Raw genomic sequence first — 49,347 nt, 5'->3', positions numbered from 1 at the left:
ATGCTTACCGTCAGCCAAGGGAAACCGACGGTAAACGGCATTACGAACGACTCAGGACACGGCGAGCTTCGTTGTAACGTTTATTCCAGTACGGTTCGTTCATGCTGGAAATGGTCACACCACTGCTGGTGGAAGCATGAACAAACTGGTTGTTGCCGATGTAGATGCCTACATGGCGGCCGGTAGAGCCGGCACGGAACAACACTAAATCACCGGTTCGGAGCTGACTGCGTTTAACGGATTTGCCCGTTTCCTGCTGCTCCCAGGTGGAGCGCGGCAACTCTAAGCCAAACTGTTCGCGGAAGGTACGCTGCACAAAGCTGGAGCAGTCGATACCGCGCTTGGTGTCGCCGCCTAAGCGGTAACGAACACCTTTCCATCCTGCGTATTGATCCATCAGACGGGATTTAACGTCGAGGTTACGCACCATGGTTTCAAATTCATCCTGAGAGGCTTGCAGTGACGAGGCATCTTCGGTGCCCACTGCATGCGTCTCAGAATGCATGTTCTTAGCGGTGTTACTCGTGGAACTACAGGCAGAAAGCAGAACCGCAACTGCTACTGCTGGAATCGCTCGCAAGATATATCTCAAAATCGGCTGAGATTTGACCATTTTCGTTGTTTTCCCTTGAAGTCCTTAACGATGGAGTCGTTATAAAAAATGCCAAACGCGTCTGAGACTAAATACACGCAATCAATGAGACAATTCTTTGAATTCAGTTTTGTGGCATAGCGCACAAAGTTTTATTTGAGAACCGAATAATTGCACTTTGAAACGACAAACGCGAATGAGATTACCTTAACGAAAGCGGCATTGCGAGCGCTTTTGGCCGATTTTTTATAAGAAATAGTGATACACAAAGTTAAAAAATGTGAATGGGCAAAATTACGGCATTTATGAATAAAAAATGGGCAACTCATTCATTATCAAAATGAATATTGTGACGAGAAGATGACCGTTGCGGTAAGCGATTAAAAAAAGAAAAAGAGGGTGCAACCCTCTTTCTGGAATATCAGATGAATTGGTTATTTATTGCGCCGATTTTGCTTTGGTCAAATTGGGCAAATTTCGCTCGAACAAGGCAACCACTTTATCGCTTAATGACGTCATCAGAACCCATGGTGCACCAATCAGTACCGCGGTTAGGGAACCGACGGCAATATCGGTGAACCAGTGAGCGCCAATCATCACGCGTGGGAAGGCAAAAACCACAAAAATGACCAGCGAAATAAGAAACGCGTTACGGCCGAAATAGCGCCACATGAAGGTCGCGAATATCAACAGCATCATTCCGTGGTCGCCCGGGAAACTGTCCCGAGAGCCGTCTTTGGTTGAGAAGTCGATAAAGTCGCTAACGCGGTGAACGCCAGGCACAGAGAGTGACGGGCTACTGCGGGTCACCGGCATCAGATGCTGCGCCAACTGGTTAATGATCACCGCTGCCAGCAACATCACCAGGCCGATAATAACAATACGACGACGACCCGCCGTCGTTTCTTTCAGCCAGTAGCTCAGCATCAGGCAGCCCATTGCCAGCAGCGAGCAGCCGTCGAACGCGCGGTTATTAATAATGGCTAAGAACCAGGCGTAGCCCAGATTATCTGCGTTTAAACCCTGGTTAAAGGCGTGAAAAATAGCGAGGTCAGCCACGGACCAGAATCCATGGTTGGCCGGCAGAAACCAGGAGAGAAATAACGCCACACCGGCGGCGTTAAGGAGAAGAATCAGGGGAAAACGTGTACGCATTTTAATCATCATAGCAATTAGTCTCGGCTGAAACCTTAGCGGTTTCACCCTAAACGAAGTTTCAACAGCGCCGTTTGTAGTGGGTTCCAGTCGGTTTGTGCATCGTTTATCAGTTCAATACGGCTGTCTGGTGGTGCAACATTCTGCGTTTCAATGTGCAGGTCCGCGCCCTGGCGGTTAATGCGGACCAGCCCCTCAGGAATGCGCATTACCGCCTTCAAACGAGTGACTGGCGCCAGACGCGCCCACTCCAGCAGGCCAATGGTGTCAAATTCGGTGTCGGCATCAAATATCCAGCCGCAGGCAAAGTAGCCTTGCCCCTCATTGACGCTTCGGCGCCAGCGCTGGTGCTCTGGCAGGCTCAACGCGCCAAGCCCCTTATTTGATGGGTGAGAGTGCGAATGCGCGGCGCTGGCTTTCAGTTGTAGGGTGTTGCTGCGGGGCATATCCAGCAGGGCAACATCAATATTACCCTGGGTGGTTTCAACGTGCAGACGCTCAGCGCCATTCTGTTGCCACCAATGGGTCATCGCCTGCTGGCTTTCGGGCGTTGCGCGGTCTGCCTTGTTGCTGACGATAATATCGGCCGCCGCGAGCTGATCGCGGAAGTTTTCGTTGGTGGCGATTTTTTCGTCCAATAACTGACGCGGGTCCATTATGCACAGGGTGGCGCGCAGGTCTATCCAAGGCTCGTAGACCGGAGCAGTGAGCAAATCGAGGATCTGTTTCGGGTGGCCGAGACCGGTAGGCTCAATCAGCAAACGGTCGGGTTTTCCCTGACGCAGCAGCGTATTCAAACCCACCTGCATCGGCAGGCCGTTCACGCAGCACATGCAGCCGCCGGGGATCTCTTTTAGCAGCGCACCGCTGTCCGCCAGCAGAGCACCATCAATGCCGACTTCGCCAAACTCATTGACCAGCACGGCCCATTTTTCGTCGGTGGGTTTATTAGCGAGCAGATGGAGAATTGAAGTGGTTTTCCCGCTGCCGAGAAAGCCGGTGATCAGATTGGTTTTAGTCACGAAAACTCCGCCGAGGACATAGTGATAGTGTTAACTGGATCACTTTATCCTGGCGAAGCAGCGTCAAAAAGAGAAGTGTTAAGGTGGACCAATCCACTGTTAGTCCGCAAAACAGCAGAAAATGCTAACTATTGAGCGCGGTCAGCACGGCCTGGCGTGCGCCCTGATGAACCAGATTTTGCCAGGCTTGCTGGACCGCCGCGACAAACTGCGGATTGGCCGGTAAATCGCTGCTGAAGATTTCTTGCAGCGTCAGCAGCGCTGCAACGCGGTTCTCATCAGTGCTGTTATCCACAATACCGCGGATTTTTTCCGCCAGCGGGTCACGCACGTCAATCGGTTGACCAGCATCATCGACCCCGCTCACGTAACGCATCCAGCCTGCCACGGCTAACGCCAGCAGCGGCCAGCGGCTGCCATTTTTGAGATGAATGCGAATGCCGTCAAGCAGGCGCTGTGGCAGCTTCTGGCTACCGTCCATCGCAATCTGCCAGGTACGGTGCTGTAGCGCCGGGTTGCTGAAGCGGTCGATGAGGCTGTCAGCATACACGCCGAGGTCCACATCGGTAATCCGCAGCGTAGGAGCCTGTTCGGCCATCATCAGATGACGTGCGGCACGGCGGTAGGATTCATCCTGCATACAGTCGCTGATGTGCGCATAACCGGCAAGATAACCGAGGTAGGCAAGGAAGGAATGGCTACCGTTGAGCATACGCAGTTTCATCTCTTCCCACGGCAGCACGTCACTCACCATCTGTGCCCCGACGCTGCCCCAGTCAGGGCGTCCGGCAACAAAGTTGTCTTCAATCACCCATTGAATAAACGGTTCGCAGCTGATGGCGCACGGGTCTACTACGCCTAATTCCTGGCTGATTTCTGCCAGCGACGCTTCGGTTGCTGCGGGCACGATACGGTCGACCATGGTGCCTGGGAAGCTGACATGTTCAGCAATCCAGCTCGCAAGCGCGGGGTCACGGCGGGTAGCCATGTCCAGCACGGCGTTTTTCACTACGTGGCCGTTATCAGGGATATTGTCACAGGAGAGAACGGTAAAGGCAGGTAGTCCACGATCACGGCGGCGGTGCAGTGCTTCTACGAGAATGCCTGGTGCAGAGTGCGGTTCGGTTGGATGTTCAAGATCGTGGACGATCCGCGGCTGGGTAAAGTCCAGATGGCCAGTCGCCGGATCGATGCAGTAGCCTTTTTCGGTGATCGTCAGTGAGACGATCGCCACCTGAGGCTCACAGAATTTTTCGATGATGGCGGCAAGCGAGTCGAGCTTAGCGTTCAGGCATTCGTGAACCGCGCCAATCACGATCGGCTGGTTGCCCGCAGCGCTCTTTTCCATCACCGTAAATAGGTGATCCTGCTGACGAAGCTGGCTCATCAGCACATCGCCGCTGAAAAGGCTGATTTCACAAATTCCCCAATCGCCACCGTGCTGGTTCAGCACCCGGTTGGTTAGCAGCGCCTGGTGGGCGCGGTGGAAGGCACCAAAACCAAAATGCACAATCCGCGAACGTAGCTGTTGTCTATCATATTGAGGTAACTGCACGTGGGCGGGGAGGGCAATTGAGGCGATTGTATTCATTGTTCACACATCCGATTAACGATTAATTAACGTTTGCAGTGTAAAGTTATATGACAGCAAATTAAATTGGTATGCCGTATTTATCGCGTTAATGTGAGCTTGATCAATCAATCCCAGCGGATTTATTGACGCTCATAAATAAACATGTATGGTAGTCGTCATTAACAGCGATTTTATTGGTATAACAACTTTAGAGGGTTGAGCAATGGAACAAACCTGGCGTTGGTACGGTCCGAACGATCCGGTATCTCTTGATGATGTGCGTCAGGCTGGCGCGACGGGCGTCGTAACGGCATTGCACCACATTCCAAACGGTCAGGTATGGCCGGTTGAAGAAATTAAACAGCGCAAAGCGATGCTGGCTGAAAAAGGCCTGACCTGGTCCGTTGTTGAAAGTATCCCGGTTCACGAAGACATTAAAACCGGCTCCGGTGAATACAAAACCTGGATTGCTAATTACCAGCAGAGCATCCGAAACCTGGCTGAATGTGGCATTGACACCGTCTGCTACAACTTTATGCCTATCCTCGATTGGACGCGTACCGACCTCGAGTACACGCTGGAGGATGGTTCTAAAGCCCTGCGCTTTGATCAGATTGCGTTCGCCGCGTTTGAACTGCATATCCTGAAGCGTGAAGGCGCGCAGGCGGATTACACCGCTGAAGAGCAGCGTCAGGCGCAGGAATATTTCAAGGCGATGACCGAAGCGGAAGTCACCAAGCTGACTCGCAACATCATTGCTGGCCTGCCGGGTGCGGAAGAGGGTTATACCCTGGATCAGTTCCGTGCGCGCCTCGCGGAATACGACCACATCAGCAAAGAAAATCTGCGTGAAAATATGGCCGTCTTCCTGCGCGCCATCGTGCCGGTTGCTGAAGAAGTTGGCGTGCGCCTTGCCGTTCACCCGGACGATCCACCGCGCCCAATCCTTGGCCTGCCGCGTATCGTTTCTACCATCGAAGATATGCAGTGGCTGAAAGAGACCGTCGATAGCATCAACAACGGTTTCACTATGTGTACCGGTTCTTACGGCGTGCGTGCGGATAACGATCTGGTGAAAATGATCGAGACCTTCGGCGACCGTATCCACTTCACGCACCTGCGTTCTACCTGCCGTGAAGGGAACCCAAAAACCTTCCACGAAGCCGCTCACCTGCAGGGCGACGTGAACATGGTAGCGGTGGTTGATGCCATCCTGACCGAAGAACAGCGTCGTAAGAAAGCGGGCGATCTGCGTCCTATTCCAATGCGTCCTGACCACGGTCATCAGATGCTGGACGACCTGAAGAAGAAAACTAACCCGGGCTACTCGGCGATTGGTCGTCTGAAAGGTCTGGCGGAAGTACGCGGCGTTGAGCTGGCGCTGAAAATGACTAAGTTCCGCGATCTGTTGTAATTCGTCATTTTCCCGAAATAGGAAAGGGCAGCCAAAACGGCTGCCCTTTTTGTTTGCACTATCGAGTAGGCCTGATAAGCGAAGCGCCATCAGGCAGAACGATGCACATTGCCTGATACAGATTAGTCCGCACGGCCCATATAGCGTTTTTCTTCGATATGAATGCGGATTTTCTCGCCGGTAGTCAGGTATTCAGGAACCTGCACAACCAGACCGGTGGTCAGCGTTGCTGGCTTGGTACGGGAGCTTGCAGATGCGCCTTTGATACCTGGAGCCGTTTCCACGATTTCCAGATCCACCGTCTGCGGCAGTTCCAGCGCCAGAACCCGGCCATCCCACAGCAGAACCTGCATTTCCGGCATACCGCCTTCAGGAATGAACTGCAGCTCTTCAGCAATCTGGTCGTGGGTGAAGATGTACGGGGTGTAATCTTCTTTATCCATGAATACGTATTCGTTGCCGTCGATGTAGGAGAAGTCGACGAAGCGGCGGTTCAGGGTCACGGTATCGACCATATCGTCGCCTTTAAAGCGCTCTTCAACTTTCAGACCGGTGCTGACGTCGGAGAAGCGCATTTTGTACAGCGTTGCCGCGCCACGGGCGCTCGGTGACTGAATATCAATATTTTTTACAATCAGCAGCTTGCCGTTGTAATTCAGCACCATACCTTTTTTAATTTCGTTCGCTCTTGGCATTGCAATTATCCTGTGAACTAGGGTGTCAAAAATATCGCGTAAAAGTACTCGTGCCGGGCGTTTCAGGCAAGTGGAATTAAAGGCTTTTGCTATGCTTGCTCAAAAGGTGGTACTGTGCGCGCAACCACCTATCAACACAACTGAGAACCCGCGATGGAATGTCGTCCGGACTGCGGGGCTTGCTGCACTGCACCTTCAATCTCGAGCCCAATTCCCGGCATGCCTGATGGCAAACCGGCGAACACGCCCTGCGTACAGCTTGACGAACGCCAGCGCTGTAAAATCTTTGGTTCACCGCTGCGCCCTAAAGTGTGCGCCGGGCTACAGCCCGCACGGGAAATGTGCGGGGTAAACCGAGATGCGGCGATGACCTATTTGCTGAACCTCGAAGCGCTTACCGCGCCCTAAACGTCTTTAATTCGCACCAGACAGCCGAGGGTGGCGACGCAAAGCGCCAGCGCAATCCAGAACACGGTGTGGTAGTTCCAGATTTCGGCCACCACGCCCGCCAGCGAACCGGCGATAATCCAGCCGACGCGCGACGTGTTGGCGTACAGCGTGGTTGCTGAACCTGCCTGGCCAGGCATCAGATCCTGGAAGTAAAGCATCCCAATCCCACCGAGAATACCGATATAGATGGCGTTCAGCAGCTGCATCGCGAGCAGCAACGTTGGGCTATTGAAGGTCAGCATACCTATATAGAAGAATAGTCCGGCGACGGCCGCCAGGCGCATCAGAAAGCGTTTTCCCAATCGTTTAGCGAAATAGCCCGCGATGAGCATCGTTGGAATTTCAAGGCCGGCAGCCGTGCCCATCATCACTCCGGCCAGTTTCTCCGGCAGGTGCAGCTCATTGATGATGTAGAGCGGCATATTAATGATATAGAGGCTGTTGGTGCCCCACATCAGCGTGCAGATAACGAACAGCAGCAGGGCATCTTTGCGGTTGGTACGCGGAGCCTGAATCGAACCGCTGGCGGCGGCTTTCTCTTTACGCATGGTAGGCAGGAATAGCCAGACCATTGCACCGCACACCACAAACGCTACTGCGGCACTGAGATACATCACCGTAAAGCTGAAACCCATCGCCAGCGCGTAGGCCAGCGGTGGGCCAATCACCCATGCCAGTGATACCTGCGCACGCATAATCGAGCTGAACATTACCGCTTCGCGGCCGGTTTTATCGGCGTGCTCACGGGCAAGGGCGAACATTTGCGGGTTCGCCGTTGAGCCAAAGCTGCTCAGGAAGACGCCGACAAACAGCAAAATAAAGTAGTTACGGTTCCAGGCAAACAGGACGCAGGCGAGCACGCCAAGCAGACAGCAGCCAACGATCAGATTTTTTCGGTCGCCACGTTTATCCGAGTAGCTTGCCAGAAACTGGCTGACGAGGATGCCGATAACCGCGCTGCCGGTGAAAAAGAAGCCCACCATCGCCGGGCGAACGTGTACTTCATTGCTCAGAAACAGACTCAATGTTGGGGTCTGCAGCGCACCGGCAATACCGGTTAAAAAAGCCACAATCAGAAAAGACGATGAGGTGAAATCAAACGATCGCCGTGGGGCGGCGGCGGTACTGTTTTGCATGTTGTTTTATCGGTCACATAAGGAGAGGCGGGGAGTTTACGACGCGACTCAGAAAATGAACAGTCACCTAAATCAAATTCGGCACGAAAAAATAAAAGGCCATTTCAAAATCTGGCTTACATCTAGCTGAAGCGGCTGATAAGGGCGCACAGGTGCTTCAGCAAATGTGGCGAGAATGATAATGAAATGTGCTGTAGATCTAATTTATGCAATCAATTTGTCAGCAAAACTTGCAGGCTGATTAAGAAAGGCACAAAATTATTGAAACGTTTCAGCGTCGTCTTCAGCACCTAACCCGCTAAGCACGGCGATTTTTTCTCACAAAAGCTGAATCGATTCAATTCAGCGAGCGAGGGGAACCATGTTCCAGTTAACTGTTCAGGATATTCATCCCGGCCAGCAGGCCGCGAATAAAGAAGAGGCTATTCAGCAGGTTGCTGCAGCGCTCGTCAGCGCAGGCAACGTCGCTGATGGTTACGTTGCCGGTATGCTGGCGCGTGAGCAACAAACCTCCACTTTCCTTGGCAACGGCATTGCGATTCCGCACGGCACCACCGATACCCGCGATCAGGTGCTGAAAACCGGTGTTCAGGTTTATCAATTTCCACAAGGCGTCACCTGGGGCGAAGGCCAGACGGCGTATGTTGCCATCGGTATCGCCGCCAGCTCCGACGAACATCTCGGCCTGCTGCGTCAGCTGACGCACGTCCTAAGCGATGATGCGGTGGCTGAACAGCTGAAAACCGCGACCACCGCTGAAGAGCTGCGCGCGCTGTTGATGGGTGAAAAGCAAAGCGAAGCGCTGAAGCTTGATAACGACACGCTCTCAATTGACGTTGTCGCCAGTGACCTGGTGACGCTGCAGGCGCTGAACGCCGCGCGTCTGAAAGAAGCAGGTGCGGTAGACGCTAACTTTGTGGCGCGCGTGATTAACGATCAACCGCTGAATCTGGGCCAGGGTATCTGGCTGAACGACAGCGCTGAAGGCAACCTGCGCAGCGCTATTGCGGTCAGTCGTGCGGCGACGCCGTTTACCGTTGACGATGCTGCTGCCTCCGTGCTGATTACCGTCGCGATGGCCGATGCCCAGCCGACCGCGGTGCTTAACCGCCTGGTTAACCTGCTGCTGGACAACAAAGCTGAACGTCTGCTGAATGCCGATGCCGCCACGCTGCTGGCGCTGCTGACTAGCGATGACGCGCTGGCTGACGACCTGCTCAGCGAAGAGTTTGTCGTACGTAACGAACATGGCCTGCACGCCCGTCCGGGCACCGTGCTGGTGAATACCATTAAACAGTTTAGCAGTGACATTACCGTAACCAACCTTGACGGCAGCGGTAAACCAGCCAACGGACGTAGCCTGATGAAGGTTGTCGCGCTGGGCGTTAAAAAAGGTCATCGCCTGCGCTTCACGGCACAGGGGGATGATGCTCGTCAGGCGCTGGACGCTATTGGCGAAGCCATTGCTGCAGGCCTTGGGGAGGGCGCATAAATGAGCAGAAGAGTAGCCACAATTACCTTAAACCCGGCCTATGATTTGGTAGGGTTCACGCCAGAAATCGAGCGTGGGGAAGTTAACCTGGTACGTACTACCGGTCTGCATGCAGCGGGTAAAGGTATCAACGTTGCTAAGGTACTGAAAGATCTTGGCATCGACGTCACCGTTGGCGGTTTCCTCGGTAAAGACAACCAGGATGGTTTTCAGCAGCTGTTCAGCGAACTGGGCATTGCTAACCGTTTCCAGGTCGTTCAGGGCCGTACCCGTATTAACGTCAAGCTGACCGAGAAAGACGGCGAAGTCACCGACTTTAACTTCTCCGGTTTTGACGTTACCGCGTCTGACTGGGAACGCTTTGTTAACGATTCTCTGACCTGGCTTGGTCAGTTCGACATGGTGTGCGTGAGCGGCAGTCTGCCAGCGGGCGTTAGCCCGGAAGCGTTCACCGACTGGATGACGCGCCTGCGCAGCCAGTGTCCGTGCATTATTTTCGACAGCAGCCGCGAAGCGCTGGTTGCGGGTCTGAAAGCGGCGCCATGGCTGGTTAAGCCAAACCGTCGCGAGCTGGAAATCTGGGCTGGCCGTAAGCTGCCTGAGATGAAAGATGTGATTGAAGCGGCTCACGCGCTGCGCGAGCAGGGCATTGCCCATGTGGTGATTTCACTGGGTGCGGAAGGCGCGCTGTGGGTTAACGCCTCCGGCGAGTGGATTGCCAAGCCGCCGTCAGTGGAAGTGGTAAGCACGGTAGGGGCGGGGGATTCCATGGTTGGCGGTCTGATTTACGGCCTGCTGATGCGTGAGTCCAGCGAGCATACCCTGCGTCTGGCGACTGCCGTTGCCGCGCTGGCGGTAAGCCAGAGCAACGTCGGCATTACCGATCGTACCCAGTTGGCCGCGATGATGGCGCGTGTCGACCTGAAACCTTTTAACTAACAGCAGGGGAGAGGCGTATGAAAACGCTGCTGATTATCGATGCCAAACTTGGACAGGCTCGTGCTTATATGGCGAAGACCCTGCTGGGTGCGGCGGCGCAGAAAGCGCGCCTGGAATTCATTGATAACCCGAACGATGCTGAACTGGCCATCGTGCTGGGATCCGCTTTGCCTGCCGATAACGCGCTGGCGGGCAAACAGGTTTACCTTGGCGACGTCAACCGTGCAGTTTCCCATCCGGAGCTGTTCCTGAGCGAAGCCAAATCACACGCCCTGCCTTACGAGGCCCCGGCGCAGGCGGAACCAACTGCGAAAGGTGCGGTAAAACGTATCGTAGCGGTCACCGCTTGCCCAACCGGCGTGGCGCATACTTTCATGGCGGCTGAAGCCATTGAGACCGAAGCCAAAAAACGCGGTCTGTGGGTGAAGGTTGAAACCCGCGGCTCCGTGGGTGCCGGTAACGCGATTACCCCAGAAGAAGTCGAAGCGGCTGACCTGGTTATCGTAGCGGCGGACATTGAAGTGGATCTGGCGAAATTCGCCGGTAAGCCAATGTATCGCACCACCACCGGTCTTGCGCTGAAGAAAACCGCGCAGGAACTGGATAAAGCGATGGTTGAAGCGAAGCCGTATCAGCCTTCTGGCCAGACGAAATCTCCGGCGGATGCTGGGAAGAAAGAGAGCGGCGGCGGGGCGTATCGTCACCTGCTGACCGGTGTTTCTTACATGCTGCCAATGGTTGTGGCGGGCGGTCTGTGTATCGCGCTGTCATTTGCCTTCGGTATTAAAGCGTTTGAAGTCAAAGGTACGCTGGCTGCGGCGCTGATGCAGATTGGCGGTGGTTCAGCCTTTGCGCTGATGGTGCCGGTGCTGGCAGGCTTTATTGCCTTCTCCATTGCTGACCGTCCGGGTCTGACCCCTGGTCTTATCGGCGGTATGCTGGCAGTGAGCGGCGGTTCCGGCTTTATCGGCGGTATCATCGCGGGCTTCCTTGCCGGTTACGTGGCAAAACTTATTAGCACCAAGCTGAAGCTGCCACCAAGCATGGAAGCGCTGAAGCCTATTCTGATAATCCCGCTGGTATCCAGCCTGATTGTCGGCCTGGCAATGATTTATCTCATTGGTACCCCGGTTGCCGCGCTGCTGACCTGGCTGACCCACTGGCTGCAAACCATGGGCACCGCGAACGCGGTCCTGCTGGGCGCTATCCTTGGTGCGATGATGTGTACCGATATGGGTGGTCCGGTCAACAAAGCAGCATACGCGTTCGGCGTTGGTCTGCTGAGTACCCAGACTTACGCACCGATGGCCGCCATTATGGCAGCCGGTATGGTGCCGCCGCTGGCGATGGGTATTGCAACGTTGGTTGCGCGTAAGAAATTCGATCAGGGTCAACGTGAAGGGGGCAAAGCGGCGCTGGTTCTGGGCCTGTGCTTTATCTCTGAAGGGGCGATTCCGTTTGCGGCTCGTGACCCGATGCGCGTTCTTCCTTGCTGTATCGTTGGCGGCGCAGTTACCGGTGCTATCTCGATGGCAGTTGGCGCAAAACTGATGGCACCGCACGGTGGTCTGTTCGTGCTGCTGATTCCTGGCGCTATCACTCCAGTGCTGGGTTACCTGATTGCGATTGTGGTGGGTACGCTGGTGGCGGGTCTCTCCTATGCGGTGCTGAAACGCCCGGAAGGTGTGGTTGCCGCGAAAGCGTAATCCTGGTACAAACGTAAAAAAGGGCCGATGATTCGGCCCTTTTTTTATGCCTGATAGCGGCTGCGCTTTATCATTCTTGCCCGAACCTGTAGGCCCGGTAAGCGCAGCGCCACCGGGCAATCAGACGGTAGCGCTCTCGGTCTGCTGCGCCTTCAGCCAGGCAATCTCTTCTGCCCAGATATCCGGATTAATGGTTTCCAGCACCAGCGGGATGCCATCAAAACGGTTGTCCTGCATGATAAAGCGGAACGCATCGTGCCCAATGTTGCCTTCGCCCAGGCTGTGGTGACGGTCAACGCGGCTACCGAACTCGCTTTTGGCGTCGTTCAGGTGCATGCCGCGCAGATACTTAAAGCCGACAATGCGTTCGAATTCAGCGAAGGTGTCAGCACAGGCTTCGGTGGTGCGCAGGTCATAGCCCGCGGCGAAAGCGTGACAGGTATCGATGCACACGCCAACGCGTGACTTATCTTCGACGCCATCAATGATGGCTGCCAGATGTTCGAACTTAAAGCCGAGGTTGCTGCCCTGACCGGCGGTATTCTCAATAACCGCCGTCACGCCCTCAGTCTGCGCCAGCGCAATGTTGATGGACTCGGCAATACGCGCCAGACACTTGTCTTCGTCGATTTGCAGCAGATGGCTGCCCGGGTGGAAGTTCAGTAACGTCAGCCCCAACTGCTGACAGCGCGTCAGCTCGTCGATAAAGGCTTCTCGGGATTTCTCCAGCGCTTCTTCCACCGGATGACCGAGGTTAATCAGGTAGCTGTCGTGAGGAAGAATTTGTGCCGGAGTGTAGTGATACTTGTCACAGGCGGCTTTGAAGTCGTCGATAATCTCGGTGGTCAGCGGTGCGGCGCGCCACTGACGCTGATTTTTGGTGAACAGGGCGAAGGCGGTCGCTTCGATTTCCGCTGCCCGAATTGCGGCGTTTGCCAGGCCGCCCGCGGCGCTGACGTGCGCTCCGATGTATTTCATATAGTTAAACCCGCCATACTCAAAAGGGGGAGTATAGCGGGTTAAAAGCGCTGAGTCGTTGTCGATTATGCCATCAGGTAGTGGATAGCGAAGTTAATCGCACCGCCGCCGACAATCAGCCAGATGAACAGCACCAGCGCCATCATCAGCGGTTTCGCACCGGCTTTTTTCAGTGCGCTAACGTGTGTGGTCACGCCCAGCGCCGCCATTGCCATCGCCAGCAGGATGGTGTCCAGCGTAATCAGCATTTGCACCACACTGTTTGGCAGCAGGTGGAACGAGTTGAAGATGGTAACCACGATGAACAGGATGGCAAACCATGGGATCGTGATTTTGCTTTTCTCTGTTGCACCTGCCGGAGCCAATTGTTTAACACGAGCGGCCATAAACAGCAGGAACGGAGCCAGCATCATGACGCGCAGCATTTTGGCAATTACCGCCGCGTTTTCCGTTTCTGGCGTTACCGCATGGCCCGCTGCCACAACCTGCGCCACTTCGTGCATGGTCGAGCCGATATAGATACCGTAGGTTTCAGGTGTAAACCAGTGCGCCAGAAGGGGGTACATGGCCGGGTAGATGAAGATAGCCAACGTACCGAAGATAACCACGGTTGCCACCGCGACGGTCACTTTACTCGCCTCGGCTTTCACGACCGGCTCGGTCGCCAGTACCGCAGCCGCACCGCAGATGCTGCTACCGGCACCAATCAGCCAACTGGTGTGTTTATCAAGACCAAAGACCTTCTGCCCGAGCCAGCAGGCCATCATAAAGGTACTGCACAGCGTCAGGGCGTCGATGATAATACCGCTCGCCCCCACGTCGGCAATCTGGGCGAAGGTCAGACGGAAGCCGTAAAGAATAATGCCCAGACGCAGCAAATGCTGCTTGGCGAACAGCACGCCGCCGTCGCAGGACTGCCAGAGTTTTGGGTAAATCGTGTTACCAATCACCATCCCGAACAGGATGGCTAGCGTCAGCGCGCTCATGCCTACGCCTGCTACGGTCGGGATATTGCCGATCCAGACTGCGGCACCGGTAATCACGGCGCTAAGGGCGAGCCCAGGGATAAAATGTTTGATACCGCGATGATGATGCGTTTCTAAGGTGACCTGTGTCATAGCCTTCTCCTTTGTCTGGCTAAAAGGTTACGCCTCGCTGGTTTAAAGATAAAATTGATTATATATTTATAATTAATCGTAATAACTGGTAAGGGCGGCCCGAGCGGCTGAAACACTATGCACATCACGCTGCGGCAGTTAGAAGTTTTTGCAGAGGTACTGAAAAGTGGCTCAACGACCCAGGCATCTCAGATGCTGGCGCTGTCGCAGTCGGCGGTCAGCGCGGCGTTGACCGATCTTGAAGGGCAGCTGGGCGTACAGCTTTTCGACCGCGTCGGCAAACGGCTGGTGGTTAACGAGCACGGCCGCCTGCTGTACCCGCGTGCGCTGGCGCTGCTGGAACAGGCTGGGGAAATAGAGCAGCTGTTTCGTGAAGATAACGGTGCGATTCGCGTCTACGCCAGTAGCACCATCGGCAACTATATTCTGCCGGGCATCATCGCCCGATACCGCAAGGATTTTCCTACGCTGCCGCTGGAACTGAGCGTGGGCAACAGCCAGGATGTGATTAACGCGGTGGCGGACTTTCGCGTCGATATCGGCCTGATTGAAGGCCCATGCCACTCTGCGGATATTATTGCCGAGCCGTGGCTCGACGATGAGCTGGTGGTGTTCTCCGCGCCGAACAGCGCCTGGCTGCTGGGTGAGGTGACGCTCGAAAAGCTGGCGATGGCACCGTGGATCCTGCGTGAGAAAGGATCGGGCACCCGAGAAATTGTCGATTACCTGCTGCTTTCGCACCTGCCGCAGTTCCAGATGGGCATGGAGTTGGGTAACTCGGAAGCCATCAAACACGCGGTGCGTCACGACCTGGGCATTAGCTGTCTGTCGCGGCGGGTGATTGCTGAACAGCTGGAAGCCGGAACGTTGGTGGAAGTGGCAATCCCGCTGCCGACGCTCAGCCGCACGCTATGGCGCATCCATCATCGGCAAAAACATCTTTCCAATGCCCTTAAGCGCTTTTTGCACTACTGCGATATCTAAAATCGCCATCGGCTGCTTTACTTATAATAAGAGGCCAATCATGAAGGTCTCTTATAACAGCGCATTTCTACCGTGATCTGCGGGCTTCGTCTGCTACAATCGCGCCTCATTTTTTGGATGGATAGCATTTTCACATGGGTTCCGAAACAAAAACCACACAAGCGCCCGCGTTACGTCGCGAACTCAAGGCGCGTCACCTGACGATGATCGCCATTGGCGGTTCCATTGGTACAGGCCTGTTTGTTGCGTCCGGCGCAACCATTTCTCAGGCGGGCCCGGGCGGCGCGCTGTTTTCCTATATTCTGATTGGCCTGATGGTGTACTTCCTGATGACCAGTCTTGGCGAGCTGGCAGCCTATATGCCGGTATCCGGTTCTTTTGCCACCTATGGCCAGAACTATGTGGAAGAGGGCTTCGGCTTCGCGCTGGGCTGGAACTACTGGTACAACTGGGCGGTAACGATCGCCGTTGACCTGGTGGCCGCGCAGCTGGTGATGAGCTGGTGGTTCCCGGATACTCCAGGCTGGATCTGGAGCGCGCTGTTCCTGTGCGTTATCTTCCTGCTGAACTACATCTCGGTGAAAGGCTTTGGCGAAGCGGAATACTGGTTCTCGCTCATCAAAGTGGCGACCGTTATCATCTTTATCATCGTCGGCATCATGATGATCCTCGGCATCTTCAAAGGTGCGCAGCCTGTCGGCTGGAGCAACTGGACAACCGGCGACGCGCCGTTTGCCGGTGGGTTATCGGCAATGATTGGCGTGGCGATGATCGTCGGCTTCTCCTTCCAGGGTACCGAGCTTATCGGTATTGCGGCGGGCGAATCTGAAGATCCTGAGAAGAACATTCCGCGCGCGGTGCGTCAGGTGTTCTGGCGTATCCTGCTGTTCTATGTGTTCGCGATCCTGATTATCAGCCTGATCATTCCTTACACCGACCCAAGCCTGCTGCGTAACGACGTGAAAGATATCTCCGTCAGCCCGTTCACGCTGGTGTTCGAACACGCGGGTCTGCTCTCTGCGGCGGCGATTATGAACGCGGTTATCCTGACGGCGGTGCTGTCGGCGGGTAACTCCGGGATGTACGCTTCTACCCGTATGCTCTACACCCTGGCCTGTGACGGCAAAGCGCCGCGCATCTTCTCGAAGCTGTCTCGTGGCGGCGTACCGCGTAACGCGCTGTATGCAACAACCGTCATTGCGGGCCTGTGCTTCCTGACCTCGATGTTTGGCAACCAGACCGTCTACCTGTGGCTGCTGAACACCTCCGGGATGACCGGCTTTATCGCCTGGCTGGGGATTGCGATTAGCCATTATCGCTTCCGTCGCGGCTACGTGATGCAGGGTCATGACCTGAACAACCTGCCGTACCGTTCCGGGTTCTTCCCGCTGGGGCCAATCTTCGCCTTCGTGCTGTGCCTGATTATTACTCTGGGCCAGAACTACGAAGCATTCCTGGCCGATACCATCGACTGGGGCGGCGTAGCGGCAACCTATATCGGTATTCCGCTGTTCCTGGTTATCTGGTTCGGCTATAAGCTGACCCGCGGTACGCACTTCGTACGCTATAGCGAAATGCACTTCCCGGAACGCTTTAAGAAATAATCAGCCGTTCGGTATACGATGAAAGCCTCTCTTCGGAGAGGTTTTTTATGCTCGCCACCGATGGAATAGACGCAAATAGTTACTTCTTGACATAACTTTAAATAACCTTAATTGATAATCGTTATCATTGCGTTTATTATCACGCCTCATATAAAAGGATGAAGCCATTTCCACTCCTGATGGATAAAACCTGGAGGGACCAGCCACATCTGCATAAAACAACAGGCCGTCGGTCAACGGCATTGCAGCAGCATTTGTGAGTAAGACCTCTTTGTTTTAATTCAGTATTCACCTCATGGAGATATGGAATGTTTAGGTTAAACCCCTTGGTTCGGGGCGGGCTTTGTGCGTCCGTAATGTCCCTGGCGCTGCCGGTTTGCGCTGCCGATGATAAAGACGTGATGGTCGTAACGGCGGCTGCCACCGAGCAAAGCGTGAAGGATGCGCCCGCCAGTATCAGCGTGATCACTCAGGAAGATTTGCAGCGCAAACCGGTGCAGAACCTGAAAGATGTGCTGAAAGAAGTTCCGGGCGTTCAGCTCACCAACGAAGGGGATAACCGCCAGGGCGTGAGTATTCGCGGTCTGGATAGCAGCTATACCCTGATTCTTATCGACGGTAAGCGCGTCAACTCGCGTAACGTCGTCTTCCGCCACAATGATTTCGACCTCAACTGGATCCCGGTAGACGCCATCGAGCGTATCGAAGTGGTGCGTGGGCCTATGTCCTCGCTGTATGGTTCCGATGCGTTGGGCGGCGTGGTCAATATCATCACCAAAAAGATTGGCGCTAAATGGACGGGAACCGTCACCGCAGATACCACCATTCAGGAACATCGCGACCGCGGTGACACCTGGAACGGCCAGTTCTATACCGCAGGCCCGCTGGTGGATGGCGTGCTCGGCATGAAGGCTTTCGGTAGTCTGGCAAAACGCGAGAAAGACGCTCAACAGACTTCTACAACCAGCACCACCGGTGAGAGCCCGCGTATTGAAGGCTTCACCAGCCGCGATGCCAACGTTGAATTTGCCTGGACGCCAAACGAGAGCAACGATATTACCGCGGGCTACGGTTTCGATCGCCAGGACCGCGACTCTGACTCGCTCGATCGTAACCGCGTTGAACGCCAGAACTACTCGTTAAGTCACAATGGTCGATGGGAACTGGGCAACAGCGAGCTTAAGTACTACGGCGAGAAGGTCGTCAATAAGAACCCTGGCAACGCCAGTGAAATCACCTCGGAAAGCAACACCATCGACGGGAAATACGTGTTGCCGCTGGGGGTGATTAACCAACTGGTGACCTTCGGTGGTGAATGGCGCCACGATAAGCTGAGCGACCCAGTTAACCTGACGCGCGGTACCAGCAGCGAAACGTCAGCCAGCCAATATGCGCTGTTCCTCGAAGATGAATGGCGCATCTTCGAGCCGCTGGCGCTGACCACCGGTATCCGTATGGACGATCACCAGACCTATGGCGATCACTGGAGCCCGCGTGCGTATCTGGTCTATAACGCGACCGATACCGTGACGGTAAAAGGGGGATGGGCGACGGCGTTTAAAGCGCCTTCTCTGCTGCAGCTGAGTCCTGACTGGGCCACCAATTCCTGCCGTGGCGGCTGCCGTATCGTTGGTAGCCCGGATCTGAAGCCGGAAACCAGTGAGAGTTTCGAAGTGGGTCTTTACTACCAGGGCGAAGAGGGCTGGCTGGAAGGCGTGCAGGCCAACGTCACCACCTTCCAGAATGACATCGACGACATGATTAACATCAGTCGTACGCGTGATAAGAATGCTGCGCCGGGCTATCCGAACTTTGTTGGTTTCGATAACGGTGTGCCGGTGTTTGCCTACTACAACGTTAACAAAGCGCGTATTCGCGGCGTGGAGTCCGAGCTGAAAGTACCGTTTGGCGACGACTGGAAGGTGACGTTGAATTACACCTATAACGACGGGCGAGACCTGAGCAACGGCGGTGACAAGCCGCTGCAGGAGCTGCCGTTCCATACCGGTAATGGGCGTGTAGACTGGAGCCCGATTCAGGACTGGACGTTCTATCTGGCGGGAAGCTATACCGGTAAGCAGCGTGCCACGTCGGCTACGGCGAAAACACCGGGTGGCTATACCACCTGGGATATCGGCGGCTCATGGCAGGCGACCAAAGACGTCAAGCTGCGCGCGGGCGTGCTCAACGTCGGGGATAAAGACCTGAATCGTGATGACTACAGCTATAACGAAGATGGTCGCCGCTACTTTATGGCGGTGGATTACCGCTTCTAAGTCTGTGCTAACCCCGGCGGCGCTTACGCTTGGCCGGGCTACTGACTACGGTAGCCCGGGCGAGCAAAGCGACCCCGGGAATTGCACCATAATAAAAGGCCCGATAAGCGCAACGTTATCGGGCCTTTTATTACCAGTAGCTCTGCCAGTTCCTCGTCGCTCGCACCATCGCTTCCATCAGGAAGTAATCCCCCCAGCTACAACACTCGTCCACGCCAACCCCACCTTTAAAGTAATAGACCGAATGCTTAAGCAGACCCTGGCCCGGAGTATGCTCGCGGTTAACGTAACCGTCGATCATATTGCCAATCATCCGCAGCGCCAGCGTTTCATAGCTCTCACGATCCGGATGAGTAACAGGCAGATGCTTAACCAGCTCCAGCAGGGCGCAGGCGACGATTGCCGCCGCCGAACTGTCGCGCTCGCTGGTAGGATCGGTCAGCGCCAGATCCCAATAACAGACAAGATCCTCCGGCAACCGGTTCAGATAGTAATTCGCCAGCGTCTGGCTCAGCGTCAGCAGGCGTTCATCGCCGGTGTGCAGGTAGTTCAGCAGGAAGCCGTACACGCCCCACGCCTGGCCGCGCGCCCAGCATGAATCGTCGGAAAAGCCCTGGTGGGTGTTACCAAAGCGCGGCTCGCCGGTTTCTACATCCATATACCAGGTATGGAAGGTCGAGCCGTCTGCACGCACGATATGGCGACGCGCCCGCTCAATGTGCTGCTTTGCCGCCTCGGCGTAGCGCGGGTCTCCGCTAGCCGCGCTGGCTTCATACAGCAGCGGCAGGTTCATGTTGCAGTCGATTATCATGCGGCCCTGTTGCTCAGGATTATTTAACTCACCCCACGCCTGGATGATCCCGGCCTTCTCGTTGTAGCGCTCCATCAGCGCTTCGGCGGCAAGCAGGGCGATGTAGCCCGCCTCGCGGTTGCCGGTCAGACGCTCGCCCGCCACGCAGGAGAGGCTATAAAGGAAGCCCAGATCGTGATGGTTAGTGTGGTCGCGGTTAATAATCCGCTGGCCGAAGGAGTGAATATGCTGCTCCGCCAGCGTGCGGTAGCGCTCAAGCCCCGTCCACTCATAGGCCAGCCACAGCTGCCCGGTCCAGAAGCTGGTGGTCCATTCGACGTTATCAATAATTGGATAGACCCCGTTTTTACAGGCCGCATCCGGGAAGCGCGAGCCGAAATAGTCGGCATTGTCATCAATAGCCTTCAGCAGCGCAGGCATCGCCCCGCGAATTTTACGGTCAATCTCTTCACGTTCTCCCGGTTTCAGAGTGTATGAGGCAAGGGGTTCTTTTCTGATCTGTTCAGACATCATGCTGGCATATTCCCGTTTTAATTAAGCGCTTGCTGCTTGATTTCCTGTTCTACAGCGCGCTTTTTGTGGCTGTAGCAGGTTGATAAGGTGAGGGCGGAGACGCCGGTGAACACCAGGGCGATAATGCCCATGATGAGATAGGTGTGCTCAAAGCCGATAGTTTGATAGGCATAACCCGCCGGCGGTGCGACGACGATAGAACCGACGTAGATCATCGCCTGGTAGCCCAGCAGGTACATGGTGGCGTTGACGCGTTTGTCGAAATGCTCGGCAATGTATTTGAAGACCGACACCAGAATCAGGGCAATCTCAATACCGTACAGCGGTTTTACAAGGCAGATAATCAGCGGATCGTTGGTCATGCCGGAGATAATCAGGCGCAGGCTGATAACCAGACCGGTAAGCAGCATGCCCTGCTTGGCACCGATGCGGTTGATAATCGCCGGAACCAGCATCATGCCGAAGAATTCTGCGGCGGACTGCGCGGTGCTCATATAGCCGAACATCGCGTTGCCTTCCTCTTTGGTTGAGAAGAAGGTGACGAAGTAGCGGGAGAACTGCTGCTCAGCGATAAACATCATCCAGGCCACGCCCGCGATGTAGAGCGAAAACATCCAGAACTTGCGGTTTTTCAGCAGGTTCAGCACGTCGGTAATGACGATTTTCTCTTTCGATAAAACGTTATTTTCTTCTTTGCCGAAATGGTCCACCTTGAGCGTCAGCAGCACGGCGAACATGCACAGCGCCGACACGCTGCTGATGGCGAAGTTGATTTTTGGCGAAATGTTATAGAGGAAGCCGGAGAAAGAGGAGGCAGTCGCCCAGCCGAGCGCCGCCCACATGCGGATACGGCCAAACTCCATATTATACAGGCGGCTGAAGCGGTCGACGTAGGACTCTTCAGCCGCCACGCCCGCGTACCAGCCGAGGCTAAAGAACAGCGCGCCGACAATCATGCCGGTGATGAAATGCGTTTGCAGCAGCGGCAGGTAGATCCAGATATAGAACGGTGCCATCAACGCCGAGACAATGCACACAAAATAGAGCAGGTGCTTCTTCATGCCGATTTTGTCCATGATGTAGCCGTACACCGGCTTAATCACCACCGCGAATACGCCGTTCACCGCGAAGACGGTGCCGATATCCACGGCATCGAGCCCCGCTTTATCGCCAAGCCAGATAGCGTACAGGCCGAAGCTTGCCGCCCAGGTAAAGGTAAACAGAAAAACAAAGAGACTGAGTTTTATATACGCCGAACGTGTCGACTGAATCATCGTGGTCATTGCGGTCTCCGCCGTTATCCAGAGGTCAGGGTTATCTTATGGTGAGCGTCAGGTCGTTCACGGTTAACTGCTGTGTCGTAACATCAAAATGTAATGGTGCCGGCAGTTCACGCACCGCGCCCGGGTTGGCGCTGACGTAGCAGGCGAGCCAGTAGGAGCCAGCGCTAAGCTGAGTGCGAAGGCAGGGAATCGTGGCCGGCGCGGCGTACAGCAAATTGCTGTTCGGCGGCGTGGTGACGGTGAACGGCTGACGATCGTCGGTCAGGCTCACCATCCGGCTATAGTGGTGCGCGGTTTCAAGGGTGACACCGTTTTCGGTGATGGTCTGGTGCGTTTGCTGGTGGCGATTAGCCGCAAATCCGCCCTCAACGCAGTCCAGCGCTCGCGGCGTGTGTATGCGGTGGACGCGCACGTGGCCTTGTGGCAGCGCAACCAGCCAGGTGGTGACGGTCACGTCGTCCCACGGACGCCATTCGCTACGAACCCAGCTATCCGTCACCTCAGAGCCGTCACACTCGCGGCGGCCGCGATAGTATTCATCACCGTTGCTGAACAGCAGCATGGAATCCACCGCCGCGTGGCTCAGGCCGTAGCGCCCACGCTCCAGGGTAAAACCAAACTGGCTGGAATAGGCAAATTTGCAGTACTTCTGCTCGAAGTTAACGAAGTTATTTTTGTCGAACTGACCGGACATCAGCATCCATGCGTGGCGCTGCTCATCGCTATGGACGATGATTTGCCCTGCCTCGGGAATCGGGTGAATCGCGTCCAACGTTGGCAGCGGTTCACATGCGGCCTGCCAGAAGGCGCTCTCTTCCGGCAGCGCCAGAATCAGCATCGCCTTCAGCGCCCAGTAGGGGGAACCGGGGCTGTTGTAGTCCTCGGCCATAATCAGGTTTGGGTAGCTGTAGCCGATGGTGAACAGGCCATCTGCGCCGATAAACGGTTTATCGAGCCAGCTTTCAAGGTGGCGTAAAATCAGCCCCTTCACCACGCCCGGGGTAAATACCTCCAGTTCGGTAAAGGCAACCGCGCTCCAGAACGCAACCTGCACAAAGCGGTAGGTCAGGCTGCGGCCAAACGGAATACCCTCGCCGTTAGCGGCAAAATAGTAGGCGTAATCTTTAGCGAACTGCTGGGCGCGCTGGCGATAGCGCAGGCAGCGCTCCGGGTCGACGTCCTGCATAAAGTGGCTGTAGATCAGGCCATAAAAATGGAAGGCGCTGGAGATATAATAGTCGCGTGGCTTGCCCGCGCCGTCGCTATACCAGCCGTTGCCGAGCCAGAAGGGCTCAATGGCATCGAGATGACGGTTGATGACCGCCATGTCGTAGGGGCGTCCGACGCACTTCAGCCCAAGCTGAATGAGCACCGGGAAGAAGTGCCAGTTGTTGTCCGGCACCGCGACGTCTGCGCTCTGGCTGAGCCAGTGGGTGAGATTATTCTGCTCTTCGGCTGAGAGCGACGACCACAGCTTACCGTTGGGCAGCGCGAGGCCGAGACCAAAGGCCGCCATTTCTACGCAGCGTTGGTCGTTGTCGCCGACATCACCCCAGTAGCCTGCGTGCTGTGAGTTGCTGCCATTGCGCACTCCGGTGACAAACGCATCGTGCCACGCTGGTACGGTACCGCCGCTCACCAGCGGAAATAGGCCCCACATCAGACGAACAAAACCTTCCATTCCGGCGACGTCGTCCGGGTATTGCGCGGCGGTATCGCCCGCATGAAGTCGCGTGCAGTCCGCCGATAAACGGGGAACCGCCGCCGCTATCCAACCCTCGACTAATGCACCATATTCTTGTTTTGTCCGCATGATGAAATCCCGTTTCAGTTTGTTGATGGCGGACGAATAATAGGAATTTGACGCGGTTGGCAAATGTGATTGTGCTCTTACTTTTAAGCATGAAGGGTAATTAAAAATAATTTTATGGCGTAATTTGGCGCAAAAGTTTTATTCCGATGATGAAAGTTTAAGTTTATTAACATGCGGGGCTGGCACTGTGGCACATTCACAACCAACGGAAGACACCACCTATCTCGAACAGATTCATCTCAACGATAAATCTATCTATTTCAATCGGATGCAGAATCTACCCGCCAACTATTACCACTGGCACCAGTGCGCGGAGATCCTTTCCGTTTCACGGGGGGTGGGCATCGCGCTGATGGAGCATCAGCAATATACGGTGAAGCCGGGGCGACTATTTATTTTTCCACCGGGCAAACTTCACAAGGTTTACGTCGAGCAAAGCGATCGCAACCTCTATCACCGTACTACGCTGCACTTTAACCCGTCGTTGATTGAACCCTGGCTGCGGGATTTTCCCCGTCAGCAGATGCTACTGCGTCAGCTCTGCGGGCGCGGTGAAAAGGCGAGGGTGTTTGACGTTGGTGACCTACAGCCGGTGATTGAAACGCTGTTGCAGCGCTTTGAAAACTTAACGCACGAAGAGAGCTGGAGTACCAGCGACAGCGCGTTTTTGATTATGCAGCTGATTAGCCTGTTGCCGCAGCAGGAGCAGGCGGTAGGGCATAACACTTTCTCGTCGACGATTATCCGCTGGCTGGAGAACCACTATCATGAACGCTGTTCATTAGAGGAGATTGCCACCGTGATGGGCTGCTCGCGCGGGCATACCTCACGGCGTTTTCATGATGAAACCGGCGGGACGATTCAGGCGTATTTAATGATGCGGCGCATTCGCCAGGCCTGCGAGCTGTTGCTGCATTCACAGCATTCGGTGCGGGAGATTGCCGAAAGGGTCGGTTTTACCGAGTACGCGTGGTTTATTACCTGTTTTCGCAAAAATATGGGGAAAACGCCGTTGCAGTATCGCAAGGCGTATCCGTATACGTTGCCGGAAAGGTAAGCAATGTGATTGGGTTATGATCTGTAGGCCTGATAAGCGCAGCGCCATCAGGCAGGCATTGCCGGATGGCGGCGCGAGCGCCTTATCCGGCCTACTTGCAGAGGTGCTCGGCGTGGAAGCGCAGGTGATCTTCAATAAACGAAGCAATAAAGTAGTAGCTGTGGTCGTAACCCGGCTGAATGCGTAGGGTCAGCGGCCAGTCTTTCTGCCGCGCGGCTTCGGCAAAGACCGCTGGCTGGAGCTGGTCGGCGAGAAATTGATCGTTGTCACCCTGATCGATCAACATCGGGATTGCATGCTCTGCCTGGCTTGCCAGCAGCAGCTCGGTGCTGTCCCATTCTTTCCAGCGAGCAACGTCATCACCCAGATAGGCATTAAACGCTTTCTGCCCCCACGGCACCCGGCTTGGGTTGACGATCGGCGCAAAGGCGGACGCGCTGCAATATTTGCCTGGGTTTTTCAGCGCCAGCATCAGCGCGCCGTGGCCGCCCATGGAGTGGCCGCTAATCGCGCTTCGCGGGCTCACGTTAAACTGCGCCTGAATCAGCGCTGGCAGTTCGTCGCACAGATAATCATACATGCGGTAATGCGCGGCCCATGGGGACTCGGTAGCGTTCAGGTAAAAACCTGCGCCCTGGCCGAGGTCATATCCGGCATCATTGGCAACACCCTCGCCACGCGGGCTGGTGTCCGGCATCACCAGCACAATGCCCAGCTCGGCGGCAACGCGCTGCGCCCCGGCTTTGGTGGTGAAGTTCTCGTCGTTACAGGTCAGGCCAGACAGCCAGTACAGCACCGGCGGCGTTTTTTTCCCTTCCGGAGGCAAAAACAGACTAAAGGTCATCGTGCAATTTAGCGTGGCAGAATGGTGCTGCCAGCGCTGCTGCCAGCCGCCATAACAGCGGTGCTCTTCAAGCATTTCCATGCGCGCTCCTCGCGGTTTTGGTCAAAATATATCAGTCCATCATACAGATAATTCATCAGCGGTGAGTAACTTTCACTTCCGCATAACATCGACATGTTGCATCATAAAGATAACTTTACATTTACATCCGGGGCGTTCATGCCGGTACGTATTGCGCTAAGCGGTTTTCTGGTACTGGTGGCAACAATGGGGATAGGGCGCTTCGCGTTCACCCCTCAGGTGCCGCTGATGATCGGCGAAGGCGAGCTGACGCTGACCAGCGCGGGTCTCGTCGCCGCGCTGAACTATCTGGGTTATCTGGTTGGCGCGTGGGACGCCATGCGCGCCCATCGCGGCGTGGAAATGCGTCTCTATGCCGGGATTGCGGGCGCCGTTGCGCTGACCTTTATCTCCGCGCTGGCGGATAACGCCTGGCTGCACGGCGCACTGCGCTTTATGATTGGCTGCATGAGCGGCTGGGCAATGGTGCTGACGGCGGCGTGGGTTAACGAACGGCTGGCGCATTACGCCAGGCCGGGCTTAAGCGCGGCGGTATTTGCCGGGCCGGGTGCGGGCATTGCGCTAAGCGGGCTGCTCGGCGTGTTTATTCATGCGCAGTCGCTGAGCGCAGCGGCAGGCTGGCAGCTGTATGGCGTGCTGGCGCTGCTGTTGGTGGCGCTGATTGGTCGCTGGCTGCCGCGTCCCGGCGAGCTGCACCGCAGCGGTGAAAAACCCGAGCCGCTGAGCTTAACCACCAATCTCAAACGGCTGGTGTGGAGCTATAGCCTGGCTGGCTTCGGTTACATCTTGCCCGCCACCTTTTTATCGCAGATGGCGAGCCACCGTTTTCCCGAGAGCCTGTTTGCCCAGTTTATCTGGCCGATTTTCGGGCTGGCGAGCATGGTGGGGATTGGCCTGAGTATCGCAATGCGTCGAGTCGGTCACGCCCATCAGCGTCTGGCCGTCGTACTGTGGTTGCAGGGGGTAGGCGTATTGCTGGCCTGGCTGTTGCCGGGAATGAGCGGACTGGTTTGTGGTGCGCTGTTGGTCGGTGGTGGATTCTTAGCGGCGGTTCAGCTTTCACTGCTTTATGGCCGCGAACTGGCACCGAAACATGCACGATATATGGCCGGACTGCTGACCACAGGTTACGCCGTCGGGCAGCTGGTGGGGCCGATGACCTCGGCGATATCCACCTGGCTCACCCAGCGGCTGGAGCCTGCACTGGGCATCGCCGCGGTAGCCTTACTGATTGGCGGCGCGCTGGTCTGGCGTCCTCAGCCTGAAAGATAAGAACGATTGCAATAATTATCGCGACGAATACTGGATTCTGTGCGTCGCCTCACGCACAATGAGTGCAAACTTTGCACCGATAAAAGCAAAGCGCCACACCTGCAGGAGAATAAAAATGTCATCACTGAGTAAAGAAGCGGTCCTGGTACACGAAGCGCTGGTCGCCCGTGGTCTGGAAACCCCGCTGCGCCCATCGGAGCGCGAAATGGATAATGAAACCCGTAAGCGCCTGATTACTGGGCATATGACCGAGATCATGCAGCTGCTGAACCTCGATCTGAGTGATGACAGCCTGATGGAAACGCCGCATCGCATTGCCAAAATGTATGTCGACGAAATTTTCTCCGGTCTGGATTACGCCAATTTCCCGAAAATTACCGTTATTGAAAATAAGATGAAGGTCGACGAGATGGTCACGGTGCGCGATATCACCTTAACCAGTACCTGCGAACACCATTTTGTGACCATCGACGGTAAAGCGACCGTGGCTTACATCCCGAAAGATTCGGTGATCGGCCTGTCTAAAATCAACCGTATCGTGCAGTTTTTCGCCCAGCGCCCGCAGGTTCAGGAGCGTCTGACGCAGCAGATCCTGACGGCGCTGCAAACGCTGCTCGGTACTAACAATGTGGCAGTGTCTATTGACGCGGTGCACTACTGCGTGAAAGCACGCGGCATTCGCGATGCGACCAGTGCCACCACCACAACCTCTCTGGGTGGGCTGTTCAAGTCCAGCCAGAATACCCGCCAGGAGTTCTTGCGCGCGGTACGTCACCACAACTAATCGACTCACGGAGCAGGTGCATGGAACGAAACGTCACGCTGGATTTTATTCGTGGCGTAGCCATACTGGGTATCCTGCTGCTGAATATCAGCGCCTTCGGCTTGCCGAAGGCCGCTTATCTTAACCCCGCCTGGTACGGTGAGATTACCTCTCGTGATGCCTGGACGTGGGCCATCCTCGACCTGTTTGCGCAGGTAAAATTCCTCACGCTGTTTGCGCTGCTGTTTGGTGCGGGTCTGCAATTGCTGCTACCGCGGGGCTCGCGCTGGATCCAAAGCCGCCTGACGCTGCTGGCGTTGCTCGGGTTTATTCACGGGCTGCTGTTCTGGGACGGCGATATTTTGCTCGCCTATGCGTTGGTGGGGCTGGTTTGCTGGCGCCTGGTTCGCGACGCGCGCGACGTGAAAGCCTTATTCAATACCGGCGCGATGCTGTACGTCATTGGAGTGGCGGTACTGCTGTTGCTTGGGCTGATTGCGGATAACGGACAAAGTCGCTCGTGGGTGCCGGATGCTTCAAACCTGCTCTACGAACATTACTGGAAGCTGAACGGCGGATTTGAAGCCATCAGCAACCGCAGCGATATGCTCTCGGCAAACCTTCTGGCGCTGGGTGCGCAGTACGGCTGGCAGCTTGCCGGCATGATGCTAATGGGGGCGGCATTGATGCGCTGCGGCTGGCTGAAAGGGCAGTTCAGCCATCGTCATTACCGCCGTTGTGCGGTGCTGTGCATCTCTCTTGGCATGCTGATTAACCTACCGGCGATTGCCGCGCAGTGGCATCTCGACTGGGCCTATCGCTGGTGCGCGTTTTTGCTGCAAGCGCCGCGCGAAATTAGCGCGCCGATCCAAACGCTTGGTTACGCCGCGCTGGCTTACGCCTACTGGCCGCAAATCAGCCGTTCCCGGCTGGCGGCAGCGGTGGTCTGCGTGGGGCGCATGGCGCTGACTAACTACCTTCTGCAAACGCTCATCTGCACTACGCTGTTCTATCACCTCGGTCTATTTATGAAGTACGACCGTCTGACGCTACTGGCGTTTGTTGTCCCCGTATGGCTGGTCAACCTTGGCTTTTCTGTGCTGTGGCTGCGTCATTTCCGTCAGGGCCCCGTTGAGTGGCTGTGGCGTCAATTGACGGCAAAAGCATCAGGTGTGTCATTCCGCAACACATTTAGATAACGATCCAGATCACAACCATTAACAAAATGGATGTAACCGTTTCCAAGGCTGTGACCTTTCTCACGTAGTTGCCGCAGACTCACTGCCAGAATAGCGCTCTCGCTGTACATAGGGGGTGTAACGTGAACTGCAGCAATATTAAATCGGGCGGTGAGTATGATCACCATTCGTGATGTCGCCCGCCAGGCGGGCGTTTCCGTTGCCACCGTTTCACGGGTGCTGAACAACAGCGCTCTGGTCAGTCAGGATACCCGCGATACCGTGATGAAAGCGGTGTCGGCATTGGGTTATCGTCCGAATGCGAACGCGCAAGCGCTGGCAACGCAGGTCAGCGATACCATTGGCTGCGTGGTGATGGACGTCTCCGACGCCTTCTTTGGCGCGCTGGTTAAAGCGGTGGATACCGTCGCCCAGCAGCATCATAAATATGTGCTTATTGGCAATAGCTACCACGAAGCAGAAAAAGAGCGCAACGCCATTGAGGTGCTGATTCGTCAGCGCTGTAGTGCGCTTATCGTCCATTCTAAAGCCTTAAGCGATCGGGAACTCAGCGAGTTTATGGCACACATGCCCGGCATGGTACTGATTAACCGTATCGTTCCCGGCTATGCCCATCGCTGCGTCTGCCTGGATAACGTCAGCGGTGCGCTGATGGGAACCCGGATGCTGCTCAATCATGGGCATCAGCGCATTGGCTATCTCGCGTCCAGCCACAGCATTGAAGATGATGATATGCGCCGGGAAGGGTGGGCGCGTGCGCTGCTGGAGCAGGGCATTGTCGCTCCCGATAGCTGGGTTGGCACCGGCTCGCCGGATATGCAGGGTGGGGAAGCGGCCATGGTCGAACTGCTCGGACGCAATGCCGGGCTAACCGCCGTGTTTGCCTATAACGATAATATGGCGGCCGGCGCGCTGAGTGCGCTTAAAGATAACGGTATTGCCGTACCGCAGCAGGTTTCAGTCATCGGCTTTGACGATATTCCCATTGCTCGCTATACCGATCCACAGTTGACGACCATCCGGTACCCGATTGTTTCTATGGCAAAACAGGCGACGGAGCTGGCGCTTTTAGGAGCGGCGGGCAAGCTTGATAGTGAGGCCACTCACTGTTTTATGCCGACGCTGGTTCGTCGCCATTCTGTGGCGCAGCGGCAATCTGTGCATCCCATCACGAACTAATTTGTTAGTGTTATGTAACCGTTTTCAATCTGTGAGTAAATTCACAGATTGTTAACATCGGCATCGCTATGATGGCAGCGTTTATCAGGCTGAAACATGATGTAACGGTGATTAATCACTTTTTATAGCGTAAATCAGCTGCAAAAACAGTTTAGAACGTCATCTGGATTGTTGCTCAACACGGAAGAACAAATTTTTATCAGTGAATTTCGTCGTGCAGTAACAATTTATTAACTCTGCCCGCCGACTATTTTCACCCGAACTACCCTGCATAATAAAACCGGAGATACCATGAATAAGAAGGTGTTAACCCTGTCTGCCCTGATGGCCAGCATGTTTTTCGGTGCAGCAGCGCACGCTGCCGATACCCGTATTGGCGTAACTATCTATAAATACGACGACAACTTTATGTCCGTTGTGCGTAAAGCTATCGAGAAAGATGCGAAAGCCGCGCCGGACGTTCAGCTGCTGATGAACGACTCCCAGAACGACCAGTCCAAGCAGAACGACCAGATTGACGTCCTGCTGGCAAAAGGCGTGAAAGCGCTGGCTATCAACCTGGTTGACCCTGCAGCGGCAGGCACGGTCATTGAAAAAGCGCGCGGCCAGAACGTACCGATCGTTTTCTTCAACAAAGAACCTTCTCGTAAAGCGCTGGATAGCTATGACAAAGCGTACTACGTGGGCACCGATTCTAAAGAATCCGGTATTATCCAGGGCGATCTGATTGCTAAACACTGGGCGGCAAACCCGAACTGGGACCTGAACAAAGACGGCCAGATTCAGTTCGTGCTGCTGAAAGGCGAACCGGGCCACCCGGATGCTGAAGCGCGTACCACCTACGTTATCAAAGAGCTGAACGACAAGGGCCTGAAAACCCAGCAGCTGCAGCTGGATACCGCCATGTGGGATACCGCTCAGGCTAAAGATAAGATGGACGCATGGCTGTCCGGCCCTAACGCTAACAAAATTGAAGTGGTTATCGCTAACAACGATGCGATGGCAATGGGTGCGGTAGAAGCGCTGAAAGCGCACAACAAATCTTCCATCCCTGTCTTCGGTGTGGATGCGCTGCCGGAAGCGCTGGCGCTGGTTAAATCTGGGGCAATGGCGGGTACCGTGCTGAACGATGCTAACAACCAGGCGAAAGCGACCTTCGATCTGGCGAAAAACCTCGCTGCCGGTAAAGGCGCCGCTGATGGCACCAACTGGAAGATCGAGAATAAAATCGTCCGCGTACCTTACGTTGGCGTAGATAAAGACAACCTTAGCGAATTCACCGGTAAGTAATCTTTAAATATATAGGGCGCGCATTTGTGCGCCCTATAAATACTGACGCAGAAATATCGCAGCCAGGTATATATATGGACAACAATAATAGAGAGCCGTCTGGCGAATTCTTGTTGGAAATGAGCCAGATCAACAAGTCATTTCCGGGCGTAAAAGCACTCGATAATGTTAACCTGAAAGTTCGTCCGCACTCTATCCATGCATTAATGGGTGAGAACGGCGCGGGCAAATCAACGTTATTAAAATGCCTATTTGGGATCTATCAAAAAGATTCCGGCAGCATTCTATTCCAGGGTAAAGAAATCGATTTCCATTCCGCTAAAGAAGCGCTGGAAAATGGTATTTCGATGGTTCACCAGGAACTTAACCTGGTATTACAACGTTCGGTTATGGACAACATGTGGTTAGGTCGTTACCCAACCAAAGGCATGTTTGTCGACCAGGACAAAATGTATCGCGATACCAAAGCCATCTTTGATGAGCTGGATATCGATATCGACCCGCGCGCGCGCGTCGGTACGCTCTCCGTGTCGCAGATGCAGATGATTGAAATCGCCAAGGCCTTCTCCTATAACGCGAAAATCGTGATTATGGATGAACCTACGTCGTCGCTGACGGAAAAAGAGGTAAACCACCTGTTTACCATTATCCGTAAGCTGAAAGACCGCGGCTGCGGCATCGTCTATATCTCGCATAAGATGGAAGAAATTTTCCAACTGTGTGATGAAATCACCGTTCTGCGCGATGGTCAGTGGATTGCCACCCAGCCGCTGGAAGGGCTGGATATGGACAAGATCATCGCCATGATGGTCGGTCGTTCACTGAACCAGCGTTTCCCGGACCGCCAGAACGTACCGGGCGAGGTTATCCTCGACGTGCAGCATCTGACGTCCCTGCGTCAGCCGTCGATTCGTGACGTTTCATTCCAGCTGCGTAAAGGGGAAATCCTTGGCATCGCTGGGCTGGTGGGCGCCAAGCGTACCGATATCGTGGAAACACTGTTTGGTGTGCGCGAAAAATCGGGCGGCACCATTACCCTGCACGGCAAGAAAATTAATAACCATAGCGCCAACGAAGCGATCAATAACGGCTTTGCGCTGGTGACCGAAGAGCGTCGCTCGACGGGTATTTACGCCTACCTTGATATTGGATTTAACTCACTAATTTCGAATATCAAGAACTATAAAAATAAAGTGGGTCTGCTGGATAACTCTCGCATGAAGAGCGACACCCAATGGGTTATCGACTCTATGCGCGTGAAGACGCCTGGACACCACACACAGATTGGTTCGTTATCCGGTGGTAACCAGCAGAAGGTCATTATTGGACGCTGGCTGTTAACCCAGCCTGAAATACTGATGCTGGATGAACCGACCCGTGGTATCGACGTAGGTGCAAAATTTGAAATTTATCAATTAATCGCTGAGCTGGCGAAGAAAGATAAAGGGATCATTATTATTTCTTCAGAAATGCCAGAGCTACTGGGTATTACTGACCGCATCCTTGTCATGAGTAATGGCCTGGTTGCCGGGATTGTTGAAACGAAAACTGCAACGCAAAACGAAATTCTCCGTCTTGCGTCATTGCACCTTTAATTTCAGGGGCTCGACATGAGTGCGTTAAATAAAAAAAGCTTTCTCACTTATCTGAAAGATGGCGGTATTTACGTTGTTCTTTTGGTTCTGCTGGCCATTATTATTATCCAGGACCCAACTTTCTTAAGTTTGTTGAACCTCAGTAACATCCTGACCCAGTCTTCCGTACGTATTATTATCGCCCTCGGCGTTGCCGGGCTGATCGTTACCCAGGGTACTGACCTGTCCGCAGGTCGTCAGGTGGGTCTGGCGGCGGTGATTGCGGCGACGCTGTTGCAGTCGATGGAGAACGCCAACAAGGTGTTCCCGGAGATGGCAACCATGCCAATCTTCGTGGTTATCCTGATTGTCTGCGCCATTGGCGCGGTCATCGGTCTGATTAACGGGATCATCATTGCTTACCTGAACGTGACGCCTTTCATCACGACCCTGGGTACGATGATTATCGTGTACGGCATCAACTCCCTGTACTACGACTTCGTGGGCGCGTCGCCGATTTCCGGCTTCGATGGCGGCTTCTCGACGTTCACGCAAGGGTTTATCGCGCTGGGCAGCTTCCGCCTGTCGTACATTACCTTCTATGCGCTGATTGCCGTTGGTCTTGTCTGGATCCTGTGGAACAAAACCCGCTTTGGTAAAAACATCTTCGCTATCGGCGGCAACCCGGAAGCGGCGAAAGTCTCCGGCGTTAACGTGGCGCTGAACCTGCTGGTGATTTATGCGCTGTCCGGCGTGTTCTATGCCTTCGGCGGGATGCTGGAAGCAGGGCGTATTGGCTCGGCAACCAACAACCTCGGCTTTATGTACGAACTGGACGCCATTGCTGCCTGCGTAGTGGGTGGGGTGTCATTCAGCGGCGGCGTAGGTACCGTGCTGGGCGTGGTGACCGGTGTCATTATCTTCACCGTTATCAACTACGGCCTGACCTATATCGGCGTAAACCCATACTGGCAGTACATCATCAAGGGCGGGATCATTATCTTCGCTGTGGCGCTGGACTCCCTGAAGTACGCGCGTAAGAAATAAGCGTAGCAAGAGAAACATAAGAAGAGCCCGGCGAAAAATGCCGGGCTTTTGATTTTGTAGCCGCAGGTTGAAGAGGTTAAAGCGCGACGGCGTGTGCTTTTTCACCCGGTTTAAAGGCTATCTCCCCAAGGCTAATGCAGGCCACCGGGCAGACGTGTCCGCAGAGCAGGCAGCCGACGCATTTTTCAGTATCACAATGCGGCGTGCGGGTTTCCTCATTCCACTCCATCGCCTGATGCCCGCCGTCGTAGCAGGAGATATAGCAGCGGCCGCAGCCGACGCATTTTTCCTGATTAATATGCGGGTAGACGATGTAGCTGCGGTCAAGGTCCTCGGCCGGTACGATGTTGTGGTTGGCAAGGCCAATCATTTCATCAAGCGAATGGAAGCCCTGATCGTTAAGATAGTGGGAGAGGCCGCTTATCATATCTTCGACGATACGATAGCCGTACTGCATGATGCCGGTCGTGACCTGCAGCGTCGCCGCGCCCAGCAGCAAAAACTCGGCGGCGTCTTCCCAGGTTTCAATCCCGCCGATCCCGCTGATAGGGAAATCCTTCAGTTCGGGGTGAGTGCGCAACTGTTGAATGAAGCGTAGGGCGATCGGCTTAACGGCCTTGCCGGAATACCCGGAGATGCTGGATTTGCCGTTGACTACCGGCATGCCGATTTTACGGTTGAGGTCGATATTGGTAATGGATTTAACGGTGTTGATGGTGGCAATACCGTCAGCACCGCCGCGTTTAGCCGCCAGCGCCACTTCGCACATATCGCCGATGTTCGGCGTCATTTTGGCCAGCATTGGCAGAGAGGAGCCGCGCTTCACCGCCCGGCAGTATTTCTCTACCAGTTCCGGGCTTTGCCCGACGTCGCTGCCCATCGCGTGGGAGGTCATCTGTGGGCAGGAGAAGTTGCATTCAATCATGTCGGCACCGGCTTCTTCGACAAGTTTCGCCAGATCCTGCCACTGCTGTTCATTTTCGCCCATGATCGAGGCGATCAGCACTTTATCAGGGTAGTCCTGCTTGAGCTGGCGGATTGCCGCCAGGTTTTCCGCCAACGGGTGCTCGGCAATCTGCTCCATGTTTTTAAAGCCGATAAACCCGGTGTCTTCTTTGGTCAAATGGTCGAAGCGCGGCGAGACTTCATTGGCAATAAAGAAGCCGATAGTTTTAAACACGATACCGCCCCAGCCGCTGTCATAGGCCTTGGCGCACATGTCGTAGCAGTTGCCCACCGGTGAAGACGAGAGACAGAACGGGTTAGGGAATTTGACGCCGCAGAAGGTGACCGACAGATCTTTAGTTAACATGTTCATGCCTCCTCTAAATAGTGATGAATGGCCTGAGCGGCTTCTTTCCCGGTCTTCACGGCGTAGACGACGGTTTTGTCTCCCTTGACGATATCGCCCGCGGCGAAGAGCTGAGGGTCGCTGGTCTGGTAGTCGTGCGTTTCCACGATGTTGCGTTGTACCTGAATACCAGCAAAGGCCTCTAGCTCGGCGCGTTGGCCCACGGCGAGATAAATACGCTCTGCCGTCAGCGTCAGCTCGCCGGGCAGGCGAACGTGCTGGAATGTGACGTTGTTACCCGTGACGGCGACAGGTGTAAAGCCATCGATAATTGACACGCCTAGCGCCTGGGTGGTGGTGAACTCTTTATCGCTTGCCGGGAATTCGGCCAGCTCTTCGCGCGCAACGCAGGTGACGGACGGGCAGCCGAGAATTTTCAACGTGCTGGCCACGTCCATCGCCACGTCGCCACCGCCGACAATCAGCGCGCTTTGCGGTACGGTGATATTGCCGCCAGAAGTGCGGGCTCGCTGGAGAACATCGACAGCAATTTCGACCGGGTTGGCGTCGTTAAACAGCGGCAGCGTTGAGCCTTTGGACATCCCAACGGTCAGCAGTACGGCGCGGTAGTCGGCTTTTAGCTCGGCGAGCGTCAGGTTTTTGCCGACTTCGCAGCCGCAGCGAATCGTTACGCCCATTTCGCTGATTCGCGCAATTTCAGCATCCAGTACCTTTTGCGGCAGGCGGAATTCCGGAATGCCGTGCCGCAGCCAGCCGCCCGGCTGGGCTTCTTTTTCGAACAGGGTAACGTCATAACCCAAATTGGTGAGCGTCACGCTGGCCTGTAATCCGGCAGGGCCCGCGCCAATGATGGCGACTTTGCCTTTATCCTTACGACCCGGTTGGTAAATCTGCATCGCCGTTTGCTGCTCAAAGTCAGTGACAAAACGCTGCAGGCGGCCAATATCAATCGGCGTATCGATTCCTGAGCGCGAACAGCCCTGCTGGCACAGCTTTTCCGTTGGGCAGACCCGTGCACACACCGACCCTAACGCATTATTTTCCCGAATGGTTTCGGCAGCGCCCTTAAGGTTGCGGAAATAGACTGAGCGAATGAACTTGCCCGGGTCGGTCTCCGCCGGACAAGACTGGCTGCATGGCGCATCGTGGCACAGCAGACAGCGGGAGGCCTCTTTGATTGCCAATAGCGGCGTAAAGGCGGGAAATCAGCTCATCCTGGTATTGATGTTGCGACATAATTGCTCCCTTAATGATTAGTTTAATTAAGGCAAATAAAGTGAAACAACTACTGGCAGGCTAAGCGGATGAAGGAGAGGGGTCTGTGAAATAATCCACAAATAACCATATTTTTTATATGGTTATTTGTGGGTAGCAGGAATACATAAGATGCAAATAAGAACTATTAGTGAATGAAGGATTCATCAACTAATTTGATGGCAAGAACGAAGGTATTTAGAAAACGGTTACTGTGTTTTCTTCTTCTGTAACTCCAGCAACTGCTCTGGCGTCACAGCCGGATACCCCTGAGCGCCTGCGGGCACTTCCTGCTGGGCGGGAATTGGGATCAGTGGCCCTAAGAAACGCGGCTCGCGCTTGAAGAGATAAAGGTCAGCCAGTGCGCCAAAGCGGGCACCGAACTCACGAAGGCGGACGCTCCACATATCTTTCGGTGACGGCACGGCGTAGCACTGCGCCTGAATCCCCATATGCAGGGCGATAAACAGCGCGCGTTCGCAGTGAAAGCGCTGGGTGATGATGATGAAATCGTTGGTGTCGAAGACTTTGCGGGTACGCACGATAGAGTCGAGCGTGCGGAAACCGGCGTAGTCGAGCACGATATCGGCAGGATCGACGCCTGCTTTGATCAGATCGCGTCGCATGGTCATCGGTTCGTTATAGCTTTGCAGCGCGTTATCGCCGCTCAGCAGCAGATAATTGACCTTGCCGCTGTTGTAGGCGTTGAGCGCGCCCTGAATGCGGTAACGATAGTATTGATTAATCACGCCCGTGCGGTAGTACTTGGCGGTACCGAGCACCACGCCTACCTGTCGGTAGGGGAGATCCTGCAGCTCATCGTAAATATAGGGCGACGTTTTCCAGCTCATCCAACGGTCAAGACCCAGCACGGTCAACAGCAGCAGGCCGAACAGGACTAACAGGCTGTATAACACACGCTTTAACATGAACTTGACTCAATAGTGGACGAGGGAGACATCAGGCTACTTTACCCGTCGGACAAGAGCAAGAAACCATCGTTTAATTGCGGGGAAATTAACCGGTGTCTGGTAGCCCGGCCAAGCGAAGCGCCGCCGGGACAGGGAAGCGAGTCACCCCGGAGTCGGCGTGTTCACGCCTCCTCCGGGCTATATCGTTAGCCCAACAGCACGCGATCGATATTGTGGCAGCCCAGCGCTTTCAGCGTAGCGGCGGTGGCATCCCACTGAATCAGCGGTGCGTCGGCGCGTTCGGCCAGAATGGCGCGCTGGATATCCGGGTAGTCGTAGCCGTTCAGGCTCAGGAGGTTCAGGGCACCCTGCAACGGTGGCAACGTCGGGTTGAACGCGGCATTTTCCGCATAGCTGCCGCTGAAAATAGTACCGTCGCGCAGTTCCAACGCTACGCCGGAAGGCGCTTTGCTGTATGGCGTATGGCTATGGTTGGCAGCCTGAATGGCGGCCTGCGCCAGCGCATCGCCTTCGAGCGGATAACCGTGATCCTGCTCGTCCATCAGCAGGGTTTTGATATCGAGATCTTTTGGTCCAAACGCATCCGGCAGATAGTCTTTCAGCGTATGCGGCTGACGACCCGGCAGATTGATACGCAGTGCCAGCCCGCTGTTCAGTTCATTCATAAACTGACGACAGTGGCCGCACGGCGTGTAGTTGACGGTGATAGCCTGTAGGGCTTTTTCGCCGCGCAGCCAGGCATGGCTGATGGCGCTCTGCTCGGCATGCACGGTTTGCTGCATGGTGGCGCCGAGGAACTCCATGTTGCCGCCAAAGTACCAGGTTCCGCTCACGCCGCGGGCGATAGCACCGACGTTAAAGTGAGACAGATCTGCACGAGCACAGGCGGCGGCCAGCGGCAGGAGGGCAAAAGCGAGCGCGTCTTCGTCCAGCCCCGTCGTTGCTTGCAGCGAAGAGACCTGCTCGGCGCTCAGCAGAGCAGGGAAGTGCGGATCGGCTAGCAGGGGAGCGATAGCGGTCTGCAGATCTGCCGCCAGTTGCGAAAAAGCAGATTGAAAACGTGGATGCATGGCGTTGTGCCTCATAACAATGTAATGGGATCGTAGTGTACGGGGCGCGGACACCCCAATTAGTGATCAATATCTCATTGTTAATGCAACGTGTGTAACATCAATTAAAAATGTGTGATTTGTCTCGTTTTATCCCATCACCGACAGAATAATCGGGAACAGGAATGGCGCAATCAGCGAGGTAATGATGCCGCAGATAACCAACGCCAGCGAACTAAACGCTCCTTCCTGATAATCCATCTCAGCACAGCGCGCGGTACCGAGGGCGTGCGACGCGGTCCCCATCGACAGCCCGCGTGAGGCTTTGGTGGTAATCCGCATCAGGTTCAGCAAGGTGTGGCCAAACACCGCACCGAGAATACCGACGTAAATCACGCACACGGCGCTAATTGCCGGGATACCGCCGATACTGCCGCTGACCGCCATTGCAATCGGCGTGGTCACGGATTTCGGCAGAATAGACGCAGCAATCTGTGGCGAAGCCCCCATCATCAATGCCACCGACGTGCCGGTAATCATCGCCACCGCGCTGCCGACAAAGCAGATAGTGATGATAGATTTCCAGCGGGCGCGGATCTGGTGCAGCTGTTCATATAGCGGATAAGCAAGAGCGACCACCGCAGGCTGCAACAGGTCGTTCAGCACTTCGCTGCCTTTAAAGTAATGATCGTACGGAATACCGGTCAGCAGCAGGAACGGAATAATCACCACCATCGATACCAGCAGCGGGTTGAGCAGCGGCATTTTAAAGCGTGTGGCAAGCTTACGGGCGGCAAAAAAGACAACCAAAGTTAGCGGTAAAGACCACCAGATATAGTGCAGCATTATTTATCCGCTCCATCACGACCAACCACTTTACGCTCACCGTGAACCAGGTGAGAGCTCCAGCTCACCACTACCAGGACGACCAACGTACTGATGGTGCAGGAGACGACTACCGGGCCGAACTGCGCGCTCAGCAGCGAGAAGTACTGCATCACACCGACGCCAATCGGCACAAACAGCAGCGCCATATAGCGGATCAGGATGTAGCAGCCGGGGTTAACCCACTTCGCGGGCAGGATTTGCAGCGCCAGCAGCACAAACATAATAAGCATGCCGATAATGCTGCCGGGAATGGTAATGGGCAGCAGCGACGAAATAAAAATACCGGCATACAAACAGGCGTAAATCAGCACGAATGCACGCAGGTATTGCCAGATTAAATTCAGCGATTTGAGCATGGGATTCACCTTTGGTGGAATGCATTCATCATACAATTAAACCCTGAAATGTGCTACCGATCACATCATGAAATCTGAGCATACCTGATATAGATAACGTGAACATCAGGCATCTGCCCGGCGTTATCCCTCCATTTGTACCGGATGCGACAAATAGTGGAGAAACCGGCTTAGCGCGAGGGAGGGCGTGCTCGATTTGCGCCAGAATACGCCGACGCTGCCTTTCTGCTCAACCTTTGGCAGAGCCAGAATGGCGAGCTGACCCTGATTTTGATAACGCTCGGCCAGACGCAGGGACAGAATCGAAATCATGTCGCTACTTTGCAGCAGGTTAACGCTGACGTTCATTGATGCCGACTCGATGGTGTTTTCCGGCAGCATGACGCCGTTTTCCACCAGCGCGTTGTCGATACTTTGACGAATCGGCGTGCCGTTAGGCCAGACTATCCAGCGCCATGATGCCAGGTCTTCCCACGACAGGCGGCTGCGATGAGCGAGGGGGTGGTCGGTTCGCGCGACGAAGCAGACCGGCTCGGTGTACAGCACCTCGTAATTCAGCGGCAGTTCCAGCGCCCGGCCGCCGATGCGCCCGACTACCACGTCCACGACGCCGGACTGCAAATCGTGCAGCAGCGGCGTCATCACCTTCTCTTCAATATTCAGATGCAGCGTAGGCATCTCGGCCAGCAGTGGGAAAATCGCCTGAGAGACGCAGTCGGTGGCGACCGGCGAGCAGCCAATTTTCAGGCTTCCCACGAGGCCGCCCTGCTTAAAGCGCTCCATCTCAAACTGTGAACGTTCGATATCGTTAATCAGCCGCTGGGCGTGCTGGAGCAGCAGTTTGCCGCCTTCCGATACGCGTAGCCCTTTACTGTGCCGTTCAAACAGCGTGAGGCCCAGCTCCTCTTCAAACTGGGTTAGCCACTTAGAGAGCGCGGGCTGGGTGATATGCATCATCTTCGCGACCTGAGTCAGGTTTCCCTGCTCGCCGAGTGCGACCAGCATTTTCAGATGGTGGAGCTTCAGCTTCTGCGTCCAGTCTGCCATGAGATATAACCTCCAGGTTATGGAAGGGCATGAAATGCCATTGTACAACTCATTTCACATATCACAAAATAGCAACATAAAAGCAAAAAAAGAAACATCTTACCCTGAGCCGTTCTGGCGAAAGCGCGGACGGATACGTGGATAACCTGCACATACCGAGGCCCTCCCTATGACGCAACGACGTGAACTACAGGCACTCATCGATGTCGCTCCGATCGGCAAGATGCAGTGGCGCGTCATCATCTGCTGTTTCCTGGTGGTGATGATGGACGGTTTTGATACCGCCGCGATTGGCTTTATCGCGCCGGCCATTCGCGACCACTGGCAACTGACCGCAGGCGACCTGGCTCCGCTGTTTGGCGCGGGGCTGTTGGGTTTAACCGCAGGAGCCTTACTGTGCGGCCCGCTCTCTGATAGGCTCGGGCGCAAACGTGTCATCGAATGGTGCGTCGCGCTGTTCGGCCTCTTCAGCCTGCTGTCGGCGTTCTCACCGAATCTTGAAGCCCTGATTATCCTGCGTTTCTTAACCGGCCTGGGCCTTGGCGGCGCAATGCCAAATACCATCACCATGACCTCTGAATACCTGCCGGCCCGCCGTCGCGGCGCGCTGGTGACGTTGATGTTCTGCGGCTTCACGCTCGGCTCAGCCTTTGGCGGTATCGTCAGCGCACAGTTGGTGGGAGTGATTGGCTGGCACGGCATTCTGGTGCTGGGCGGCGTGCTGCCAATCGTGTTGTTCTTCGCACTGCTGGCGGCGTTGCCGGAGTCCCCGCGCTGGCTGGTGCGTCGCCAGCGTCCACAGGCGGAAATTCGCCGCACCGTCAGCGCCATGACCGGCGAACGCTACGACGATACCGAGTTCTGGCTTGATGAACCGGCGGCGACCAAAAAGGGCAGTATTAGCCAACTGTTTACCGGGCGTCAGCTCACCATCACGCTGATGCTGTGGGTGGTGTTCTTTATGAGCCTGCTGATCATCTATTTACTCTCTAGCTGGATGCCAACCCTGCTGAACCATCGCGGTATCGATCTTCAGCACGCCTCGTGGGTAACGGCGGCGTTCCAGGTGGGCGGCACGCTGGGCGCGCTGATGCTCGGCGTCTTAATGGACAAATTCAATCCGTTCTGGGTGCTGGCGGTGAGCTATGCGCTGGGGGCGGTGTGCATTGTGATGATTGGCCTGAGTGAAAACGGCCTGTGGATGATGGCGCTGGCGATTTTCGGCACCGGCATCGGCATCAGCGGCTCGCAGGTGGGGCTGAACGCCTTGACCGCCACCCTCTACCCGACCCAGAGCCGCGCCACCGGCGTGAGTTGGTCAAACGCCATTGGGCGCTGCGGCGCAATCGTCGGCTCCATTTCCGGCGGCGTGATGATGGCGATGAATTTCTCATTCGACACCCTGTTCTTTGTGATTGCCGTACCGGCCGCCATCAGCGCCATCATGCTGACGCTCCTGACCCTGGTAGTACGCCAATCATCCCGAGTACCCGAATCGCAGCCTGTGATGGGCGCGGTGAAAAGTTAAGGAGAATAATAATGACCTCGGACGTAAAACACGATCGCCAACAGTTCTACCAGCACATTTCCGGGCAAAACCTGACGCCGCTATGGGAATCGCTGCACCATCTGGTGCCAAAAACGCCAAACGCCAACTGCGCTCCGGCCTACTGGAACTACCAGGAAATTCGCCCGCTGCTGCTGGAAAGCGGCACGCTGATTGGCGCAAAAGAGGCGGTGCGCCGCGTGCTGGTGCTGGAAAACCCCGGCCTGCGCGGTCACTCATCAATTACCTCGTCGCTGTACGCGGGCCTGCAGCTGATTATGCCGGGTGAAATCGCCCCGAGCCATCGCCATAACCAGTCGGCGCTGCGCTTTGTGGTGGAAGGCCACGGCGCGTTTACCGCCGTCGACGGCGAGCGCACCCAGATGAGCCCCGGCGACTTTATCCTTACCCCGCAGTGGCGCTGGCATGACCACGGTAACCCAGGAGATGAACCGGTTATCTGGCTCGATGGTCTTGACCTGCCGCTGGTGAACTACCTCGGTTGCGGCTTCGCGGAAGATTACCCGGAAGAGCAGCAGCCGGTGACCCGAAAAGAGGGCGATTACCTGCCGCGCTATGCCGCCAACATGCTGCCGCTGCGCCATCAGGTGGGTAATTCATCGCCGATTTTCAACTATCGCTACGACCGCAGCCGTGAAGCGCTGCATGACCTGATGCACATGGGCGATGCCGACGAATGGGACGGCTACAAGATGCGCTACGTCAACCCGGTGACCGGGGGCTACCCGATGCCGTCGATGGGGGGCGTTCCTGCAACTGTTGCCGAAAGGCTTCCAGTCGCGTCAGGCGCGCACTACCGACAGCACCATCTACCACGTGGTGGAAGGCAGCGGCGAAGTGACCATCGGCGAGCAGACCTTCAGCTTTAAAGCGAAAGATATTTTTGTCGTGCCGACCTGGCACAGCGTGTCGTTCAACACGCCAGAAGAGACCGTGCTATTCAGTTTCTCGGATAGACCCGTCCAGGAAGCCCTGGGACTGTTCCGCGAAGCGCGTTATTAATTCAGGAGAAGAAAGATGAGCAAATACGTATTTGAACCCCAGGCTCCAGTTGCCGTACCGGTTGTCGGCAGCGATGAGCAGTTCCCGGTGCGCCGCGTTTACTGCGTGGGCCGTAACTATGCCGCCCACGCCCGTGAAATGGGCTTTGACCCGGATCGCGAGCCACCATTCTTCTTCTGCAAACCGGCGGATGCCGTGGTTCCCGTTGCCGCAGGTGAAACCCTGAATCTGGCCTACCCAGCGCAGACCGACAACTATCACTACGAAATTGAGCTGGTGGTCGCCATTGGTAAAAAAGGCAGCGATATCCCGCTGGAGAAAGCCGAAGAGTACATCTGGGGCTACGCCACCGGTCTGGATATGACCCGCCGCGACCGCCAGATGGAGATGCGTCAGATGGGCCGTCCGTGGGAAATCGGTAAAGCCTTTGACCTGTCTGCACCGATTGCGCCGCTGCACAAAGTGGCCGACGCGCCGTCACTGGAAAAAGCGCCAATCTGGCTGCAGGTTGACGGCAAAGACCGCCAGCGCAGCGATATTCAGCACCTGATCTGGGACGTGAAGGAGACCATCAGCTACCTGTCTGGTTTCTTCGAACTGCAGCCGGGCGACCTCATCTTCACCGGCACGCCGGAAGGCGTTGGCGCGGTCGTGAAGGGCGAAACCATCACCGGTAACGTAGAAGGGTTAACGCCTATCGCGGTCAAAATTGTTTGAGGTGAATGATGAAGCTGTACAGTTTTTTTAATAGTTCGGCCTCTTACCGCGTACGCATTGCGATGGCGCTGAAGGGCATTGACTACCAGACCGTCGGGGTCAACATCCGCATCGGCCAGCAGAACGCGCTGGAGTACCGACGTCTGAACCCGGTAGGACTGGTCCCTGCGCTTATCACCGACGAGGGTGAATCGCTGGGTCAGTCGCTGGCGATTATTGACTGGCTGGACAGACATTTCCCGCAGACGCCGCTGCTACCGGCGAACGATCCCCAGCGCATGCGCGTGCTGGAAGTGGTGTACGCCATCAGTTGCGACATCCACCCCATCAACAACATGCGGGTATTGCGCTACCTCAGTGATGAACTGAAGGTGAGTGAAGAAGAGAAAAAACGCTGGTATGCACACTGGATCCAGCAGGGGCTGAGCGCGGTAGAACAGCTGCTGCGCCGTGGCCAATCAGGGGCGTTTTGCTTCGGCGATGCGCCAACGCTTGCCGACTGCTGCCTGGTGCCGCAGTGGGCGAACGCCGAGCGTATGGGCTGCGATTTAAGCGGTTTCCCACGCTGTAAAGCCGTATACGATGCGTGTACGGCGTTACCGGCGTTTATCGCGGCGGCCCCTGAAAACCAGCAGGACAAGATCCCGGCGTAGTCTGAAAAGGAGAAGAATCATGGCTAAAGTTACGCGTGCAATTATTGTCGGCGGCGGTATTGGTGGCGCAGCCACCGCGCTGTCGCTGGCGCGTCAGGGCATCCAGGTGATGCTGCTGGAACAGGCGCACGAAATTGGCGAAATTGGTGCCGGGATCCAGCTGGGGCCGAACGCGTTTTCGGCGCTCGACAGCCTCGGCGTGGGTGAAGTCGCCCGTCAGCGTGCGGTCTTTACCGACCACATCACCATGATGGATGCGGTCAACGGCGAAGAGGTGATTCATATTGAAACGGGGCAGGCATTCCGCGATCACTTTGGCGGCCCGTATGCGGTTATCCACCGCGTCGATATTCATGCCACCGTCTGGGAAGCGGCGTTGCAGCACCCGGGCGTGAAGTATCGTACCTCCACCCACGTGGTGGACATTCGCCAGACCGCCGACGATGTCACCGTGTTTGACGATAAAGGCAACAGCTGGACGGCGGATATTTTGATTGGCTGCGACGGCGTGAAATCCGTGGTGCGCCAGAGTCTGCTCGGCGATACGCCGCGCGTCACCGGCCACGTGGTGTATCGCGCCGTGGTGGAACGCGATGATATGCCGGAAGACCTGCGCATCAACGCGCCGGTATTGTGGGCTGGACCGCACTGCCACCTGGTGCATTATCCGCTGCGTGGCGGCAAACAGTACAACCTGGTCGTGACTTTCCACAGTAGGGAAACCGAGCAGTGGGGCGTGCGCGACGGCAGTAAAGAAGAGGTAATGTCATACTTTAAAGGCATTCACCCGCGTCCGCGTCAGATGCTGGACAAACCCACCTCCTGGCGTCGCTGGTCTACCGCCGATCGCGAACCGGTGGAAAAATGGGGCAACGACAGGATTACGCTGGTGGGCGACTCCGCACACCCGGTCGCGCAGTACATGGCTCAGGGCGCTTGCATGGCGCTGGAAGATGCGGTGACGCTCGGCAAGGCGCTGACCCAGTGTGACGGCGATGCCGCCAGCGCATTTGCGCTGTACGAGTCGGTGCGTATTCCGCGCACCGCGCGTATCGTCTGGTCTACCCGCGAGATGGGACGTCTATATCATGCGGCTGGGGTAGAGCGTCAGGTGCGTAACCTGCTGTGGAAAGGCAAGACTCAGGAAGAGTTTTATCGCGGGATCGAGTGGCTGTACGGGTGGAAAGAAGATAACTGCCTGCAACCGCGGTAGTTGTGGTTCCCCGGGGTCGCTTGCGCTCGCCCGGGCTACACTGAAACGCGTAGCCCGGCCAAGCGCAGCGTCGCTAACCCACTAGCGCCTTATCTTTGGCCAACATAAATGGCCGCAAATACCCCACGGCGTTGGACAGCGGCAATACGTCATCGCTCAACGCAATATTCAACGTCTCGCGGATATACGCTCGCCGCGCCTCAATGCGCGCCCACAGCGCCGGATACGCCTGCGCTATCTGCTGGCGCAACGCGGCATCGGCCAGCGCAATGCTCTCTTCCGCACTCGTCCCGGTATAGCCCGGCACCGACGGAATAATATCAATCTGCATCACCATGCCGCTTTTCAGCGTTTCGACCGAGCCTGAATAAACCGGCGAAGACATCCACTCTTCATCAGCGCTCAAATGCCCCGGATTAAGATGCCAGCCGTACTGCGCTTTTGGCAGCACGCGTTCCACTAAATCGTACAGCTCGCCGCCCGGCATCCCGACCTTAATCTGCTCAAGCCACGCTGCCACCGCACCAAAATAGGGCTTCACCACCCGGTCCAGATAATCCCGCTGGTTTTCCGGCAGCTCGCTTTCCTCGGCAATCACAAAGCCAGTGCGGCTGGAAAGCCCGCCCTTAAACCCGGTGGTCATCGACAGCGGCTGGCCGCGTTCGACCTTTTTCCACGATGGGTAGAGGTTCGCTTTCTCGAAGCGTTGCCCGGCTGCCGCGATGGTGACGACTGACGGTGCCTGCCCCTCGGCGGCGAGCAGCGCGCCCAGCTCCACTTCACGAACGCCCGGTTCAACGGCGTCCAGCGCCGCCAGCATGCAGCGGGAGGCGAGGTTGGCACCGTATTCGTAATGGGCAATTTCGTTGGCGTTATTGACCGTTCTCGCCCCTTTATCACCGCGAATAAACAAATGCGCGGCGTTGACCAGATCGGCATGGGTACTCTGTTTTATCGCTTCGACGATAAACCACGGCAGATCAAACAGCTTCGCGTTATCGCTCCCGGCGGTGGTAAACATCTTCCAGCCCACCAGCCCGACCTTGGACATCGCGCTCAGCCCGGTTTCGCTGAACAACTGCGCCAGCGGCTTTTCGTTGTCCATCGGCTGATTAGGCAGCGAGAACAGCGGGCAGTGCTTTAGCGTCACCGGAATGCGCGAATGAGCCGCCATCTTCAGGTTTTCGTTGCCGAGAATGGCGGTGGCGTGGCCGGACTTATGCAGCACCAGCAGCCCCTCTTCAAAGCGCGGAATAAACCCGGTCAGGTACTCAAAGTTACCGCCGTGCTCTTTGTCGGCGTAAATCACCAGCGCATCAAAGCGTTCTTCCTGCATCCGTTCGAGCAGCTTGCTTTTGCGTTCGAGCAGGGTGGCATCGGTCAGCGTGACCGGCGGCACGTCGCTGAAACCGCACGGCGGCTGGATGGTCTTAAGCTTAATATCCCTTGAATTCATCATTCACCTCCTGATGTGTTGACTGGCAGTGGAAAGCGGCATACTAAGACGTTACCATAGCGCCTCTTTTTTTCCGGATAACGATATGCGTGTTTTACTGGCACCGATGGAAGGCGTGCTCGACTCGCTCGTGCGCGAGCTGCTGACCGAAGTGAATGATTATGATCTATGCATCACCGAATTTTTGCGCGTGGTGGATCAGCTGCTGCCGGTAAAATCGTTCCAGAAACTCTGCCCGGAGCTGCATAACGAAAGCCGCACGCTTTCCGGTACCCGTGTGCGCATTCAGCTTCTGGGGCAATACCCGCAGTGGCTGGCGGAGAACGCCGCCCGTGCGGTGGAGCTCGGCTCCTGGGGCGTAGACCTCAACTGCGGCTGCCCATCGAAAACGGTGAACGGTAGCGGCGGCGGTGCGACGTTGCTGAAAGACCCGGAGCTTATCTATCAGGGCGCGAAAGCGATGCGCGAAGCAGTGCCCGCGCACCTGCCGGTCACGGTAAAAGTGCGTCTGGGCTGGGACAGCGGCGCGCGTCAGTTTGAAATCGCTGATGCGGTGCAGCAGGCGGGGGCGACCGAGCTTGCCGTTCACGGGCGCACCAAAGAAGATGGCTACAAGGCCGAGCGCATCAACTGGCAGGCGATTGCCGAGATTCGCCAGCGGCTCTCCATTCCCGTTATCGCCAACGGCGAAATCTGGGACTATGAAAGCGCACAGGCCTGCATGGCCGTCACCGGCTGCGACGCGGTGATGATCGGTCGCGGGGCGCTGAACGTGCCGAACCTCAGCCGGGTCATCAAATATAACGAACCACGTTTGCCCTGGCCGCAGGTGGTGGATCTGCTCAAGAAATATACCCATCTGGAAAAGCAGGGCGACACCGGGCTCTATCACGTGGCGCGTATCAAGCAGTGGCTGGGCTATCTGCGCAAAGAATATGCCGAAGCCACCGAACTGTTCACCGCCGTGCGCGCGCTACAGGAATCGAAGCTGATTGCCCGGGCGATAAACGACTGGCAGGCATAAAGTATCCGATCTGCATCACAATTTTCCGTTTGCTCCATTGAGCTTACGGCAGTGAAAATGAAATACTTCTTCTCGATTGTTACTGCTTCGGCAGGCAAAACCTGATGTTCTGGCTCCTGTCAGAAGTCAGGTTTTTTTGTTTCTGGGGTTCATAAATGCAGATCGCCAAAGTTCTTAATAATAATGTGGTGGTGGTTCTGGATGAACACCGGCGTGAGCAGGTTGTGATGGGGCGAGGGCTAGCCTTTCAGAAACGCGTCGGCGACTCATTGGATGAGACGAAAATCGAGAAAATTTTTGCCCTGCAAAGCGACGAGCTGGTAGGGCGTTTAAGTGAATTACTCAGTCAGATCCCGCTTGAGGTGATGACCACCTGCGACCGGATTATCGAACGGGCGCGCGAGCGGCTTGGCAGGCTACAGGAGAGCGTCTACATCACGCTAACCGACCACTGCCACTTTGCCATTGAACGGCAAAAAAAGGGCGTGGCGCTGCGCAATGTGCTGTTGTGGGACATTAAGCGGCTCTACCCGAAAGAGTTTGCGCTGGGGCAAGAAGCGCGGGCGCTGATTGAAAAGCGGCTCGGCGTGGCGCTGGCGGAAGATGAGGCCGGGTTTATCGCCCTGCATCTGGTGACGGCGCAGCTCAACAGCGAAATGCCGGAGGTGATGCACGTCACTCGGGTAATGCAGGAAATTTTGCAGTTGGTGAAGTATCAACTGCGGCTGGAGTACAACGAAGAGTCGCTAAGCTACCAGCGCTTTGTCACCCACCTGAAGTTTTTCGCCCAGCGGATGCTGACGCGAACGGTGGTGGAAGATGACGATGCTGAGCTGCACAGCGCGGTGAAAGACAACTACGCGAAAGCGTGGAAGTGTGCGGAAACCGTGGCGGTGCATTTGCAAAAAAGTTATCAGCGGTCGCTGACGACGGAAGAAATTATGTTTCTCGCCATTCATATCGAACGGGTGAGAAAAGAGGGGCGTTAATCCCCAAAGCACAATGGGATTGTTACTG

At 55.7% G+C, this 49,347-nt stretch carries 41 protein-coding genes and 2 pseudogenes; 23 read left to right on the top strand and 20 right to left on the bottom strand.

The window, feature by feature from the left end; translation table 11 throughout:
* Positions 1-40: 40 nt before the first annotated feature.
* The 4 genes from mepS to GKAS_RS08660 form a co-directional block, all read right to left on the bottom strand.
* A complete protein-coding gene (gene mepS / locus GKAS_RS08675; RefSeq protein ID WP_035893485.1) occupies positions 41-613 on the bottom strand; it encodes a bifunctional murein DD-endopeptidase/murein LD-carboxypeptidase in 573 nt (190 codons plus the stop codon).
* A 417-nt stretch (positions 614-1,030) separates the two neighbouring features.
* A complete protein-coding gene (locus GKAS_RS08670) occupies positions 1,031-1,756 on the bottom strand; it encodes a phosphatase PAP2 family protein (RefSeq protein ID WP_035893491.1) in 726 nt (241 codons plus the stop codon).
* A gap of 35 nt (positions 1,757-1,791) precedes the next feature.
* Positions 1,792-2,769, bottom strand: coding sequence for a CobW family GTP-binding protein (locus GKAS_RS08665; protein ID WP_035893483.1), 978 nt, complete (start codon positions 2,767-2,769; stop codon positions 1,792-1,794).
* 124 nt (positions 2,770-2,893) lie between these two features.
* On the bottom strand, positions 2,894-4,360 hold the full coding sequence (locus GKAS_RS08660) for a mannitol dehydrogenase family protein (protein WP_035893481.1): 1,467 nt from the start codon (positions 4,358-4,360) through the stop codon (positions 2,894-2,896).
* 205 nt (positions 4,361-4,565) lie between these two features.
* Here GKAS_RS08660 and uxuA point away from each other — a divergent pair, with 205 nt between their 5' ends.
* Positions 4,566-5,756 carry a mannonate dehydratase gene (gene uxuA, locus GKAS_RS08655; RefSeq protein ID WP_035893479.1) on the top strand — a complete coding sequence of 397 codons (1,191 nt, stop codon included), beginning with the start codon at positions 4,566-4,568 and terminating at the stop codon, positions 5,754-5,756.
* Between the two features lie 122 nt (positions 5,757-5,878).
* Here the strand turns inward: uxuA and yeiP are convergent, their stop codons facing one another.
* Complete coding sequence (yeiP, locus tag GKAS_RS08650; protein WP_035893477.1) at positions 5,879-6,451, bottom strand: elongation factor P-like protein YeiP; 573 nt, start codon at positions 6,449-6,451, stop codon at positions 5,879-5,881.
* Between the two features lie 153 nt (positions 6,452-6,604).
* Here yeiP and GKAS_RS08645 point away from each other — a divergent pair, with 153 nt between their 5' ends.
* A complete protein-coding gene (locus GKAS_RS08645) occupies positions 6,605-6,859 on the top strand; it encodes a YkgJ family cysteine cluster protein (protein WP_035893475.1) in 255 nt (84 codons plus the stop codon).
* Here GKAS_RS08645 and setB read toward each other — a convergent pair.
* Positions 6,856-8,037, bottom strand: coding sequence for a sugar efflux transporter SetB (gene setB, locus GKAS_RS08640; protein WP_035893473.1), 1,182 nt, complete (start codon positions 8,035-8,037; stop codon positions 6,856-6,858). The two genes, GKAS_RS08645 and setB, sit on opposite strands and share 4 nt — an antisense overlap.
* A gap of 361 nt (positions 8,038-8,398) precedes the next feature.
* Between setB and fruB the strand changes: the two genes are divergently transcribed.
* The 3 genes from fruB to fruA are packed head-to-tail and all read left to right on the top strand — an operon-like array spanning position 8,399 to position 12,174.
* Entirely contained in the window at positions 8,399-9,529 is a 1,131-nt protein-coding gene (gene fruB / locus GKAS_RS08635; protein ID WP_035893471.1) for a fused PTS fructose transporter subunit IIA/HPr protein, read from the top strand.
* Positions 9,530-10,468: a 1-phosphofructokinase gene (gene fruK / locus GKAS_RS08630; RefSeq protein WP_035893469.1), complete on the top strand. Its 939-nt coding sequence runs from the start codon at positions 9,530-9,532 to the stop codon at positions 10,466-10,468.
* Positions 10,469-10,485: 17 nt separating this feature from the next.
* Positions 10,486-12,174 carry a PTS fructose transporter subunit IIBC gene (gene fruA / locus GKAS_RS08625; protein ID WP_035893467.1) on the top strand — a complete coding sequence of 563 codons (1,689 nt, stop codon included), beginning with the start codon at positions 10,486-10,488 and terminating at the stop codon, positions 12,172-12,174.
* A 120-nt stretch (positions 12,175-12,294) separates the two neighbouring features.
* Here fruA and nfo read toward each other — a convergent pair whose 3' ends face one another.
* Positions 12,295-13,152, bottom strand: a complete 858-nt coding sequence (gene nfo, locus GKAS_RS08620) for a deoxyribonuclease IV (protein WP_035893465.1) — start codon at positions 13,150-13,152, stop codon at positions 12,295-12,297.
* A 65-nt stretch (positions 13,153-13,217) separates the two neighbouring features.
* Entirely contained in the window at positions 13,218-14,270 is a 1,053-nt protein-coding gene (locus GKAS_RS08615; protein WP_035893464.1) for a YeiH family protein, read from the bottom strand.
* 117 nt (positions 14,271-14,387) lie between these two features.
* Between GKAS_RS08615 and yieE the strand changes: the two genes are divergently transcribed.
* The 3 genes from yieE (at position 14,388) to cirA (ending at position 19,134) form a co-directional block, all read left to right on the top strand.
* Positions 14,388-15,254: a DNA-binding transcriptional regulator YeiE gene (gene yieE, locus GKAS_RS08610; RefSeq protein WP_035893462.1), complete on the top strand. Its 867-nt coding sequence runs from the start codon at positions 14,388-14,390 to the stop codon at positions 15,252-15,254.
* A gap of 134 nt (positions 15,255-15,388) precedes the next feature.
* The gene (locus tag GKAS_RS08605; protein ID WP_035893460.1) at positions 15,389-16,858 is read left to right on the top strand and encodes an amino acid permease; all 1,470 of its coding nucleotides are present in this window, start codon (positions 15,389-15,391) and stop codon (positions 16,856-16,858) included.
* Between the two features lie 308 nt (positions 16,859-17,166).
* Positions 17,167-19,134 carry a catecholate siderophore receptor CirA gene (cirA, locus tag GKAS_RS08600; protein ID WP_035893458.1) on the top strand — a complete coding sequence of 656 codons (1,968 nt, stop codon included), beginning with the start codon at positions 17,167-17,169 and terminating at the stop codon, positions 19,132-19,134.
* Between the two features lie 130 nt (positions 19,135-19,264).
* On the opposite strand, the gene GKAS_RS08595 is transcribed toward cirA, so the two are convergent.
* The 3 genes from GKAS_RS08595 to GKAS_RS08585 are packed head-to-tail and all read right to left on the bottom strand — an operon-like array spanning position 19,265 to position 23,554.
* Positions 19,265-20,455 (bottom strand): glycoside hydrolase family 88 protein, encoded by a 1,191-nt coding sequence (locus GKAS_RS08595; protein WP_035893489.1) that lies wholly within the window; start codon positions 20,453-20,455, stop codon positions 19,265-19,267.
* Positions 20,456-20,475: 20 nt separating this feature from the next.
* Complete coding sequence (locus tag GKAS_RS08590; RefSeq protein ID WP_035893457.1) at positions 20,476-21,741, bottom strand: oligosaccharide MFS transporter; 1,266 nt, start codon at positions 21,739-21,741, stop codon at positions 20,476-20,478.
* A 31-nt stretch (positions 21,742-21,772) separates the two neighbouring features.
* Positions 21,773-23,554 carry a DUF2264 domain-containing protein gene (locus tag GKAS_RS08585; protein ID WP_035893455.1) on the bottom strand — a complete coding sequence of 594 codons (1,782 nt, stop codon included), beginning with the start codon at positions 23,552-23,554 and terminating at the stop codon, positions 21,773-21,775.
* 187 nt (positions 23,555-23,741) lie between these two features.
* Here GKAS_RS08585 and GKAS_RS08580 point away from each other — a divergent pair, with 187 nt between their 5' ends.
* Positions 23,742-24,611, top strand: coding sequence for an AraC family transcriptional regulator (locus tag GKAS_RS08580; protein WP_051910737.1), 870 nt, complete (start codon positions 23,742-23,744; stop codon positions 24,609-24,611).
* 91 nt (positions 24,612-24,702) lie between these two features.
* Here the strand turns inward: GKAS_RS08580 and fghA are convergent, their stop codons facing one another.
* The gene (gene fghA / locus GKAS_RS08575) at positions 24,703-25,536 is read right to left on the bottom strand and encodes an S-formylglutathione hydrolase (RefSeq protein ID WP_035893454.1); all 834 of its coding nucleotides are present in this window, start codon (positions 25,534-25,536) and stop codon (positions 24,703-24,705) included.
* Positions 25,537-25,674: 138 nt separating this feature from the next.
* Between fghA and GKAS_RS08570 the strand changes: the two genes are divergently transcribed.
* From GKAS_RS08570 to mglC, 7 genes are all read left to right on the top strand, one after another.
* The gene (locus tag GKAS_RS08570) at positions 25,675-26,808 is read left to right on the top strand and encodes a YbfB/YjiJ family MFS transporter (RefSeq protein ID WP_035893453.1); all 1,134 of its coding nucleotides are present in this window, start codon (positions 25,675-25,677) and stop codon (positions 26,806-26,808) included.
* A gap of 115 nt (positions 26,809-26,923) precedes the next feature.
* Positions 26,924-27,592, top strand: coding sequence for a GTP cyclohydrolase I FolE (folE, locus tag GKAS_RS08565; protein ID WP_035893451.1), 669 nt, complete (start codon positions 26,924-26,926; stop codon positions 27,590-27,592).
* 20 nt (positions 27,593-27,612) lie between these two features.
* Positions 27,613-28,770, top strand: coding sequence for a DUF418 domain-containing protein YeiB (gene yeiB, locus GKAS_RS08560; protein WP_035893450.1), 1,158 nt, complete (start codon positions 27,613-27,615; stop codon positions 28,768-28,770).
* Between the two features lie 156 nt (positions 28,771-28,926).
* The gene (gene galS / locus GKAS_RS08555) at positions 28,927-29,949 is read left to right on the top strand and encodes an HTH-type transcriptional regulator GalS (RefSeq protein ID WP_035893449.1); all 1,023 of its coding nucleotides are present in this window, start codon (positions 28,927-28,929) and stop codon (positions 29,947-29,949) included.
* A 291-nt stretch (positions 29,950-30,240) separates the two neighbouring features.
* Positions 30,241-31,239, top strand: a complete 999-nt coding sequence (gene mglB, locus GKAS_RS08550) for a galactose/glucose ABC transporter substrate-binding protein MglB (RefSeq protein WP_035893447.1) — start codon at positions 30,241-30,243, stop codon at positions 31,237-31,239.
* A 74-nt stretch (positions 31,240-31,313) separates the two neighbouring features.
* On the top strand, positions 31,314-32,834 hold the full coding sequence (gene mglA / locus GKAS_RS08545; RefSeq protein ID WP_035893446.1) for a galactose/methyl galactoside ABC transporter ATP-binding protein MglA: 1,521 nt from the start codon (positions 31,314-31,316) through the stop codon (positions 32,832-32,834).
* A gap of 15 nt (positions 32,835-32,849) precedes the next feature.
* Entirely contained in the window at positions 32,850-33,860 is a 1,011-nt protein-coding gene (gene mglC / locus GKAS_RS08540) for a galactose/methyl galactoside ABC transporter permease MglC (RefSeq protein WP_035893444.1), read from the top strand.
* A gap of 76 nt (positions 33,861-33,936) precedes the next feature.
* Here the strand turns inward: mglC and preA are convergent, their stop codons facing one another.
* From preA to GKAS_RS08505, 7 genes and pseudogenes are all read right to left on the bottom strand, one after another.
* Positions 33,937-35,172 (bottom strand): NAD-dependent dihydropyrimidine dehydrogenase subunit PreA, encoded by a 1,236-nt coding sequence (gene preA / locus GKAS_RS08535; RefSeq protein WP_035893442.1) that lies wholly within the window; start codon positions 35,170-35,172, stop codon positions 33,937-33,939.
* A gap of 2 nt (positions 35,173-35,174) precedes the next feature.
* Positions 35,175-36,408, bottom strand: a pseudogene (locus GKAS_RS08530) (NAD(P)-dependent oxidoreductase).
* A gap of 227 nt (positions 36,409-36,635) precedes the next feature.
* Positions 36,636-37,355, bottom strand: coding sequence for an outer membrane permeability protein SanA (sanA, locus tag GKAS_RS08525; RefSeq protein ID WP_035893440.1), 720 nt, complete (start codon positions 37,353-37,355; stop codon positions 36,636-36,638).
* A 188-nt stretch (positions 37,356-37,543) separates the two neighbouring features.
* Positions 37,544-38,428: a cytidine deaminase gene (gene cdd / locus GKAS_RS08520; RefSeq protein WP_035893438.1), complete on the bottom strand. Its 885-nt coding sequence runs from the start codon at positions 38,426-38,428 to the stop codon at positions 37,544-37,546.
* Between the two features lie 129 nt (positions 38,429-38,557).
* Entirely contained in the window at positions 38,558-39,253 is a 696-nt protein-coding gene (locus tag GKAS_RS08515; protein ID WP_035893437.1) for a CidB/LrgB family autolysis modulator, read from the bottom strand.
* Positions 39,253-39,651, bottom strand: a complete 399-nt coding sequence (locus tag GKAS_RS08510) for a CidA/LrgA family protein (RefSeq protein ID WP_035893432.1) — start codon at positions 39,649-39,651, stop codon at positions 39,253-39,255. The genes GKAS_RS08515 and GKAS_RS08510 overlap by 1 nt, the downstream gene beginning before the upstream one ends.
* 123 nt (positions 39,652-39,774) lie before the next feature.
* Positions 39,775-40,698 carry a LysR substrate-binding domain-containing protein gene (locus GKAS_RS08505; protein WP_035893430.1) on the bottom strand — a complete coding sequence of 308 codons (924 nt, stop codon included), beginning with the start codon at positions 40,696-40,698 and terminating at the stop codon, positions 39,775-39,777.
* Between the two features lie 169 nt (positions 40,699-40,867).
* On the opposite strand from GKAS_RS08505, the gene mhbT reads away from it, so the two are divergent.
* The 5 genes and pseudogenes from mhbT (at position 40,868) to GKAS_RS08480 (ending at position 45,850) form a co-directional block, all read left to right on the top strand.
* Complete coding sequence (mhbT, locus tag GKAS_RS08500; RefSeq protein WP_035893428.1) at positions 40,868-42,226, top strand: 3-hydroxybenzoate transporter MhbT; 1,359 nt, start codon at positions 40,868-40,870, stop codon at positions 42,224-42,226.
* An 11-nt stretch (positions 42,227-42,237) separates the two neighbouring features.
* Positions 42,238-43,267, top strand: a pseudogene (gtdA, locus tag GKAS_RS08495) (gentisate 1,2-dioxygenase).
* A 15-nt stretch (positions 43,268-43,282) separates the two neighbouring features.
* Entirely contained in the window at positions 43,283-43,984 is a 702-nt protein-coding gene (locus tag GKAS_RS08490; protein WP_035893426.1) for a fumarylacetoacetate hydrolase family protein, read from the top strand.
* 8 nt (positions 43,985-43,992) lie between these two features.
* Positions 43,993-44,637 (top strand): maleylacetoacetate isomerase, encoded by a 645-nt coding sequence (gene maiA / locus GKAS_RS08485; protein WP_035893424.1) that lies wholly within the window; start codon positions 43,993-43,995, stop codon positions 44,635-44,637.
* Between the two features lie 19 nt (positions 44,638-44,656).
* Entirely contained in the window at positions 44,657-45,850 is a 1,194-nt protein-coding gene (locus tag GKAS_RS08480) for a 3-hydroxybenzoate 6-monooxygenase (RefSeq protein ID WP_035893422.1), read from the top strand.
* A gap of 73 nt (positions 45,851-45,923) precedes the next feature.
* On the opposite strand, the gene GKAS_RS08475 is transcribed toward GKAS_RS08480, so the two are convergent.
* The gene (locus GKAS_RS08475; protein ID WP_181814574.1) at positions 45,924-47,306 is read right to left on the bottom strand and encodes a M24 family metallopeptidase; all 1,383 of its coding nucleotides are present in this window, start codon (positions 47,304-47,306) and stop codon (positions 45,924-45,926) included.
* An 85-nt stretch (positions 47,307-47,391) separates the two neighbouring features.
* Here GKAS_RS08475 and dusC point away from each other — a divergent pair, with 85 nt between their 5' ends.
* Both dusC and bglG read left to right on the top strand, forming a co-directional pair.
* Positions 47,392-48,330, top strand: a complete 939-nt coding sequence (gene dusC, locus GKAS_RS08470) for a tRNA dihydrouridine(16) synthase DusC (RefSeq protein ID WP_035893418.1) — start codon at positions 47,392-47,394, stop codon at positions 48,328-48,330.
* Between the two features lie 155 nt (positions 48,331-48,485).
* Entirely contained in the window at positions 48,486-49,319 is an 834-nt protein-coding gene (bglG, locus tag GKAS_RS08465; RefSeq protein WP_035893416.1) for a transcriptional antiterminator BglG, read from the top strand.
* The last annotated feature ends 28 nt before the right edge of the window (positions 49,320-49,347 follow it).

It is taken from the genome of Kluyvera ascorbata ATCC 33433 (genome assembly GCF_000735365.1).
GTDB classification, from domain to species: Bacteria; Pseudomonadota; Gammaproteobacteria; order Enterobacterales; family Enterobacteriaceae; genus Kluyvera; species Kluyvera ascorbata.
This window is presented reverse-complemented; position numbering and strand designations above follow the sequence as displayed.

Bases quoted from the DNA above. Each gene is read 5' to 3' on its own strand.
- mglB (WP_035893447.1), top strand. From the start codon at position 30,241: ATGAATAAGAAGGTGTTAACCCTGTCTGCCCTGATGGCCAGCATGTTT.
- preA (WP_035893442.1), bottom strand. From the start codon at position 35,172: ATGTTAACTAAAGATCTGTCGGTCACCTTCTGCGGCGTCAAATTCCCT.
- mhbT (WP_035893428.1), top strand. From the start codon at position 40,868: ATGACGCAACGACGTGAACTACAGGCACTCATCGATGTCGCTCCGATC.
- GKAS_RS08615 (WP_035893464.1), bottom strand. From the start codon at position 14,270: ATGACACAGGTCACCTTAGAAACGCATCATCATCGCGGTATCAAACAT.
- GKAS_RS08510 (WP_035893432.1), bottom strand. From the start codon at position 39,651: ATGCTCAAATCGCTGAATTTAATCTGGCAATACCTGCGTGCATTCGTG.
- nfo (WP_035893465.1), bottom strand. From the start codon at position 13,152: ATGAAATACATCGGAGCGCACGTCAGCGCCGCGGGCGGCCTGGCAAAC.
- yieE (WP_035893462.1), top strand. From the start codon at position 14,388: ATGCACATCACGCTGCGGCAGTTAGAAGTTTTTGCAGAGGTACTGAAA.
- bglG (WP_035893416.1), top strand. From the start codon at position 48,486: ATGCAGATCGCCAAAGTTCTTAATAATAATGTGGTGGTGGTTCTGGAT.
- GKAS_RS08490 (WP_035893426.1), top strand. From the start codon at position 43,283: ATGAGCAAATACGTATTTGAACCCCAGGCTCCAGTTGCCGTACCGGTT.
- GKAS_RS08505 (WP_035893430.1), bottom strand. From the start codon at position 40,698: ATGGCAGACTGGACGCAGAAGCTGAAGCTCCACCATCTGAAAATGCTG.
- GKAS_RS08585 (WP_035893455.1), bottom strand. From the start codon at position 23,554: ATGCGGACAAAACAAGAATATGGTGCATTAGTCGAGGGTTGGATAGCG.
- GKAS_RS08670 (WP_035893491.1), bottom strand. From the start codon at position 1,756: ATGATTAAAATGCGTACACGTTTTCCCCTGATTCTTCTCCTTAACGCC.
- GKAS_RS08475 (WP_181814574.1), bottom strand. From the start codon at position 47,306: ATGAATTCAAGGGATATTAAGCTTAAGACCATCCAGCCGCCGTGCGGT.
- GKAS_RS08590 (WP_035893457.1), bottom strand. From the start codon at position 21,741: ATGACCACGATGATTCAGTCGACACGTTCGGCGTATATAAAACTCAGT.
- GKAS_RS08660 (WP_035893481.1), bottom strand. From the start codon at position 4,360: ATGAATACAATCGCCTCAATTGCCCTCCCCGCCCACGTGCAGTTACCT.
- dusC (WP_035893418.1), top strand. From the start codon at position 47,392: ATGCGTGTTTTACTGGCACCGATGGAAGGCGTGCTCGACTCGCTCGTG.
- maiA (WP_035893424.1), top strand. From the start codon at position 43,993: ATGAAGCTGTACAGTTTTTTTAATAGTTCGGCCTCTTACCGCGTACGC.
- GKAS_RS08480 (WP_035893422.1), top strand. From the start codon at position 44,657: ATGGCTAAAGTTACGCGTGCAATTATTGTCGGCGGCGGTATTGGTGGC.
- fghA (WP_035893454.1), bottom strand. From the start codon at position 25,536: ATGGAAATGCTTGAAGAGCACCGCTGTTATGGCGGCTGGCAGCAGCGC.
- mepS (WP_035893485.1), bottom strand. From the start codon at position 613: ATGGTCAAATCTCAGCCGATTTTGAGATATATCTTGCGAGCGATTCCA.
- GKAS_RS08570 (WP_035893453.1), top strand. From the start codon at position 25,675: ATGCCGGTACGTATTGCGCTAAGCGGTTTTCTGGTACTGGTGGCAACA.
- cdd (WP_035893438.1), bottom strand. From the start codon at position 38,428: ATGCATCCACGTTTTCAATCTGCTTTTTCGCAACTGGCGGCAGATCTG.
- folE (WP_035893451.1), top strand. From the start codon at position 26,924: ATGTCATCACTGAGTAAAGAAGCGGTCCTGGTACACGAAGCGCTGGTC.
- sanA (WP_035893440.1), bottom strand. From the start codon at position 37,355: ATGTTAAAGCGTGTGTTATACAGCCTGTTAGTCCTGTTCGGCCTGCTG.
- galS (WP_035893449.1), top strand. From the start codon at position 28,927: ATGATCACCATTCGTGATGTCGCCCGCCAGGCGGGCGTTTCCGTTGCC.
- GKAS_RS08645 (WP_035893475.1), top strand. From the start codon at position 6,605: ATGGAATGTCGTCCGGACTGCGGGGCTTGCTGCACTGCACCTTCAATC.
- yeiB (WP_035893450.1), top strand. From the start codon at position 27,613: ATGGAACGAAACGTCACGCTGGATTTTATTCGTGGCGTAGCCATACTG.
- fruK (WP_035893469.1), top strand. From the start codon at position 9,530: ATGAGCAGAAGAGTAGCCACAATTACCTTAAACCCGGCCTATGATTTG.
- fruB (WP_035893471.1), top strand. From the start codon at position 8,399: ATGTTCCAGTTAACTGTTCAGGATATTCATCCCGGCCAGCAGGCCGCG.
- yeiP (WP_035893477.1), bottom strand. From the start codon at position 6,451: ATGCCAAGAGCGAACGAAATTAAAAAAGGTATGGTGCTGAATTACAAC.
- mglC (WP_035893444.1), top strand. From the start codon at position 32,850: ATGAGTGCGTTAAATAAAAAAAGCTTTCTCACTTATCTGAAAGATGGC.
- GKAS_RS08605 (WP_035893460.1), top strand. From the start codon at position 15,389: ATGGGTTCCGAAACAAAAACCACACAAGCGCCCGCGTTACGTCGCGAA.
- fruA (WP_035893467.1), top strand. From the start codon at position 10,486: ATGAAAACGCTGCTGATTATCGATGCCAAACTTGGACAGGCTCGTGCT.
- GKAS_RS08595 (WP_035893489.1), bottom strand. From the start codon at position 20,455: ATGTCTGAACAGATCAGAAAAGAACCCCTTGCCTCATACACTCTGAAA.
- GKAS_RS08515 (WP_035893437.1), bottom strand. From the start codon at position 39,253: ATGCTGCACTATATCTGGTGGTCTTTACCGCTAACTTTGGTTGTCTTT.
- mglA (WP_035893446.1), top strand. From the start codon at position 31,314: ATGGACAACAATAATAGAGAGCCGTCTGGCGAATTCTTGTTGGAAATG.
- cirA (WP_035893458.1), top strand. From the start codon at position 17,167: ATGTTTAGGTTAAACCCCTTGGTTCGGGGCGGGCTTTGTGCGTCCGTA.
- uxuA (WP_035893479.1), top strand. From the start codon at position 4,566: ATGGAACAAACCTGGCGTTGGTACGGTCCGAACGATCCGGTATCTCTT.
- setB (WP_035893473.1), bottom strand. From the start codon at position 8,037: ATGCAAAACAGTACCGCCGCCGCCCCACGGCGATCGTTTGATTTCACC.